Source organism: Blautia aquisgranensis (assembly GCF_040096615.1).
GTDB classification, from domain to species: Bacteria; Bacillota; Clostridia; order Lachnospirales; family Lachnospiraceae; genus Blautia_A; species Blautia_A aquisgranensis.
In genome coordinates, this window is the sequence record NZ_JBBMEJ010000023.1 from 1 (window position 1) to 46,922 (window position 46,922).

Sequence of the window (46,922 nt, forward strand, 5' to 3'; positions counted from 1 at the left end):
AGAAGATTGAACTGGATCAGAGCAAACGCCCGAAACAGGAAGAGACCAAAAAAACAGCACCGAAGATCACCAAGGCAAGCTTCAGCAAGTGGAACAGCGCTACAGAAGCAGTAGTAACGATTCAGTCTGATAAAAATGGTAAGTACTATTATCAGGTAGTGGAACACGGAACAAAAGTCAGTTCCATCAGTACAGACGGAGACGGAAATGATATTACTGCAGATAATCCTACAGATATTACGATTTCCGATCTTGCCGCAGATAAGAACTATGATGTATATGTATGTGTAAAAGACAGCGATGGCGTCAGCAGCTTAAAGGTAATTGAGCTGGATCAGTCCGGACGTCCGAAGAAGAATTCAACTATAAAGCTGAAATGGACAGGCTTCCAGTGGACCAGCCATGAATCTGCTTCTGTAACATTAAGAGCCAATGTGACAGGTACCTGCTATTATGCATGGGCAGAACGTAATGATGACGGAACCTCTGAGCAGCCAAAGATTGATACAAACAGCAGTACCCAGTCTGTAAGCATCAGTGCAGACAGAAACTTTACAATTTATCTGAATGATCTGAATACAGACAATGGAATTGATCTTTACATCCGTATCAAAGACAGCGAAGGAAATGTAAGCGGTCTGAAGAAGCTTAAATTTAAGCAGGATACACGTCCGACAGCAGACCATACACCTATAGTACCTAAAGTAAAGGAAAGTATTTTAAAAGGTCTGGATGATGAACTGGAATTCTATCCAAACACATTCTATGACTTCACCGTTATCGGCGCAGGAACAACCAACAGTAATCCGGGTGAAGGCGATGTGAAATGGGTACCACTCTACTGGAGTACATCTTCGAATCCAAGTGATGCACAGAAACACAGCAGCTGGAAGATTGGTTCCACGAAGGGAATCACAAAGGCAGCTCCATACAATTTGTATGTATTCTTCCAGAAATGGATCTACACAGGTGGACAGTGGGTAGAGACAGATACAGTAGAGTCAGCGGTATATCAGTTCCACTCTGCAGACATTACGGTCACACCATCAGGTGCAGCTGACGGAAGCAATTCGGGCGGACAGACCGGAGCAGATCCGGAAGCAACAACTGAGGCATCAGCAACATCTGCAAACGGAGACGGAACTACTTCCAGAAGTGCAGTATCCACAGCAGATAACTCACCGATCGGAACAATGTCCGCACTTGCAGTTGCATCCCTCCTTGCAGGCGGATATGTAATTGTGAGAAGAAGAAAAAAAGACATCTGATCACAGATTGGTAAATACAGGATAAAATAAAATCACCGGTTTCTCAGAAAAAAATTGAGAAACCGGTGATTTTTTTAAAGATTTTTTTTCTTATAGATAAACCAGGAAGCAGTAACACTGAATGCTGCCAGATAAATAACCAGTATCAGAATACTGAGGTAATTTACAGCACCACCGGAAGCAATCGTACGGATCAGATGACTGGTCTGTGAGAGTGGAAGTGCAGCTACGAAATTTCCGAGAAATCCCGGGATTTTTTCTGTGGAAAAAAAAGTGTTGCACAAAAATGCCATTGGCATAATGATATAGTTGGAAAAGCGCGGTACGTCAGCATGATTTTTCGCCAGGAAAGAAACCACAACACCGATTGCTGAAAAAACAGCACCGTTCAGAAACATCACAAGAAGAGACCATCCGTTAAATACCAGACCCGTTCCGATCGGCATGGTCAGAAGCAGGATGATTCCGCCTGCATAAAGACCACGCAGGCTCCCGCCGATAATCTGTCCTGCGATAAACTGCCACAGAGGTGTGGGGGAGATCATAACCTGATCAAAAGCCTTCTCATAAAGGCGCTGTACATTCAGATTCTGCGCTATGGCGTTAAAGCTGCCGTTCATGGTTGTCAGTGATACCACACCGGGAATCAGAAAGTTCAGATAAGGTTCCCCATGAGAAGAAGTCTGGATTCCCATTCCGAAAACGATCAGATACATAAGAGGCGCGATCATCGCAGCCAGTGTGATCTTATAGAAATCTCTTCGGAATTCCACCCATTTTTCCCATAAAATAGTAAGTATTCCCATAATAATTCATCGTCCATTCTGTTTAATTGTATATCATCGTTGCATCAAATGTCTGCCTGCACGTTCCACAAAAACATCCTCAAGCGTTGTTTCGCGCAAAGTGCACTGTCCGTCCAGTGAAGACAGAAAAGAAATCGCATCCTGTCTGCTGTGAAAGTAGTGGCTTTTGGCGCCTTCAGGTGTCTCCTGATCTACGGTGTATTTTCCAAGGCTTTCGATCAGGCCGGCAGGGGTATTGATCTCTTCCAGTTTGCCGTGATCCATAAGAGCGACACGATTACACAGTGACTGTGCCTCTTCCATATAGTGGGTTGTCAGAAGAATGGTGAGATTCTTTCCATTGAGCTGACGGAGCAGATTCCACATCTGTCTTCTGGAGAGGGCGTCCATACCGGCAGTAGGCTCATCAAGAAGAAGAATCTCGGGGCTTGTAAGAAGTGCACGGCATACCATAAGCTTACGTTTCATACCGCCGGAAAGCTTACGGACGGTTCTCTTTCGGAAAGGCAGCAGCCCGCAGAAATCAAGAAGCTCTTCAGTTTTTGCTTTGATCTCTTTACGTGGCATAAAATAAAGGCGTCCCTGGTATTCCATGATCTCATCCATGTTCATATCCTGACGCATGGAATATTCCTGAGTAATCACACTGATCTTACGTTTCAGGTCCGGTCGGTTGCGTCCAAGAGTCTGTCCGTCGATAAGGATTTCACCTTCGGTGGGCAGAAGCAGAGTGGAAAGCAGACTGATCGTTGTAGTTTTTCCGGCACCATTGGGACCGAGAAGACCAAAAAACTCGCCGGTTTCTATGCGAAGATCCAGAGAATCCACGGCAGTGAAGCTGTCGAATTTTTTTGTGAGATTTTTTGTTTCGATCATCTCTGTTCATTTCCTTTCTTTTGTATGCAAATTTCTTTTTATTATACTGGAAAGAAAAGAAGATTTCAACATAATGACCAATTCTTTACAGAAAACAGGCGGTGTGATATAGTGGTAACAATAAGAAAAATCAGGGAGAGGGAGAACAGAACAATGAAACATATGATAAAAGCGATGACCGTGTTTTTGCTGACGCTGGTTCTGGTCTGTCCGCTTCAGGTAATGGCGGCAGAGAAAGACAAGGGAATGGAGACAGATCTGGCGGACGGTGAGTATTCCATTCAGGTAGACCTGGAAGGAGGCAGCGGTAAAGCCAGCGTAACTTCTCCGACACTGATGATCGTGAAGGATGGGCAGATGTATGCCAGGCTTCAGTGGAGCAGTTCCAATTATGATTATATGATCGTAAATGGGGAAAAAATCCTGAATGAAAGTGAAGAAGGCAGAAATTCTGTTTTTACAGTTCCGATCACAGTGCTGGATGATAAGATGGAGGTAATCGCGGATACACTTGCCATGGGTGCTCCTCACGAAATTGATTATACGCTGACTTTTTATGAAGAATCTATCGGATCCAAGGGGCAGCTTCCACAGGAGGCAGCCAAGAGAGTTGTTGCTGTGGCTCTTGTGATCATTGTAGGTGGCGGAATCCTGAATTATTTTGTGAATAAAAGGAATCGGTGCTAAATGCCGGTTCTTTTTTTCTGCCTTCCGTCATACATAATAATAGCAGAGTGTTGCCCGGGAACGGGTGCAGGAACGGAGGCAGAAGAAATGAAAACAGCACAGGATAAAACTTATGAGGCGCTGTATTATTCGTTGTGGGAACTGGCTCAGCGTTACAGCGGATTTACACAGTTCCGGGTAATCGGAAAAAGCCATGACGAAAGAATGATTCCCATGCTTGAGATCGGACAGGGAGAATCCTGTATTTTCTGTGTGGGAGGTTTTTCGGGAACCGATGGAAAAATGGCAGGCATGCTTACTATAACGGCAGCAGAATATTGCAGAAATTATGAATGCAAATGGATGGTGCAGGATTTTTATGATGTAAAAAAACTTCTGGACCAGACAAGGATCTGCCTGATTCCGGTAATAAATCCGGATGGATATGAAATCTTCAACAAAGGATACAATGCTGTGCGAAATCCGATTTTCCGGCAGATGCTCAAGATGCAGGATATACCCTGCGATGAATTTGTGTGTAATGCCCGTGGAATGGATCTGACACTGAATTTTCCCACAAGCTGCTGTACCAGAAAGAAGCTGTATCAGCAGCCGGCAAGTGAAAATGAGACGAAAGCACTGATCCGTATCTTTCAGGAATACGGAGGAAGGGGACTGCTTGTGTTTTGCGGTCGTGGAAAAAAAGTGATCTACTACCGGCAGACGCAGGGATTTTCCAACAGCCAGAAATGTCATCGTCTTGCAAGGCATCTGAAAAAGTGCGCGGACGGGCAGCTGGAACGTCTGTCACCGGAATGTAGTGCACATATGCGAAACAGAAGTACAGGCCGCCCGGAGCAGTACTACGGAGAATCCATAAAACGTCCGGCTTTTCGCATTGAACTTCCGGTTGGAGAAGGAAAAAAAGATGAAGAAGCAGTACAGGAGCTGATGCGTTTTCCTCTGGAATATATTTATTCTCTTGTACAGTAAACGAGGGAATTACAGCGTATCCGGAAATTTTGCCACAACCGGCAGGAGGAGATTGTCGAATCCTGTCGGACGAATTTCATTGACTTGTAAAAAAGCAGGCTTTATAATAACGGTATCTGAAACAGATCTTTTTATTTCTATCCCGTCTTTGTGAGACGGACATTTCGGAACGAATCCGTTCCATACGAGAATCCATTATTTTATCAACAGAATTGAACCTGATCCGGAACAGTATGACTGTATTATGTGATGAACAGATATGGAACTGCTATATTGTACGGTCGTATTCAGTGAAGGTAATATCCATGGAAGGAGTGTGTATGAATTTATATACATGGAGCAGGTCTCCACCGGGATTTTCTGGCTTTGAGCATGAGAAATTCATGAAAGAATGAGAAAAGAATACAGAAATGAAACTGCTTTTTCGATATGCTTTTAACACAGCTCTGGCTGTAATATTTCTGACTGCAATGGTGCTCCTCCTTCCGGGCCTTTTCGGGATCCGGCCATATGTAGTCTACTCGGGATCCATGGAACCGGGGATTCCGACCGGAGCTGTGGTTTTTGTAAAAGAGGAAAAATTTTCTCCGAAAAAAGGAGATATTATCACATTTCATAATGGTAATACCGTTATTACACATCGAGTTGTGAAGAATACAGACGGTATCTGTACCACAAAAGGCGACGCCAACAAAACAGCAGATCCTGTTACTGTAAAGGAGTCGCAGATCGTCGGGCGGGTAGTCTTTCACCTGCCTTATCTGGGCTACGTGATTCATTTTTTACGTGCCCGGATTCCGTTTACCGCCGTTGTCGTTGCGGCGGGTCTGGCCGTGATCGCAGATCTGGCATATATTCCCAAAAAAGAAAAACTAGAACAGTACGGAGGAATTGATTATGATAAAAAATAAAAAAATGGTAAAAGGAATCGCGCTTGCAGCCATGCTCGCAGCTCTGGCAGCAGGAGGAACCGCAGCATATCTTACGGATTTTGAAACAGCTACCAACAGCTTTACTGTAGGAAAAGTTGATATTGAGCTGGATGAGCCGAACTGGAAGCCGGACGATAATACAAAAATCGTACCGACACAGGTGATAAAAAAAGACCCTTTTATAAAAAATCGCGGCATTAACGAAGCGTTTGTATATCTGGAAGTATCCGTTCCGGTGCGAAACGTAATTACAGCAGCGCAGGACGGAACCCGGAATGCCCTGACAAAGACCGAACTTTTCAGCTACACCAAGAACAAAGAATGGACGCAGTTGGAACGAAAAGCGATCGGGCAGAATATGGTTTATACATACGCGTATAATCATATTCTGAAACCTGGTGAGAAGACGACAACACTTTTTAATACCGTAACCTTTGCCAATATCATTGAAGGACAGTTGGATACACAGCAGCTGGATATGCCGGTAAGAGCTTACGCGATTCAGTCTACAAATACAGGAGAAGACAAGACTACGATTCCGGAGCAGGCGGCTGCAGCATATCAGAAATATGTAAATCAGAATAAAGGACTGTCAGGTGGTGTCACAAAATGATGACATTTCAGGCTTTCGGGAAGCGGGGAATGTAAATGAAAGAAAAACTGTTGAAAGCAGCTGCAATTTTGCTCTTTGGCACAGGGATTTTCTGCACTCTGGGAACAACTGCATATTTTTCTGATTTTGCCGAAAAAATAAATATAGCAGCAGTAGGCTCTGTGACTACGGAAATTGATGAGGATTTTCCGGATCCCACGCCTACTCCCATAGAAAAAAATCCTTCCTACAAAAAGAAAATCTGGACAGGGAATTTTTCCGGGAATGAGAAAGGATTTAATGCAGATTGTTATGTGCGGATGGCGTTGTCCTATTCGGATAATGATATTGGAAAAGGAGTGGAAATTCTGGGACTTGATACCACAAACTGGGTCTATGACGCACAGGACGGATATTATTATTATCGAAACAGGGTATCGGAAGGGAAAACAACAACACCATTATGTACAGGATTTCGGATCAATGCAAAAAAGATAAATGATACATATAAAGAAAACATGCAGGATTTTGAAATCAATGTTTATGAAGAATCGGTTCAGGCAGAAGGATTTTCTGACTATAAAAGTGCATGGAACTATTTTAAAAACCCGATATCTGTAAAGGCAGAGAGGAGTGGTACTGTTGAAAAAAGCTCTTAAATTTCTGCTGGCAGGTGCAGTGGCAGCCGGAAGTATTACCCTGTGTGCTGCGGCTTACGGGAAATTCTCGGATTCGGTTACAGTGACGAATCATATTTCAACCGGTGATATCAATATCGCATTGAAAGAGCTGGAGAAAAAAGAAAATACGGAAATATCATATCAGAACCGGAAGATAATTCTCCCGGGAGATGAGATCTCAAAAATTCCGCGCATTACAAACCGATCAGAGCCTTGCTGGGTGCGTGTAAGAATTACCTACACTGACGATCTGGAAGGCGAAAAAGGAATGGATGACAGTAACCTTTCAGGAATGTCTGAACGCTGGGTGAAGAAAGGAGAATATTTTTATTATACAAGGAAACTGAAACAGGGTGAAAGTGCAGACGTTTTTACCGGGGTATCAATTCCGAGGGAATGGACAGAAGCATATCAGGAAAAGCATCTCGGGATCACGATCGTGGCGGATGCCATACAGGCCGCTAATTTTATTCCGGATTTCCGGGCAATGACACCGTGGGGTAATCAGAAGATACAGAGATGTGTTCATGATACAGATGGCCTTATTGTAAAGAAAAAAAAGCCTGTGAAACTGGGCGTGGAATTTGAAGGAAATGCACATAAACTGATTGCGGCTCCCGATGATTTCTTTTCGGGATTTTCAGCAGCCATGCCGGGAGACGTTTTTGAGGATTCGGTTGAAATCGGAAATACCACAGAGAATATGGCAGAAATCTTTTTCCGGACCTCACCGGAATGCAAATCTGTGAAAGATCAGGAATTCCTGAAAAAGCTGAAACTGGAAATATCAATGGATGGAAAGAAACTGTATGCCGGAGATATTCTTGCTGCTTCTCTTAACAAAGCGGTTTCGCTTGGAAAGTTTGCCAGGGGAAAAGAAGGCAGAATGGACTTTAAAGTTACGGTTCCGCCTGAGCTTGATAATACGTATGCACTGAGAAAAGGAGATGTGAAATGGATATTTTCGGTAGAAGAAGAAAAAGAAGTGCAGACTGTGACATCTGTGCCGGAACTGTCTGAAAAAGAGAAAGTACCGGCTGAAGAGAATTATAAAGATCGGACTGGAAAAATTTCTTCAAAAACAAAACCTGTGAAAACAGGAGATGATACAAATCTGTGGCTGTTTATACTTCTGGGAGGAACTGCGTTTCTGGTATGCTGCTTTACAATCCGGAAAGGAGGGAAAAAGGCATGAAAAGAAAAATAATGGGTATATTGCTGGCAATTACTGTTTTTACCTCCTCTGTTGCAGTGTCAGCAGGATCAGAAGCAGAGGTTTTTTCTGGAGCAGATTCAGAAACGGTTACGAAAACAGAGAATTCAGATGTGCTTTCGCAAGAGCCGTCAGCAGGTCTGACAGCAGAAGATACCGAAGCGCAGGGCGCATCTGATGACAGGACAGAAGATGCGGCAGATGACAGTGATCTGCGGAACGATAAAAGTGAAAACAGTGAGCCGGAGAATGAAGATGTGCCTGTCAGTGAGCCGGACAGCGAAGAACCATCGGATATGAAACCGGAAGAAAGTGCACCGGATAATGAAGAACCGTCAGAAGATAAAACAGAAAACAATGATTCAGAAGAGGCAGAAACATTGGAACAGGAAGAAATTCTGATGCAGGAAGATGACACATTATCCCAAAAAGAGGATTTTACATTATTTGATGAAGAAAATGCGGATCTTCTAAATGGAGAAAGTGAAGAAGACAACGAACTGATCCGGGAAATCGAAGAAGGACAGGTACTTGCATTTACACCGGCAATGTCAGAAATGATGGAGCAGAATGAAGAGGCGCAGATGATTTCGACAGAGGAGGATATTGCAGTAATGGCGCTGAAGCCGGGAGAATATTATGTGAAAAGTGGTGGAAGAGCTTATTGTGATGAAGTCTGGACGGAAGCGAATGATTTTGTATTCGGAAATCATACACGTATGGCAAGTACCTTTCGTGAGGTGCATTATATTGATGATACCGGAGTGGAAAGAAAATCACCACTGTACTGCCTGAAAGCAACGAAAACAGGTGTGGACAACGTTACACTGAAAGACGAAGCCGTTAAAGTGCTTAAAAATGCCACAATTCAGAAACTTCTGTATTTCGGTTACGGAGGCCCGGGAGACCTGGGAACAAACTATGACCCTTCATGCAGCCATATTAACTGGTCAAGATGGCAGAACCGGTATATTTTTACACATATTGCTTTGTCCAAGGTTTATTTCAATGACTGTGCATATGCGACAGCATCAGAAGTAGAACATGTAGGAATCAACCGTTTTATCAATATGATTAAAGGAATGACAATTCCGGCGAGAAACAAAGCGGCCGTGTCGGTTCTCGGAGAAGAAGGCTGGATGTCGGCATCAGGACGTACGATTCCGTTAAGTGTATACCGAAGCAGAAATGTAAACTATCCGTATGTGCCGGACAGTATGAAAGACGGTTTTCAGATGAGCACACTTATGAAAGTGACAGATGGCGCAAAAGCGGGAAACGGAATCACAGTGACCAGAGGTTCCGGGGAAAAGTGGCAGCTTGCCTACTGGAAAAATGCAGCAGAGTATAATGCTCAGAAAACAAATCCTGCAATGATGGCGGGAACGCAGCTGAAGCTGAAAGAAGGTGCTTATTTTCTGTTTATATTTCCACTGAATGCAACCACACCAAAAAAATTTCAGTGTAAAATGATGCTCCAGCCGGTTTCATACATTCTGGTAGATGGAAAAACACAAACAGGTAATGATGAGATGCAGGATTTTGGTGCATTTGTATATCAGGGAACAAGGGGCCTTATCAGCTTTACCATGAAACCATCTGCCTACGGGAGCATAAAGCTTACCAAGACAGAACCCAACACTGCGGAAAGGATCGCCGATGCAGAATATGCTTTGTATACTGCCGGTGAGATACGCTCAGGATATCGTACCATGTATAAAAAGGATCAGAAAATTGCTTCCGGGACAACAGATAAAAACGGGACAATTACGTTTGAAAAGCTGATTCCGGGTAAATATTATATAAAAGAGACAAAAAATCCGTCAGGGTATGTGCTTAACACTGCGGTGAAAAATGTTACCGTATCCGGAGGAAAAACAACCACAGCAAATGTAAAAGATATTATGGATATCAGTGGAACTGTTTCTATTACGAAGAAAGATGGTGATACTTCGGATCCTCTTGCCGGTGCAGAATTCATGCTGTATGAATGGAGCAAAAGCAACGGTACTTACAAACTTCCGGGAAAACTTCTGGAATATGATGGTCAGAACCGAATTTATGATTCGGAAAAATTTCATTACACTGAGGATAATCAGGGTAAATTTCGTATAAAAGAAACAAAACCACCGAGAGGATACACGGGAAAATGGCAGAAAGATATCAGCCTGACGGAGCCTGGTACGTATAGAAAATTCTCTTTTACAGTTTTGAATTATCAGACGAACAAGCGGAAAGTAGAAATTCGGAAAACAGATGCAGCTACCGGAAAAATTCTGGAAAATGCGGAATTTAAACTGTACGAATACAGTGCATCACAGAAAAAGTATAAAACATCAGGTGTACTGTTGAAATATGATGAGGACAGCCAGCACTATTTCAGTGAAGATCTTTTAAAGACGATTGATAATGAAGGAAGATTTCGTGTTGTGGAAACAAAAAATCCGGTGGGATACACAGGAAGCTGGGAAAAAGAAATCGATATCACGGATAAAAATGCAAGTCTGTTTTTTAAAGTAACCAATACTGAAATTCCGGATTATACAGGAACCATTTATCTGAAAAAAACGGACAGTTATACAGGCGAGGATCTGGACGATGCAGAATTCAAAGTTTATCAGTGGAATTCACAGAAAAAAGCTTATGAAGATGATCTTAAGGAAAAAAGTACACTGAAATATAACAGCAGCAAAAAAGAATATGTTTCCAGGAAACTGCTTATTACAGAAAAAAATCAGGGTAAATTCCGTGTTGTGGAAACAAAAAATCCTTTAAATTATACGGGAAAATATGAAAAAGAAATTGTATTTCAGAAAAAAAAGGATTCCTTTAATGATGAAGTTACATTAAAAGCGGAGAATACTCCGGATACAGTGCCGCTGGGAAGAATTACGATCCGGAAAAAGATCCGGGAAGAAGATATTACCTGGGCTCATGGAAATCCTACCTTTTTCTTTGCAGCAGAAGGAAAAGATCTTTCAGGAGTTTCACACAGATACGAGGATTATATAATTTTTGTACCGGATGGTTATGATGTGGATGGAAATGGATATGCCACATTGTCTGTCACTCTGGAGAATGTTCCTTTAGGACAGTATGATATATGGGAAAAGCCGGTGCTTCGTTATTATCTGAAAACTGCATGGGCAAATACAGATAATGTGCGGATAACCAAAGGAGTTTCACCGGCTTACGGAACAGACCCGAAGCAGGTTGTAAAAGGAACCGCAGCGCTTACTGTGGGAAAACGGAATGCATCACTTACCTTTGTAAATGAGAAAGCAAGATATGATAAGTATTCCCACAATGACTGTGTGAAAAATACACTTCCACTTCAGTTTTCCGAAAAATAAATATCAAAGGTGTGAGGGCAGGAGAGATTCTGCCCTTCTGGCATAAAATTCCGGAATATTTTTTTGAAAAAGCTTTTACAATAGAACAGAGATGTTTGCAGTGGGAGTGAGCCTATGAGCAAAAAGATCCGGAAAATTGTTCTGGCCTGGATATTGATCCTGAATTTTATTCTGACACCGGCAGGAATAAACGCAGAAACCACACAGGATATCGGGGACACCACAGCGCAGAATCTTGTTGAAGCACCGGCAGCAGTACTTATGGAAAAAGAAACAGGTACTGTGATATTTTCCAGAGACCCGGATACCAGAAGAAGTCCGGCCAGCATCACAAAGATCATGACGCTGATCTTAATCTTTGATGCCATACAGAACGGAAAGCTTCATCTGGACGATACCATTACAACAAGCGCCTATGCGAAATCCATGGGAGGATCCCAGGTTTTTCTGGAAGAAGGAGAGACGCAGAAGGCGGAAACCATGATCAAATGTATTGTGATCGCTTCCGGAAATGATGCCAGTGTAGCTATGGCAGAGCATCTTGCGGGAACGGAGCAGGCTTTTGTGGAACAGATGAATAAGCGTGCAGCAGAACTTGGAATGAAAAATACACATTTCACAGACTGCTGTGGACTGACAGAATCCGGGGATCACTATACAACAGCTTATGATATTGCACTTATGAGCAGGGAGCTGATCAGTAAATATCCGGAAATTCTTACATATTCGTCCGTCTGGATGGAGGATATCACCCACGTGACTAGAAAAGGTTCTTCGAAGTTTACACTGACAAACACCAATAAACTGCTGCGAAGCTATGAAGGCTGTGTGGGATTAAAGACCGGAAGCACAAGCCTTGCGAAATACTGTCTCAGTGCAGTGGCGCAGAGAAACGGGATCACGCTGATCGCTTCTGTAATGGCCGCGCCGGATCCGAAAACAAGATTCCGGGATGCAGCAGCACTTTTAAACTATGGTTTTTCAAAATGTACCTTATATCTGGATGAAGCGATGGGGCCATTGAAACCAATGAAGCTTAAAAAAGGACTTAAGGAAGAAGTAGCACTTATGTATGCGGGAAAATTCCGTTACCTCAGTACAGACGGTACCAAACCGGATCATATCGAGAAGAAAAAGATTCTTCCGGCCAGTCAGAACGCACCGGTAAAGAAAGGACAGAAAGCCGGTGTCCAGGAATATTACCAGAATGGAAAAAAGATCGGTACACTGGACATTCTTTATGCGGAAACAGTGGAGCGGGCAGGATATACAGACTGGCTCGGGCGTGTGGCGCAGACATTTCTTCTGTAAAATATATATTTTTGACAAAAGGGATCACCACGATGTATAATACAACGGAGTGAACACAGGAATATCAGAAAGAAAAAATCCTGTGTAAATAACGGAAGCAGAGAAGGGATTTTTTGATGAAAGAGATCAGAACAGAGGATGCAGTGGGGCATATTCTGTGTCATGATATTACACAGATCATAAAAGACGAAAAAAAAGGCGTTCTTTTCAAAAAAGGGCATGTGGTCAGGGAGGAAGATATCCCGCTTCTGCTCTCGGTAGGAAAAGAGCACCTTTTTGTGTGGGAAAAGAAAGAAGGAATTCTTCACGAGAATGAAGCTGCACAGATTCTGTATAAAATCTGTGCAGGAGACTCTGACAAGGTACATGGAACAGAGATCAAAGAAGGAAAGATTGAAGTTGTATCGAAAATTGATGGAATCCTTAAGATCCGAAGAGAAGCACTTGTGGCAGTTAATTCCCTGGGAGAAATGATGATCGCATCCAGACATGGGGATTTTTCAGTAAAAAAAGGAGATAAGATTGCCGGTACCAGGATCATTCCGCTGGTTATTGAAAAAGAAAAAATGGATGCAGCTGAAATGGCAGCAGGCGAAAAGCCGATTTTTGATATTCTTCCTTACCATCCGAAAAAAGTGGGAATCGTCACAACCGGAAGTGAGATAAAAAAAGGTCTGATACAGGATACTTTCACACCGGTACTGCGAGAGAAACTTGCTGAATATCCGACAGAGATCATCGGACAGGCAATGCCGGGAGATGATAAGGCAGAGATCACATCAGAGATTCTTGGCTTTGCAGAAGCAGGTGTACAGCTTATTATCTGTACAGGCGGAATGAGTGTGGATCCGGATGACCGGACACCCGGTGGCATCCGTGACACAGGGGCTTCCATCGTTACGTATGGTGCGCCGGTTCTTCCGGGAGCGATGCTTCTGGTGGCTTATCTTACGTATCAGGGCAGGAAGATTCCCGTATTGGGACTTCCGGGCTGCGTAATGTATGCAAAAAGAACTGTGTTTGACTTGATCCTTCCACGGATAATGGCGGATGACGAAATAAAAGCTGAGGAGATCGCAGGGCTTGGTGAGGGCGGACTTTGTCTGAACTGTCCGGAGTGCACCTTCCCCAACTGCGGATTTGGAAAATAGAATGGACAACAAATTCAGAATCAGACAATATGAAATTCATACTCCAAAAATCCATAACCCGAAAGGCGTTCGTTTTGTGCTGATCGCAGACCAGCATGGAATCTCTTATGGAGAGGATAACTGTCAGCTGCTGGATGCTGTCCGCAGCCTGAATCCGGACGCTGTACTGATCGCAGGAGACATGGTTGTGCGTACCGATGCAGATACGCTTACAACCGCCCGTAAGTTTCTTGATGTTCTTGCACGGGAATTTCCGGTGTATTATGCACTTGGAAATCATGAATACAAGATGTGCATGGATGAAAAATTCCGGGAATCTTACCGAACATACGAGAAACACATAAAAGAATCCGGCGTACATGTACTGCGTAATGCCCATGAATATGCGATTCTTGGCGGAGAGAGTTTTTGCTTTTTCGGACTGGAACTGCCGATTGAGTATTACCGCAAGCCGAAATCCCCGAAGCTGGATACAGGAACCATGGATGTACTGATCGGAAATCCCGGAAAAAACGGAATGCAGGTTCTGATCGCCCACAATCCCAAATATGGAAAAACCTATTTTGACTGGGGCGCAGATATGATAGTTTCCGGACATTATCACGGAGGCGTAGTGCGCTTAAGCGAACATCACGGGCTTTCATCCCCGCAGTATCTGGTACTGCCCCCTTTCTGCTGCGGCGATTTTCACAAAGGGAATCAGCACATGTTTGTCAGTGCCGGAATGGGTGAGCATACGATCCCGCTGCGGATCCATAATCCCAGAGAGCTTCTTGTGATCGATGTGAAGCCATCTGAAAACGGAAAAATGAGGAAACAATATGGCGATATCTGTTAAGCTGAATGTATTCGAAGGACCACTGGATCTGCTCCTTCACCTGATTGATAAGAACAAGATCGATATTTACGATATCCCAATTGTAGAGATCACAGATCAGTATATGGAATACCTGCATTCCATGGAAAAAGAAGATCTTGGTATCATGAGTGAATTCCTTGTTATGGCTGCAACCCTTCTTGATATCAAGTGTAAGATGCTCCTTCCGAAAGAGATCAATGAAGAAGGTGAAGAAGAGGATCCGAGAGCAGAGCTTGTGCAGAAGCTTCTGGAATATAAAATGTATAAATATATGTCCTATGAGCTGCGTGACAGACTGGGAGATGCAGCAGGAGTTTATTACCGGAAACAGGAACTTCCGGATGAGGTAAAGCAGTACACGCCGCCTGCGGATCCGCAGGAACTCCTTCGGGGACTGACACTGGAAAAGATGAATGCGATCTACCGTGCGCTGATCCGCCGCCAGGAGGATAAGGTGGATCCCATCCGAAGCAAATTCGGCCGGATCGAGAAAGAAGAAGTCAGTCTTTCCGATAAACTTCTGGAAATGAGAGAGTATGCGAAAGTACACAGGAAATTCAGTTTTCGTCAGCTGATGGAAAACCAGCATTCCAGAATTCAGCTGATCGTTACATTCTTGTCAATTCTGGAGCTTATGAAAATGGGACATATCCATGCAGAACAGGCAGAGCCTTTTGACGACATCCATGTAGAGGTAGTCACTGATCCGGATACGTGGAAGAACCTGACTGAATTTGCAGATGAATAACCAGGGAATGAGGAAAATAATTGGAAATCAAACGAATTGAAGGAGAGATTGAAGCGATTCTCTTTGCCATGGGTGAGGCAGTTGAGCTTGGGCGTATCGCAAAAGCGATTCAGCAGGATAATGCTACAACTGAAAAACTCATCCGTGATATGATGCTTAAATATCAGGAAGAGGATCGTGGAATCCATATCATAGAGCTTGAGAATTCTTTCCAGCTCTGCACAAAAAGAGAATACTATGATTCTCTCATAAGGATCGCAGCCCAGCCGAAGAAACCGGCGCTTACGGATGTTATGCTTGAGACTTTATCCATCATTGCTTATAAGCAGCCGGTAACAAAGGCAGAAATCGAGAAAATCCGTGGAGTAAAATGTGACCATGCCATCAATAAACTGATGGATTATGATCTGGTACGGGAGCTTGGACGTCTGGATGCACCAGGCCGGCCCATTCTTCTTGGAACCACCGAAGAATTTCTGCGCTGTTTCGGCGTACAGGGACTGGATGAGCTTCCGGAAATGGATCCTGTTCAGCTGGAAGACTTTAAGGCGGAAGCGGAAGAAGAGATCCAGCTGAAGCTGGACGTCTGACAGAAAGAAGTCGCATAACGAAACAAAAGAGGAGGAAAAAACAATGCCCACAACATATACGCATGATCTTTTTGGAAAGAGGGTTTACAGAAGACTTCCTGAAAAATTGCAGCATCTGATCCGGAGCAACGGAAATCTGTACCGGATCGGACAGCACGGGCCGGATATCCTGTTCTATTACTTTATTTCAAAGAATCCGGTCACCCAGTATGGGGTGAGGATGCATGGGCAGAAAGCCAGAGCTTTTTTTGAAAAAGGAATGGAGCGTGTCCGCAGGGAAAAAGATCCGGCTCTTATGGCATATATGCTGGGCTTTGGATGCCATTATATCCTGGACTCCACCTGCCATCCATATGTAAATCAGGTGGCTGAAGAAGGAAAGGTTTCCCACACACTTCTTGAAAAAGAATTTGACCGTATGCTGATGTACGAAACGGGCAAAAATCCTCTTCGTTTCTATCCGTCGCATGGCATCCGGGCAAAATATTCCGCGGCAAGAAAGATTCACGAAGTCCTGCCACAGATCCGGACCGGCAACATTTATCTTTCTCTCAAAATGATGAAGATCTTTACCTGTATTCTTGTATGCGATGACGGAGGCCTGAAGAAACGCCTTTCCGAGCACGCACTTTCTCCGGCAGGAAAGAAACGGGCGGCCTTTATTACAGAATTTTTTATGAGTCCGGAACCGGAGGTAGACTGCAGGGAGGAGCTTCTTACACTGGATGACCGGATGGCAGAAGCCTTGAAAAAAGCTCCGGATATGCTGATCGAGCTGGCAGAACTGGCAGTAAGACCGGGACATCTTTCCGACAGGTGGAATCTCACCTTTAATGGTTGATAAGACAGATAAATCAAAAGTTATATATACCATATCTTTCCGCATAAAATTAAAAATATAACAGTTACTGCAAACAGTCATAAGAACAGTGTGCGGAGGGATATTATGCAAATCAGGCGCATGGCCGCTGTCGTTTTTGTGACAGCGGTCCTTATTATTGGACAGATTTTTCCGGTACAGGCCATGGAAGAAGAGAAGCTTCATGCACTTTCGGCAGTACTGATGGATGGAGAAAACGGTCGGGTTCTGTACGGAAAAGAAGAATATAAAGCCCGGCCCAATGCCAGCACCACAAAAGTTATGACCTGTATTCTTGCACTGGAACTTGGAAAAGGAGATGATTATGTCCAGGTTTCAAAAGAGGCGGCATCCCAGCCACAGACCAGGCTTGGAATGAAGGAAGGACAGCAGTTTTATCTGGAAGACCTTCTCTATTCCCTGATGCTGAAAAGCCATAATGATACAGCAGTAGCAATCGCAGAACATATCGGCGGCTCAGTGGAAAAATTTGCAGCTCTGATGAACAGAAAGGCAAAAGAGCTTGGATGCACAGATACGCATTTTGTGACACCAAACGGTCTGGATGCGGAGGATGAAGGCGGAATCCATCACACCACTGCAAGAGACCTGGGACTGATCATGGCTTATGCAGTAAAAAACAGTACTTTTGTTCATATTACCCAGACCCGGGATTACACCTTTTCGGATATCTCAGGAAGAAAACATTATTCCGTCCATAATACGAATGCGTTTCTGGATATGGAAACCGGCGTGATCTCGGGAAAAACCGGATTCACAGGAAATGCAGGATACTGCTATGTCTGTGCGGTGAAACAGGATGAAAAGTTCTTCATTGTTGCACTTCTCGGATGTGGATGGCCCGGAAACAAAAATTATAAATGGGAAGATGCGAAAAAGCTGTTATCTTATGGACGTGACAATTACAGATATGTGCTTCTTCCGGAAGTTCCCAGCCTGCCGGACATTCCCGTGACAGATGCCATTCCTGAAACGGAAGATTATTACCCGGAGAAAGATTCTAAGACAACTGTCATGCTGAAAATACACGCAGCTCTCCCGGAAAAAGAACAGACGAAAAAATATCTTCTGAAGAAAACCGAGACCGTCACCTGGGAGACTTCTCTTCCCGAGCAGCTAAAAGCACCGGTACAGAAAAATCAGAAGATCGGCAGTCTTCACGCAAAGCTTGACGGGAAAGAAATCCTGTCCTGTCTCGTGACAGCGGATACAAAAATCAGCAGGATCACCTATAAATGGTATGTAAACAGAGTTTTTCAGGATTATTTTCATTAAATCAGTGGCCCCTGGCATATGTCAGGGGTTAATTTTTTAACATTCATGACGAAAAGTATTGAATTTTTGGTCAGAAAAAGGTACAATTATACTCGGCTGAATTTTTGGTTATATTAATAATAAAAATGGAGGGCATAGTATAATGAGTAATGCGACACAAAGCGTAGCGGCTGCAAGGATCAATTCCCTGCTTGACGCCAACAGTTTTGTTGAGATCGGACAGACTGTTACAGCCAGAACAACAGATTTCAACATGACTGAGAAAAAGGCACCTTCAGACGGTGTGATCACCGGATATGGTGTGATTGACGGCAGCCTGGTGTATGTATACAGCCAGGATGCATCTGTACTGAACGGAACAGTTGGTGAGATGCATGCCAAAAAGATCGCCAAGATTTATGATCTCGCTCTTAAAGTAGGAGCACCTGTTATCGGTCTTGTAGACTGTGCAGGACTTCGTCTTCAGGAGGCTACTGATGCACTTGAGGCATTTGGTGAGATCTATCTGAAACAGACACTGGCATCCGGTGTTGTTCCGCAGATCACAGCTGTATTCGGAACATGCGGCGGTGGAATGGCAGTTGTGCCGGCTCTTACAGACTTTACATTCGTAGAGGCTAAGAAAGGTAGACTGTTTGTAAACACTCCGAATGCACTGGAAGGAAACAGAGTGGAAAAATGCGATTCAGCTTCCGCACAGTTCCAGAGTGAGGAGACAGGACTTGTTGATGGTATCGGAACAGAAGAGGAGATCCTTGGACAGATCCGTACACTGGTCAGCATGCTTCCGGAGAACAATGAAGACAATGACAGCTTCAAAGAATGCACAGATGACCTGAACAGAGTATGTGATGATATCGCAGGCTGCACAGGCGACACAGCTATTGCGCTTTCAAGAATCGCTGACAATGGTGAATTTTTTGAAACAAAGGCAGCTTACGGACAGGATGTCGTAACAGGCTTCCTTCGTCTGAACGGAGCTACTGTTGGCGCTGTTGCAAACAGAAGCGAGTCTTACGATGCTGATGGCAATAAGACAGAGATTTCCGACGGAACTCTTTCTGCCAGAGGCGCAAGAAAAGCAGCAGATTTCGTTAAATTCTGTGATGCTTTCGAAATTCCGGTACTTACACTTACCAACGTGACAGGATTTAAGGCTACTCTCTGCAACGAGAAGATGATGGCTAAATCCGTAGGTGAGATGGTACATGCTTTTGCATCTGCAACTGTACCGAAGGTAAATGTTGTAGTTGGTAAAGCTTACGGAACTGCATACGTTGCCATGAACAGCAAATCTGTCGGAGCAGATATGGTTTATGCGTGGGATACAGCTGAGATCGGTATGATGGATGCTTCCCTTGCAGCAAAGATCATGTATGAGGGAGCTGACGCTTCTACACTGAATGAGAAGGCAGCTGAGTACAAAGAAATTCAGAACGGTATCGCATCTGCAGCAGCAAGAGGATATGTGGATACTGTGATCAAAGCAGAAGATACAAGAAAATATGTAATCGGTGCTTTTGAGATGCTGTTCACAAAAAGGGAAGACCGTCCATCCAAAAAGCATGGAACAGTCTAAGTGAGGTGAGCGTATGAGACAGTTTTATAAAAAGATCTCTTCTGTCTGCATGGCACTTCTTTGCGTGGCTGCACTTCTGATCGGCTGCACAGCTACTGCATGGGCTGCTGACGAGGTTGATGATTCTGTAAAGAGTCAGCTTGTCACAACAACCAAAGGTCTGACGGAAGCGATCATCGCAATGTCCGAGGATGATATCCAGGGTTATATGGAATCAGAGGATGCTTTTACACAGAGCGCAGCAAGTGCGTGGGATGGCTCCAGAGAAGAGCTTGGTGAGAAAAAAGGTGATATCAATGAGAAAGATATCACAGTAGAGTATTCCGATGATCAGTATACCGTTGTTGTTCCGGTATCCTTCGAGAAAAACAAAGCGAATTTCACTTATGTATTTGATAAATCAGGAACCCCGACTTCTGTTTCTGTTGATGTAAATTATACACTGGCACAGAACATGGAGAAGGCAGCCATGAACACAGTGATGGGTCTTGGAACCGTATTTGTGATCCTGATATTCCTGATCTTCGTGATCTCTCTTTTCAAATATATTCCCGGACTTGTGGAGGGAAAGAAAAAAGAGAGTGCACCGGCTCCGGCAGCCGCAGCACCGGCTCCGGTTGCAGCACCAGTTGCTGAGCCTGCTGTTGAGGATGTGACAGATGATGGTGAGCTTATTGCCGTGATCGCCGCAGCGATCGCTGCTTCTGAAGGCAAAACAAGCACAGACGGATTCGTAGTACGTTCCATCCGTAAGATCAACCGCAGAAAAAGATAATCATTATTTAGGAGGATTTTAAAATGAAGAGTTATACAATTACTGTTAACGGAACAGCATACGAAGTTACTGTAGAAGAGAACGGAAACGCAGCAGCTCCAGTTGCAGCAGCAGCTCCGAAGGCAGCTGCACCTGCACCAAAGGCAGCTCCTGCAGCAGCACCGAAAGCAGCAGCTCCTGCAGCAGGCGCAGGTTCTGTTAAAGTTTCTGCTGCTGTTCCGGGAAAAGTTGTAAAAATCGTTGCATCTGTTGGACAGAGCGTAAAAGCCGGTGACAGCGTAGTGATCGTTGAGTCCATGAAAATGGAGATCCCGGTTGTTGCTCCTCAGGACGGAACAATCGCCAGCATCGATGTTGCAGAGGGTGCTGCCGTTGAAAATGGAGATACTCTTGCAACAATGAACTAAACAGGAGGTAGACAAATGTCTTATGTAACAAATACCCTGTCAAACCTGATCCATCAGACAGCATTTTTCAACCTTACCTGGGGAAACTACCTGATGATCGCAGTGGCATGTGTGTTCTTATATCTTGCCATTAAACATGGTTTTGAGCCGCTGCTGTTGGTTCCGATCGCTTTTGGTATGCTTCTGGTAAATATTTATCCGGACATTATGCTGAGCATTGAGGATTCATCCAATGGCGTTGGCGGACTTCTTCATTATTTTTACTTAATGGATGAGTGGAGTATTCTTCCTTCACTGATCTTCCTGGGTGTCGGTGCGATGACAGACTTCGGTCCGCTGATTGCAAACCCGATCAGCTTCCTGATGGGAGCAGCTGCACAGCTTGGTATTTACCTTGCATACTTCCTTGCAATTTTCCTTGGATTTAATGGTAAAGCAGCAGCAGCGATCTCTATCATTGGTGGTGCTGACGGCCCGACTTCCATTTTCCTTGCAGGTAAGCTTGGACAGTCTTCTCTTATGGGACCGATCGCAGTAGCAGCATATTCATATATGTCTCTGGTACCGATCATCCAGCCTCCGATCATGAAGGCATTTACAACAGAGGAAGAGCGTAAGATCAAAATGGCGCAGCTTCGTCCTGTTACAAAACTTGAGAAGATCCTTTTCCCGATCGTTATCACAATCGTTGTTTGCCTGATCCTTCCGACAACAGCTCCGCTTGTTGGTATGCTGATGCTCGGAAACCTGTTCCGTGAGTCCGGAGTTGTTAAACAGCTTTCTGAAACAGCTTCCAATGCTCTTATGTACATCGTAGTAATCCTTCTTGGAACATCTGTAGGTGCTTCCACAAGTGCTGAGGCGTTCCTGAACGTAGATACACTGAAGATCGTAGTTCTTGGTCTTGTTGCCTTTGCCTGCGGTACTTTTGGTGGTGTTATGCTTGGTAAGCTTCTCTGCAAGGTTACTCACGGAAAGATCAATCCTCTGATCGGATCAGCCGGTGTTTCTGCCGTTCCTATGGCAGCCCGTGTATCCCAGAAGGTTGGTGCTGAGGCAGATCCTACAAACTTCCTGCTGATGCATGCGATGGGACCGAACGTTGCAGGTGTTATCGGTACAGCGGTTGCTGCCGGTACATTCATGGCGATCTTTGGCGTCTAACCCATTGTCTTATAAAAATTTGTAAGGAGAATAATTATGGCAGAAATAGAGAAAAAACCTGTGAAAGTTGTGGAAACGATCCTGCGTGACGCTCATCAGTCCCTGATCGCTACACGTATGAGCACAGAGCAGATGCTTCCGATCATTGAGAAGCTTGATAAAGTCGGCTACTATGCAGTAGAGTGCTGGGGCGGTGCTACTTTCGATGCTTCCTTACGTTTCCTGAAAGAGGATCCGTGGGAAAGACTTCGTAAACTCCGTGACGGCTTCAAAAACACAAAGCTTCAGATGCTGTTCCGTGGACAGAACATCCTTGGATATCGTCCATATGCTGATGATGTAGTAGAGTATTTTGTTCAGAAATCCGCAGCTAACGGTATTGATATCATCCGTATCTTTGACTGTATGAATGACCTTCGTAACCTTCAGACAGCTGTAAAAGCAGCAAACAAGGAGAAAGCACATGCACAGGTTGCAATGGCTTACACACTTGGTGATGCTTACACACTTGATTACTGGACAGATCTTGCAAAACGTATCGAGGATATGGGCGCAGATTCCATCTGCATCAAAGATATGGCAGGACTTCTTGTTCCGTACAAGGCTACAGAGCTTGTTCAGGCACTGAAAGATACTGTTAAGATCCCGATCGATCTTCATTCTCACTATACATCCGGCGTTGCTTCCATGACATACATGAAAGCAGTTGAGGCAGGCGTTGATATCATCGATACAGCAATGTCTCCATTCGCTCTTGGTACATCTCAGCCTGCAACAGAGGTTATGGTTGAGACCTTCAAGGGAACACCGTATGACACAGGATTTGATCAGCAGCTTCTTGCTGAGATCGCAGATTACTTCCGTCCGATGCGCGACGAGGCTCTTGATACAGGTCTCTTAAATCCGAAGAACCTTGGCGTAAACATCAAGACTCTTCTGTATCAGGTACCAGGTGGAATGCTTTCCAACCTGACATCACAGCTGAAAGAGCAGCATGCTGAGGACAAGTTCTACGAGGTACTTGAGGAAGTTCCGCGTGTTCGTAAAGACCTTGGTGAGCCGCCACTTGTTACACCGTCCTCTCAGATCGTTGGTACACAGGCTGTATTTAACGTGATCATGGGCGAGCGTTACAAAGTTGTGACAAAAGAGACAAGAGACGTATTAAGTGGTAAATACGGTGCAACAGCCAGACCATTTAACCCGGAAGTACAGAAGAAGTGCATCGGTGATGTAGAGCCGATCACATGCCGTCCTGCAGACCTTCTGGAAGACGAGCTTGATAAGCTTGAGAGCGAGATGGCACAGTACAAGGAGCAGGATGAGGATGTTCTGACATACGCACTGTTCCCACAGGTAGCTATGGACTTCTTTAAATATCGTCAGGCTCAGAAAACGAAGGTTGATGAGACTGTAGCTGATACAAAGAACGGCGCATACCCGGTATAAAGCACAGAGAGAATGTTTTACATTCAGATACAACAGAAGGAGCTTGCTGTATGCAGGCTCCTTTGTGCATAAAAAACGAAAAAGGCAGGATAACAGGTAATGTCCAAGGTTGCGATCGTAGGCGGTGGTGCCGCCGGAATGCTCTGCGGCGTTTATGCTGCGCGCAGAGGACACCAGGTTCATATCCTGGAAAAAAATGAAAAACTTGGAAAAAAACTTTTCATCACAGGTAAGGGAAGATGTAATGTCACGAACGATTCGGACACAGAAGAGCTTTTTCCGGCAATAATGTCAAACCGCAAGTTTCTTTACAGCGCTTTTTACACATACGGAAGTCGTGATGTGATGAATTTCTTCGAGGAAGCCGGTGTGCCGCTGAAAACCGAGCGTGGAAACCGTGTATTTCCGGTATCTGATCATTCATCTGATATTATCCGCGCACTGGAACGGGAACTGAAAAAAGCCGGAGCGCAGGTGCATCTTCACACAGAGGTAAAAGAAGTATGTGCAGAGAACGATAAAGTAACAGGCGTGCTTCTTGCGGATGGTTCATTCTTTAAAGCAGATTCCGTGGTAGTTGCCACAGGAGGGCTTTCCTATCCATCCACAGGATCTACCGGTGATGGCTATCGCTTTGCTGAGGAGACAGGACACAAGGTTGTGGCGCAGTCACCGTCACTTGTTCCTCTGGTTGCCAGGGAAGATTACGTTTCCAAGCTTCAGGGACTTTCCCTTCGGAATGTGGAGCTGACCATAAAATCCGGTAAAAAAGTTCTCTATAACGATTTCGGAGAAATGATGTTCACACACTTTGGTGTAACCGGTCCGCTGATCCTTTCGGCAAGCGCCCAGATTGGCAAAAAGCTGGAAAAAGAACCGCTGCAGGCTTTTCTGGATCTGAAACCGGCCCTGGATGCAGAACAGCTGGATGCAAGGATCCTGCGTGAGTTCGATGCAAATCCCAATAAACAGTTCAAAAATGTGATCGGTGTTCTTTTCCCGTCTTCATTGACTCCGATCATGATCGAGCTGGGAGAAATCCCGGGAGAGAAACCGGTACATGAGATCTCCAGGGAAGAGCGTCAGGCTTTCGGCCGACTGATCAAGGCTTTTCCGTTTACGATCACAGGAATGGGAGAGTTTAAGGAAGCGATTATCACAAGAGGCGGCGTGTCAGTAAAAGAGATACAGCCATCTACGATGGAATCCAGAAAAATAAAAAAGCTCTACTTTACAGGTGAGGTTCTGGATCTGGATGCAGTCACAGGCGGCTATAATCTTCAGATTGCATGGTCTACCGCATACGCGGCGGCACAGGCAATCGAATAACAGAAAAGAAGAAGGAGTAACAATTATGGGTATTAACATTGCGATTGACGGACCGGCAGGCGCCGGAAAAAGCACAATTGCAAAAAAAGTGGCAAAGGAGCTGTCTTTCATCTACGTAGATACCGGAGCCATGTACCGTGCCATGGCACTTTATCTTCTGGAAAAAAATATCCAGGGAGATGAGGCTATCGCCACAGCATGTCATGATGCGGACATTTCCATCCGCTACGAAAACGGAGAACAGCAGGTGATCTTAAACGGTGAGAATGTAACAGCCTTCCTTCGAAGAGAAGAAGTAGGAAATATGGCATCTGTAAGCTCTGCCAATCCGGAAGTACGTGCACATCTTCTGAAACTGCAGAGAACTCTTGCAAAAGAGAACGATGTTGTCATGGATGGAAGAGATATCGGAACCACCATTCTTCCGGACGCAGAAGTGAAGATCTTTTTAACTGCAAGTCCTGAGACACGTGCGAACAGACGTTATCTGGAACTTACCGAAAAAGGTGAAACCTGTGATATGAATGAGATTCTTAAGACCATCATAGAGAGAGATGTGCGTGACATGAACCGCGCGGTTTCTCCACTGAAGCAGGCAGAAGATGCAGTTCTCGTGGATTCTTCCGATATGGGAATTGATGAGGTTGTTGAAAAAATTCTTTCTGTATACAGAGAAAAGGTGACCAGATAAATGAATGTAAAAGTTGCAGAAACCGCCGGCTTCTGTTTCGGCGTACAAAGAGCAGTGGACCGGGTTTATGATCTGATCGGTTCCGACGCTGCACCAATCTACACTCTGGGACCGATCATCCACAATGAAGAGGTTGTCTCAGATCTGGAAAAAAAAGGTGTTGCCGTAATAGGAGAGGAGGATCTTGCCACTCTTAAAGGCGGCACAGTTGTGATCCGTTCCCACGGCGTAGGCCGTAAAGTCTACGACAAGATCAAAAAATACGGCCTCGGTTATGTAGACGTCACCTGTCCTTTTGTCCTTAAGATCCACAAGATCGTGGAGCGCGAAAGCGCAAAAGGTGTCCACATCGTGATCATCGGAGATCCGGATCACCCGGAAGTGCAGGGAATCTGTGGCTGGTGCCAGGGTCCGTATACAGTGATCCGAAATGCGGAAGATGCTGAAAAATTCACCATTTCTCCTGGAAAAGAAGTGTGTGTAGTTTCACAGACGACATTTAATTACAACAAATTTCAAGAATTAGTTGAAATTCTCCGCAAAAAGAGTTATGATAATAATGTTTTAAATATTTTAAATATTTTAAACACTATTTGTAATGCTACCGAAGAACGGCAGAAAGAAGCAAAAGCGATAGCCGGAGAGGTAGACACTATGTTAGTCGTAGGTGGCCGACATAGCTCCAATACTCAAAAGCTGTTTGAAATATGTAAAAAGGAATGTGGAAATACTTACTTTATACAAACACCTGTAGACTTGGATTCTGAAATGTTCCAATGCAGTAGTTTTGTAGGTATTACAGCAGGGGCTTCCACCCCAAAGAAAATTATTGAGGAGGTTCAAGAACATGTCAGAGTTAAGTTTTGAACAGATGCTGGAAGATTCCGTAAAAACAATCAGAAATGGAGAGATCGTACAGGGTACTGTCATCGATGTTAAAGATGATGAGATCATCCTGAATATCGGCTATAAAGCAGACGGTATCATCACAAAGAACGAGTACACAAACGATTCAAGCGTTGTGCTTACAGACGTTGTTAAACCTGGCGATACCATGGAAGCAAAAGTTCTCAAAGTAAACGACGGAGAGGGACAGGTTACACTGACCTACAAACGTCTTGCAGCAGAGAAAGGCAACAAACGTCTTGAGGAAGCATTCGAGAACCAGGAAGTTCTGAAAGCTCCTGTAACACAGGTACTTGATGGTGGCCTTTGTGTTAACATCGAGGAGGCAAGAGTATTCATTCCTGCAAGCCTCGTATCCGACACATATGAGAAAGACCTTTCCAAATACGCAGATCAGGAGATCGAGTTCGTTATCACAGAGTTCAACCCGAGAAGACGCCGTATCATCGGTAACCGTAAACAGCTTCTTCTTGCTGAGAAAGCTGAGAAACAGAAAGAGCTTCTTGCTAAGATCAACGTTGGCGACAAGGTTGAGGGTGTTGTTAAGAACGTTACAGATTTCGGTGCATTCATCGATCTCGGTGGAGCAGACGGACTTCTTCACATCTCTGAGATGTCCTGGGGCAGAGTAGAGAACCCGAAGAAAGTATTCAACGTTGGCGATAAAGTTACAGTTCTTATCAAAGACATCAACGGAGATAAGATCGCACTTTCCCTTAAATTCCCGGAGGAGAACCCATGGCTTACAGCTGCTGAGGACTTCGCAGTAGGAAACGTAGTTAAAGGTAAAGTTGCACGTATGACAGATTTCGGTGCATTCGTAGAGCTTGCACCTGGAGTAGATGCACTTCTTCATGTATCCCAGATCTCCAGAGAGCACGTTGCAAAACCATCTGATGTACTTTCCATCGGTCAGGAGATCGAGGCTAAGGTTGTTGACTTCAACGGCGAAGACAGAAAGATCAGCCTCAGCATGAAAGCGCTTGAGGATCATTCTGCAGAGCAGACTGAGGAGTAATTTTTACTATATCTTATACTGGTCATTATTAATAAAAAGAGTGTAAAAAATAGAAGGACTGCCTCCGAAAGGAGACAGTCCTTTTTTGCCATTTACATGTTTCACATATTAGTGGCCAGGAAATTTGTTATACAAGTCAATATTAATAAATTGCAAAGTTTCACTTCAATATAGACAGATAATACGGCAGACAATGCCTGAGATAAACTTTCTGTTTCGACGGATCCTTCAGGAAATCCTCAGTAACAGAAAACCACGTATAACAGGTATCTTTTTTGGCCGGCTTACGGAGCTTTTTATTCATGCAGGCGCTTAAGGTTTTGGGTATAGCAGTGTCCTCCGAAGGAATATAATCATAATCCTTATAATTGGAATAATACTGTTTCAAGCGTCCGTTCTGAGGTTTTACAAGGAAGCGGACGAGATTTTCGGAGCCTGTTATGTAGAATTCTTCACTAAGATTGGAGAATTTCGCAGGCAGATTGCAGGAAAGAGCAAGCGTAAACACCAGATTATTGTCTTGAATTTCACAATTTACAGGCTCATATTCCTCATGAAAAAGTGCAAGATAAGACAGCATGGAAAAGATCTTTCCAAGCCCAATGAGATCCTCCTTGTTATGTCCGAGAACAATATCACCAGCCTCACTCTTTTTGCCGGAAGCGAACTGCTTATAAAGACGGATGCAGGCACCACCGTCGCAGTAAGTGCGGTCATCAATACCAAGAAAAGCTTCCATGGACGGCTGGTTCATCCTGGAAAGTTTCAGAAGCCCCTTCAAAGGCTTCAACTGCTTGTAAATATCCAGCGCAGGCAGGTTTTCAAAAGGAGATGAAAGTCCGTGAACCTGGTACCGCGCTTCCAGATAAGGCTGATCAAAGCTGTCTCCGTTATACTGGATTGTGCAGGAAAAGCCTTTCAGAAAATCAGAAAAAGTACGAAGAAGTTCCGGTTCATCGCCCGAATTTTCCCCCAGCCACTGATACATCTGCCAGGTTTCGTCCTCAAAAGCCACTGCTCCGATCAAATACAGAAAAGTAGAATTTCGTGATAGTCCGGTGGTCTCGATATCATAAAAAACCGGTACAGAATGCTCTGAAAAATCCGCATTTTTAGTCATTTTTTTAACAGTCTCAAAGTCCGGAAACCCTTGTAAAATCGGCATTTTTTTAACGATCATGTTAATCTTCCTCCTTCATGGATTGTATCTGATTATACACAAAAAAATTAATTTTCTCTAGTGCAATTTAATGTGAAATGAGTTATAGTATATTGGTAGAGTTGATGAAAAAAACAGGAAAGGACACTGGAATTATGTGGGAATTGACAGTGAGGGGGATAGACTTTTATCACCTCATAAACTGGTTTTTCGCCTACAGTTTTCTTGGCTGGCTCTGGGAGACCTGCTACGTTTCTGCAAAGCAGGGAACGCTTATCAACCGAGGATTCATAAATGGTCCCCTATGTACTATTTATGGCTGCGGAGCACTTTCCGTATATCTGATCCTGGTACCTGTGCAGAGCAATACGGTCATCCTCTTTTTCGGAGGAATCGTGGTATCTACTGTACTGGAGTATATCACAGCATGGCTGATGGAATCAATCTTCCATACATCATGGTGGGATTACAGTGATAAGAAATTTAATCTCCACGGCAGGATATGCCTGGGAGCTTCCCTTGGCTGGGGATTTTTCACTGTAATGCTGTTTCGAGTGCTACAGCCAGGCGTGGAATATGTGACCGGCCTGTACCCGAGACGCGTAGGTGAGATAGGTATCTGTGCGATCACATGTGTTTATGTTGTTGACTTCTGTTTCTCAGCAGCTGCGGCTTTCCATCTTCACGAGCGTATTCCTTTCTGGGAGCAGTCCCTGGAGGAGATGCAGGCTGAGCTGATCGTAAAAGCCAGAAAGCGTATGAGTGAGCTGGAAGCGAACAGAGGCTTTGCCCTTGATGAGGTGAAGGAACGTATTGAAGACCTTAATCTTGTCAGAGAACTGGAAGAGAAGCGTGCGGCCATGATGCAGGATGTATCTGCAGAACTTCAGAAACGAAAAGAAGCCATGGCAGCCAAATTTGGTCACAACATGCAGCGTTTCGTTCATGCATACCCGAATCTGAACAGAGGATACCGCATCCATCTGAAAAAAAGAGAAGAAAAGAAAAATCAGAAACACTGAAATCAACTTTGAAAATAAGTACAGATGCAGTACGTAAGAAGTATGCGTCTGTACTTGCAAAGAATAAAGGAGGAGATGAGATCTATGGCAATTTTAACCTTCAGGGGTGGTGTTCATCCTTATGACGGCAAAGATTTGTCAAAAAACTGTCCTGTTGAGAAGTACCTGCCAAAGGGAGACCTGGCATATCTGGTATCTCAGCACATCGGAGCTCCGGCCAAGCCGATCGTACAGAAGGGCGATCACGTGCTTGCAGGACAGAAAATCGCAGAAGCAGGAGGATTTGTTTCCGCGCCGATCCACGCATCGGTATCCGGAACTGTGAAAGGAATAGAGAAACGCCTGACAGCAACCGGTTCCATGTGTGATGCGATCATTGTAGAGAATGACGGTTTATATGAAACAGTTGAATATACACCGGCGAAGCTTTCTGACCTTTCCAAGGAAGATATTCTGAAGCGCATTCAGGAGGGAGGAGTTGTCGGACAGGGTGGTGCAGGCTTCCCGACCCATGTGAAGCTTTCCCCTAAGGAACCGGATAAGATTGATCATATTCTGATAAACGGCGCTGAGTGTGAGCCATACATTACCAGTGACTACCGCAGAATGCTGGAGGAGCCTGAGAAGGTCGTAGGCGGTCTGGAAGTGATTCTGAAGGCTTTCCCGAAGGCGCTGGGCTGTATCTGCATCGAGGACAACAAGCCAGACTGTATCGCCAAGATGAAAGAAGCCATCAAGGGCAAAGAGCGTATGGAAGTAAAAGAGCTCAAGACCAAATACCCGCAGGGTGGTGAGCGTACACTGATCTATGCTGTTACAGGCAGAGAGATCAATTCCACCATGCTCCCGGCAGACGTGGGATGCGTAGTAGACAACGTGGAAACCGCAGTTTCCGTTTATAATGCAGTTATCCTCGGACAGCCGGTTATCGGTCGTAACCTTACCGTTACCGGTGACGGAATCCGTACACCGAAGAACTTTGCAGTTCTCACAGGAACAGATATGTCAGAGCTTGTGGATGCTGCAGGTGGTCTGAAAGAAAAGATCGCAAAACTGATCTCCGGAGGTCCTATGATGGGATTTGCTCTGTATGATCTTCATATTCCGTGTACCAAGACAACCTCTTCCCTGCTTTGTATGGAGCATGATGCAGTTGCAGAGGCGAAGGAGATCCAGACAGCATGTATCAACTGCGGACGCTGCGTTGGTGTCTGTCCTGGACATGTAGTTCCTGCCCGTCTTGCCACACTTGCAGAGAATGGTGACATGGAAGGTTTCGAAAAAATGGACGGTATGGAGTGCTGCGAATGCGGATGCTGCAGTTATATCTGTCCTGCCAAACGACCTCTGACTCAGAGTATTAAATCTATGAGAAAAATGGTTCTTGCAGAGCGCAAGAAAAAGAAATAGGGGGAGGAAAAACAATGGAACAAATGTATAACGTATCATCTAATCCCCATATCAGGGATAAAATGACCACCAGCCGTATCATGCAGCTGGTAGTGATCGCACTGATGCCGGCAACCCTGTTCGGTATCTGGAATTTTGGATTACATGCACTTCTTGTAATACTTGCAACGGTTGCATCCAGTGTATTTTTTGAGTGGCTTTATGATCGTCTTATGCACAAGAAGAATACAACAACCGATTTCAGTGCGGTTGTAACCGGACTTCTTCTGGCACTGAACATGCCGCCACAGATCCCAATCTGGATGCCGATCCTTGGCAGTGCTTTTGCAATCATCGTTGTAAAACAGCTTTTCGGCGGACTTGGACAGAACTTTATGAACCCGGCCCTTGCAGGAAGATGCTTCCTTATGATCTCCTTTGCCGGAAAAATGACAAATTTCGCAGTTTCCAAGAGCTCTCATGCGATCGTGGATACGGTTTCCCAGGCAACACCGCTGGCAGCTCTTAAGAATCAGGGCTTTATCGCAGGAACATCTATTCCGGTGAAGAACCTCTTCCTTGGAAACATCCAGGGTACTATCGGTGAGACTTCCGCACTGGCAATCCTTATCGGTGCAGTGATCCTTCTTGCATTCAAGATCATTGACCTGAAAGTGCCGCTTACATATATTGGAAGCTTTGCTGTATTTGTGATCCTTTACATGCTGGGAACAGGCAAAGGATTCGATGTGAATTATCTTTTCAGCCATATCTTCGGCGGCGGCCTGATGCTGGGCGCATGGTTTATGGCAACCGACTATGTAACAACTCCGATCACACCGAAGGGACAGCTTGTTTATGGATGCTGCCTTGGTATCGTGACCGCAGTATTCCGTCTCTTTGGCGGCTCCGCAGAGGGTGTTTCCTATGCGATCATTTTCTGCAACCTTCTGGTTCCGCTTATTGAAAAAGTAACAAAACCAGTTGCTTTTGGAAAAGGAGGCAAGAAATAATGGGTAAGATTATCAAAAATACATTGATCCTTACGATCATTACCGTAGTTGCCGGCCTTGGCCTTGGTCTGGTTTACGAAGTAACCAAAGAACCGATCGCAAGAACAGAAGAGCAGGCAAAAAAAGAAGCATGGCAGACAGTATTCAGTGATGTAAGCCTGGAAGACTTCAAATCTGTTGATGTAGATCAGGATGCAGCAGATAAGGTTGTTGCAGACCTTGGTGTGAAAGCAACGGTAGACGAAGTCTGTGAGGCAGCTGATGAAGGATATGTAGTGACAGTTACCGATAAAGAAGGTTACGGCGGTGACATCCAGATCACAGTAGGCGTAACAAAAGACGGTACCGTAAGCGGTGTTTCCATCCTGTCCATCAGTGAGACAGCAGGACTTGGAATGCGCGCCACAGAGGCACAGTTCCAGGAGCAGTACGTAGGCAAAAATACCGATAAATTCTATGTATCCAAGGATGGCGGCGAAGGCGAGCCGATCGATGCCATCAGTGGTGCGACCATTACATCCAGAGCTTTTACCGGTGCAGTCAATACAGCTATCGGCTATTGCAAAAACGCATTTTAGGAGGGTAGTTGAATATGAATAAATGTGGTGAAAGATTAAAGAACGGTATTATAACCGAAAACCCGATCTTCGTTCTGATGCTGGGTATGTGTCCGACACTTGCCGTAACAACATCTGCGATCAATGGTATTGGTATGGGCCTTTCCACAACGGTAGTTCTGGTCATGTCCAACATGCTGATCTCCCTGCTTCGAAAAGTAATTCCGGATTCTGTCAGAATGCCGGCATTCATTGTAGTTGTAGCATCTTTTGTAACCATCGTGCAGTTCCTTATGGAAGGCTTTACTCCTTCTCTTTATGACTCATTAGGAATTTATATTCCGCTGATCGTTGTTAACTGTATCATTCTGGGACGTGCAGAGAGCTATGCTTCCAAGAATCCGGTTCTTCCGTCTATCTTCGATGGAATCGGTATGGGACTTGGTTTTACTGTAGGTCTTGTTGCCATCGGTCTTGTAAGAGAGATCCTTGGTTCCGGAAAAGCTTTCGGAGCACAGATCATCCCGGTTGCTGATGCAGCTACAGGCGCTGCCGGATATACCCCGATCACTATTTTCATCCTGGCTCCTGGAGCTTTCCTGGTTCTTGCAGGTCTTGCAGCGATCCAGAACAAGGTGAAGATCAACATGGCAAAGAAGGGCAAGGATGTATCCAAGATCCAGTCCGGCTGCGGTTCCAACTGTGCAACCTGCGGTGGATGTCCTTCCGAGAAAAACTAAAAGGGGGAGTAGAAGATGGCAAGTTTGATGTTAATCGCAATAGGTTCTGCACTCTGCAGTAACGTTGTGCTCAGCCAGTTCCTTGGTATCTGTTCTTTCCTTGGCGTATCCAAGAAAACAGAGACAGCTGCAGGCATGGGCGGAGCGGTTGTATTCGTTATCACGATTGCTTCATTTGTGGCAGAACTTCTGTATAAATTTATCCTGGTACCAACTCATTTTGAATATCTGAAAACGATCGTATTTATCCTGGTTATTGCGGCTCTGGTACAGATCGTAGAGATGTTCCTTAAGAAATTCGTACCATCTCTTTACAAAGCACTTGGTGTATACCTTCCACTGATCACAACAAACTGTGCAGTTCTTGGTGTGGCACTGAACAACGTAAAATATGAGTACAGCATTCTTGAGAGTGTTGTCAACGGATTTGCAACAGGCGTAGGTTATCTGATCGCGATCGTACTGCTTGCAGGAATCCGTGAAAAAATGGAATACAACGATATTCCGGAATCTTTCCAGGGTATGCCGATTGTTCTGCTTACAGCAGCTCTGATGGCAATTGCATTTATGGGATTCTCCGGAATCGTATAGGAGGAAGAGAAGCATGAGTATAACAGGAATTATTATGGCTGCAGTCATTGTCGGCGGTACTGGTTTATTCATTGGTATCTTCCTTGGACTGGCAGACAAGAAATTAACCGTTAAGGTAGATGAGAAGGAAGAAGCCATTCTGGGCGTTCTTCCGGGAAATAACTGTGGTGGCTGCGGATATCCGGGATGTTCCGGACTTGCAGCAGCTATCGCAAAAGGCGAAGCACCGGTGGATCAGTGTCCGGTTGGCGGTGCTCCGGTTGCAGCAAAGATCGGTGCGATCATGGGACAGGAAGTAAAAGAAACTTCCCGTCAGGTTGCATTCGTGAAATGTGCAGGTACCTGCGACAAGACAACTACGAAATACAAATACACAGGCGTGGAAGACTGCGAGATGATGACATTCATCCCGGGCAGCGGTGAGAAGAACTGTGCATTCGGATGTATGGGTTACGGAAGCTGTGTAAAGGCCTGTCCGTTTGATGCGATCCACGTAGTAAATGGTATTGCAGTTGTTGATCAGAAAGCATGTAAAGCCTGCGGCAAATGCGTTGCAAAATGTCCGCGTCACCTGATCGAGCTGGTACCATATGAGAAACAGACACGCGTAGCCTGCAGCTCCCATGCAAAAGGCAAGGCTGTTACAACTGCCTGTGAGCTTGGCTGCATCGGCTGTAAGAAATGCGAGAAGAACTGTCCGTCAGAGGCAATTACAGTTACAGATTTCTGTGCACATATCGATTATGATAAATGTACAGGCTGTGGTAAATGTAAGGAAGTATGCCCGAGACATGTGATTCTGTAAAAAAATAAGAAAAAGATCGTTGTTATGGTTAATTGAAGAAAAGTCCATGACAGCGATCTTTTTTTATTTCATAGGAAATTACTCCGTAATGTTCCAATAAAATAAAAAATCTCTCCGGAGCAGGATTCTTTCTTGTGTAGAAAAACCGATTGACAAGTACTCTGTTAATTTGTATAGTGACATTAAATAAATTGAAATATACTTAAATTAATTAGATAAACGGTGGAGCAGTTATTCGGTGTAGAGTTACGCAACAAAGGTGGATTGCGGATATCCGCTTAATTTAAAAAAACTAAAATAAACAGGAGGTACAGAAAAATAGGATTTGCAAAAGATTTCGTATGGGGCGCGGCAACCAGTTCCTGTCAGATCGAAGGCACAGGAGAAAACTCCGGTAAAGGTCTGAACATCTGGGACGTATTTACAAAAGAACCAGGAAGAATCTACGAAGGACATACAGGTGACGTAGCCTGTGACCACTATCAGAGATTCAGGGAAGACGTAGCACATATGAAAGCACTTGGCCTGAAAGGCTACCGCTTTTCCATTGACTGGTCCCGCGTACTTCCCGAAGGAACTGGCCGGTAACACCGGAAGCCCTTTACTGGGGATCGAAATTCCTTTACGAAAGATACCAGAAGCCGATCTATATCACAGAAAACGGAATGGCCTGCCACGATACCATCTCCCTGGATGGAAAAGTCCACGATCCCAACCGGATCGATTTCCTTGCACGGTATCTTAAAAAACTGAAACGCGCAACAGAAGAAATCGACGTACGCGGATACTTCCAGTGGTCCCTGATGGACAACTTTGAGTGGGGCAAAGGTTACGCAGAACGCTTCGGAATTATCTACGTGGACTTCGAGACACAGGAGAGGATATGGAAAGATTCTGCATATTGGTATCGGGATTTGATAGAGAAAAACGGAGAATTATGATTTGGTGCGGAAGATTAATTGATTTTTTGTATTTTCTGTTAGGGATTATTCTGAGCTATGTTGTGGAAAGGTATTCCATTCTTGCGGGATTTCTGTTATCTTTTAATATGGAGATGAATGCAATATGGTCATATATGCAAGGTAGAAAGAGAGGTTGCATAAAATGAAAGAATACTTTATCAGTGAAATAAATATCAAGAAATTATACCATCTATCAGATATAAAAATAAAATTGAATTCAATGAAACGTCAGCATTTGTTACTGACGGGGAAAAACGGATCAGTAAAAAAAGGATACTTCAGGAAAACAGCTGAAAGGTAAAAATGACTATGGATGAGAAGCAGGAGAAACAGGATGTGAGAAGATCAGAAAAGAGATGAGACAAAAAAGAAAAGTGTTGTATAGAGCTTTTAGAAACCTTTTTATGGAACAGAAAAGTTTTCTGTTTTGCACAAATATCAGGATTAGCTGGGACTGTCAGGTGTGATATCGTGGATGACCGGGTCAATGGAGAATCCCTGTATTAGCCAGTGAAACTGTTCTGCAGATAGACATCTGAGTTCTGCAGAAGACCGGGGGCATGTGAAGTGACTGGACTCAGCCACGGAATAATCAATATTAGAGTGTGTTTGAAAAATATTTCGAGTTGTTTATTTTAACCAAATTAATATTGAGACGATGCATACGAAACCCAGAAAAGTGGAAGCCAGTTTATCATAACGTGTGGCTATTCGGCGAAACGCTTTTAATTTGAGAAAATAGTTTTCTACTAAATGTCTCTCTTTGTAAGGCCACCAATCACAATGACGGTCAAATTTTGCTCCCTTTCTGGAAGGAATTGTTGGTTCTCCACCATGGTCGTAGACATAATCAAGTAATTTATTACTATCGTATCCTCGATCAGCTAATACATTGCTTCCGATTGTATTCACATGTTCGAGCAATGGAAGTCGTAATTAATATCATTACGCTGACCTTCACTAATCATAAAATATACCGGATAGCCATAGGCATCCACTACGGCATGGATTTTTGTGCTTGCTCCACCTCGGCTATGTCCGATTTCGTTTGGAGGCCCCCTTTTTTTGCACCTGCACTGTGCTGATGAGCCTGAACAATAGAAGCATCTATAGATAGTTCTGTTAATTCAGCATCAAGGCTTAAAACACGAAAAATGTTATCGATGATGCCATCATCAATCCATTTTCGAAAACGGGAGTAGACGGTTTGCCAGGCACCATAACGTTCTGGAAGATCACGCCAGGGTGCTCCACTGCGGGCAATCCAAACAATTCCGTTAAGAATTGTCCGATTACATTTTTGGGGGCGGCCCTGTTTTCCAGTATTTTCAGGTGGCAGTAAAGGAGCAATGCGGTTCCAGTCTTCATCAGTTAACTCGTATCGTCTCAACATAGTAAACACCCCTTTTTCTTTATTTTAACATGAAAAAGGGTATTAGAATATATGTTTTGTGCAACTTTTATTTTTCAAACACGCTCTAGTGCAGTTTTGGAGGAGAAGTTTATGTGGGTTATTTACATTACGATTTTAATATTGGTGATTATAATAGGAATTTGTAGTTTCTTTTTACATTTTTATAATAAAAGAGATTTGGGGAAAAAGTTTTTTGAGGACAGTGAAAAACCATATAATAAAAAAGCTCCGGAAATGTATTATCATAAACAACGTATGTTTCGACTTAGCTATGGCTTTTTTATAGGTGTACATTATTTCCTGGTTATTATGTCTGTAAGTCTTACAACTGTAACTATTTATATGGTAATGGATAAAAAATTGGCATTGTATATTAGAATAATTGTATCGGTAATGGCATCAATAACAACTACTTTACAAACAATATTGCGATTTGATAAAGTAGCTGAAGGATATATTTGTGCAATGCGAATCATTGAGCAAGCTATATTAGAATATGAAGAAGTGGAAAGTAATGGCTTGGATATATTGTTACAGGCGAACATAGAAGCTGAGAGAGTAATACATAATATGTATCAGTAATGATGCATATTGGTATTATGATTTAAATGTGAAATTCTTAGAAGATGATCTTTCAATTATAAAAATAGAGTATCTTCAACATTTTTGTAGAATTTATAAAAAATTGAGAGATTATTAACCTTAAAAAATGATTTAATTATCAGCAATTAGCGCAGTCAGAAACCAGAAGTATTATGTGTAGCGGTATGAAGGAAACCTGAATGGTATCGAAAATGCGGTTGTTCTTTTAATTTATGCTGAAAATGCATTTGGAAATCTCAAAGTATTGCATGCTTTTATCAGCACAAATGTGGCATTATCAACATTGGAGATCCTTTCTTGTTATGTAGTAAATGGTAGAACCTGAGTACCTTTTTATTCACTTCAAGTTATGCCATAATCATATTCAACAAAATAACATAATCAGTAAAAAGTTTAGTACTTAATTTTTTAATTGAATATGATCCAGAAGAGAAATATGATGGTTACGCAAACCAGCCTTGTGGCTCAGCAGGTTAGGATCAGACAATGGACAGAACAAATCCGGAACTGTCAGAACCGTCCTAAAGGAATGAATGTTGAAATACCTGTTTTTATTTTGCGTTCAAAAATGAATATGAATTGAGCGAATTGTACGAAATCATGTTAGAAATGTTGTTGGAGCGATTATCTTAGAAATGTGATAAGATGAAAAAATACTGGTTATTGAGGATTAACGATTATTTTTAGGATTATGAAAGAAAAGGTTAAAATAGGTGAAGAGGGAAACTATTGAATATATGCGGGATTATATTGTGTTCTTTGCTTGCAAAGCATTATGGAAAAAAAGTAATTATTCTGCTCGATGAATATTTTGGATTTACAGATAAAGAAGTGAAAGAAATGCTGGAATACTATGGACTTTCGGAACATTATGACACGATGAAGGAGTGGTATGACGGGTATCTTTTTGGAGATACGGATATTTATTGTCCATGGGATGTGATCAATTATTGTGATCTGTTGCGGTCAGATCCGTCTGCGCGACCGCAGGATTACTGGTCTAATACCAGTGGGAATGCGATGGTGCGGCGTTTTATTGATAAAGCTGATTTTCGGATAAAGAATGAAATTGAACAGCTGATTGAAGGTGGGACTATTGTAAAGGAAATTCACCAGGATTTAACGTATAATGAACTGGATACGTCTATAAAGTATTACACAGATTCGTGAGTGGTTCAGGGATACAGCAACAGCGAAAGACAAAAAAGAGAATTATGATAGGAAAGGAAATCTTGTATGCTGAATATTTTTTATGGCGATATGAAAGAAGCTGTTTATAATACAGCTGCTTATTTTAAGTATGATTATGAAGATGATTGGATCACAGATCCGTTTGTAAAAGAGATGATTCAGGATGTAGATCAGTCCACTGTTCTGGATAGTGGAGTAATAGACAGCCCGGTTCTGGGAAAAATTCCGCCAATTGGTTTATCTGGCGGTGTGAAAACGTTAATTCTTGTGAAATTTGATAAGGATAAAATATTTAATGCTTCAACCTGTGGAGACAACTGTGCGAAATGGTTGTTAAAAATTGCAGAATCCGAGGATAGAACTATTAATCTTCATCATTTAATGAGGTTTGGGTCAGAACCATTTACTGTGCGTGTCTTGAATACGGATCAAATTGTTCATTCGACAGAAGAATTGGTGTCAATAGCTGGGGAGTTTGTCTGATTGCAGGGGGGATTGTGTGATGAGGGGAAAACATAGAATTATAGTATCAACAAAACGATTAAAATATGATTTTGAACTGCGGCGAAATTTAACCATTATTCAGGGGGATAGTGCAACTGGAAAAACTACATTGGTGGATATGATTCGGGATTTTATAAATAATCCTTCGGGAACACCTGTGGAGCTGAACTGTGATAAGAAGTGTTATGTGTTGGAGGGAGCTTTGTGGAAACAACAGTTAGCTGGCATTTCAGCTGGCATTGTTTTTATTGATGAAGGTAATGAATTTATAAAGTCAACAGATTTTGCTCAGGAGATCCAACAGACCGATAATTATTATGTAATCATAACCAGAGAAGCTTTGCCTGCCTTGCCATATAGTGTAGAAGAGATATATGGAATCCGTACATCCGGGAAATATGGAACTTTGAAACAGAGCTATCATGAGTTTTATCGTTTATATGGTGAGGATACTTATGAAAATGTGGTAAAACCAGAACTTGTTATAACAGAGGACAGTAATTCAGGCTATCAGTTTTTTTCTCAGATTTGTAAAGAAAATCAATTAAAATGCGAGAGCATGGATGGAAAATCAAATGTATTTCACTATTTGAACAAGCATAGAAATGAAAAAATTCTGGTAATTGCTGATGGAGCTGCGTTTGGATCGGAAATTGATAAGGTTCTTCAATTAATTTATGGAAGAAAAAATGTGGCAATATATTTGCCGGAATCGTTTGAATGGATGATTCTTTCCAGCGGAACTATTAAGAGTAGTACGGTAGATGAAATGTTAAGTAATCCATCAGAGTATATAGAAAGTAAAGAATATTTCAGCTGGGAAAGGTTTTTTACAGCAGTTTTGATTGAAGAGACAAAAGACAGTTACATGACATATGCAAAACGGAAAATAAATCCTGTATATTTAGAGAAAACAATACGGGACGCTATTTTAAAACAGATGAATAAAATTGAGTTAAATGTAATGAAAGAGAATTAAAGAAACAAGGGGATATGGAGCAGCGTATAAGATGTTTTCTCTTGGTGTCGAAATTTGTCGATAAAAAAGACGTGTGCCTAATGATAGAGAGTAGTATAATAGTTATTAAATATATTTATTGGTGTGAAAGCGATAAGTATATTATAGCAATCCAATAAATTATTGCACATAATTACACGAATGAAACCACCCTATGCAGTTCTTTGGACGAATTGTTAAAAATCCTTTTGAAATAGCTGATGGTAATTCCGATGCCATCCGTATCTTTTCTTTCCTTAAAAATGCTTTGAGTTTTGACCACATTTTTTCAATCGGATTCAGATCTGGACTATATGGGGGTAAATACAGATAGGTTACTTTTGAGCTGTCCAGTAGCTGTTTCACCGCTTTTGCATGATGGGAACGCATATTATCCATAACGATAATGTCTGCTTCTGAAAGCGTCGGCAGCAACTTTGTTTTCAGGTATTCTGCAAACCGCTCTGCAGTAGTTCCTCCTTCCGGCCAATTTCCTGGAATCGATCAGCGCGCTCCGTACCAGAGTTGAGAAAGAAATGCGGGAAAAAAATCTCCGCACGATCCTGATCTCCAGCTCCCTTCCGGGAGAGGGAAAGACAACCGTATCTTTGAACCTGGCATTATCCCTTGCGCAGCGTGATAAAAAAGTACTGCTGATCGACGGAGACCTTCGAAATCCGTCTTTGCATACCAATCTTAATATCCTTCAGAAAGATATCAAGATCGGTATTACAGACGTACTGAAGGGAAAAGAAAAAGCAGGAGAGGCGATCATAAATTTCGAGGATTCCAATCTGGATCTCATTCTTGGAAGAAAATCTACAGGAAATGCTTCGGAACTACTTTCTTCCCACCGGATGCAGGAGGCAATAGATGAACTGGTAGATTATTATGATTATGTGATCATTGATACACCGCCTGCTGCAATGATGGCAGATGCTTCTGTGGTTGCTGCATTTATGGATGCGGTACTCTACGTGATCCGTCAGGACTATGCAAAAGTAAAATATATTACTGAGGGAATCGGTCTTCTTGCGGACAGTGATGCACATGTGCTCGGATGCGTGCTGAACTGTGCGGAAAACGGTTTCGGAGGCTACGGCAAATACGGCAAGTACGGCTATGGATATACGAAGTACAGTCCGGAAGATGAGTAAATAAATGTAGATTTATGTAAATTTTCCGAAATTTATATAAGAAAAAGGTTTAACTTGACATATAAAATCGAAAATGATATCCTTTTCATAAAAGGCAATTACAGTTCGAGTAAGTGAAGAGGAATACACATGATAAGAAATATGAAGAATATTATCTGAAATTATATCTATACACTGGGGTTATGACTGCACAGGGGAGCGCGATTATAATCACAGTGTATTCTTTTGTTCTTTTCATTTACAGAAAATGTCCGCCTGATATATAGGGTTGGAAGCGGCCCAATATATAATGTAATGGAAGGGAAATGTTTTTATGTACAGAAAAGACTCGGAAAGCTGGTTAAAACATGCAGATTTTATCATACTGGACATGATCTGCCTTCAGTTGGCATATGTACTGGCTTACATAATCAGGTTACAGGGAATCTGCCCGTATGGAAATATTATTTATCGCAACATGGCCGTTTTTCTTGAACTGGCAGATCTGCTTGTCATATTTACGACCGGCACTATGAAGAGTGTCCTGAAACGGGGACATTACAGCGATTTTATCGTAACACTGAAACACTCTGTTATAGTAGGAGCACTGGCAATCCTGTATCTGTTCATGCTCCAGCAGGGACTTGCTTTTTCGAGACTGACATTAATACTTACAATAGTCCTTTATTTTATACTTACATATGTGGTAAGAGAACTCTGGAAAAATCTTCTCCGCAAAAAGATGGAAGATGGCGGAGCGCGCAACCTGCTTATTGTTGCTTCCAGGGATAATGCAGAACAGGTTGTACAGAATATGCAGGAAAATAACTATGCAAGATTTACACTGGCAGGCGTTGTAGTCACAGATGAAGACTGGACCGGAAGAGAAATCCATGGTGTGCCGGTAGTTTCCGATGAAAAAAATGCTGCCATGTATGTATGCCAGGAGTGGATCGATGAAGTCCTGGTAGCAGTACCGGACTCACTTCCATATCCGGACAAACTAATCAGTCAGCTGACGGAAACCGGTGTAACCGTACATCTGAACCTTGCCAAAGTTGCAAATGTGCCCGGAAAAAAACAGTTCGTAGAGAAGGTGGGTAATTATACTGTTCTTACCACAAGTATCAACTCCGCCTCAGCCGGACAGCTGATGCTGAAACGTATGATGGACATTGTCGGCGGTCTGATCGGCTGTATTTTCACTGCAATTATCTGCATTTTTGTGGGACCGGCAATCTATATTGCATCACCGGGTCCGATCTTTTTCGCGCAGGAACGAGTAGGAAAGAACGGAAAGAAATTCAAGATGTACAAGTTCCGCAGCATGTATATGGATGCCGAAGAACGCAAGGCTGAGTTAATGAAGGACAACAAGCTGGGCGATGGAAAGATGTTCAAACTGGATTTCGATCCCCGTGTAATCGGAAACAAAGTACTTCCGGATGGCTCACACAAAACAGGCATCGGAGACTTCATCCGAAGAACAAGCCTGGACGAGTTCCCGCAGTTTTTCAACGTATTAAAAGGCGATATGTCAATTGTCGGAACACGCCCACCCCTTCTCTCGGAAACCTCTCTGTATGAGCTCCACCACCGCGCACGCCTCGCCATCAAACCAGGTATCACCGGCATGTGGCAGGTAAGCGGCCGAAGCGACATCACAGATTTCGAGGAAGTTGTAAGACTGGATAAAGAATACATCGAAAACTGGAACATCGGACTGGATATCAAGATCCTGTTTAAGACGGTACTGGTGGTGTTCAGGAAAGATGGGTCGATGTAAAAATTCTGAAATGAATTTTTTGTTAACAGAGTGGTGTATGTAAGAGATTAGTAAAAAGTGAAGGAGAAATTAGAATGAGTAGTATTGCTTTAGAAAATAAAACAATTTTGGTTACAGGGGCAGCAGGATTTATAGGATCCAATCTTGTAAAACGAATTTATCAGGAGACTTCTTCTGCAACGGTCATTGGCATTGACAACATGAATGCCTACTATGATGTTGCACTGAAAGAGTTTCGTTTAAAAGAACTGGATAAATATTCTACCTTTACTTTTATCAAAGGAAATATTGCTGACAAAGCATTGATTACAGAGACTTTTGAGAAATATAAACCGGATATTGTAGTAAACCTTGCAGCGCAGGCAGGTGTGCGTTATTCTATCACGAACCCTGATGCGTATGTGGAATCCAATCTCATTGGATTTTTTAATATTCTGGAAGCGTGCCGCCATAATCCGGTGGAGCATCTGGTGTATGCTTCTTCTTCCAGCGTTTATGGATCAAATAAAAAAGTTCCTTACAGTACAGAAGATAAGGTTGATAACCCTGTATCACTTTATGCAGCAACAAAAAAATCCAATGAGCTGATGGCTCATGCATATTCCAAATTGTATAATATTCCATCTACAGGTCTGCGATTCTTCACAGTGTATGGTCCTGCCGGACGGCCGGATATGGCATACTTCGGATTTACCAATAAACTGGTGAAAGGAGAAACTATCCAGATCTTTAATTATGGTAACTGTAAGCGCGATTTTACATATGTAGATGACATAGTTGAGGGTGTTGTCAGGGTAATGAAAAAAGCTCCGGATAAGAAGAATGGTGAGGATGGTCTGCCAATTCCTCCATATGCAGTTTACAATATTGGTAATCAGAATCCGGAAAATCTGTTAGATTTTGTTCAGATTCTGAGTGAGGAACTGGTAAGAGCAAAAGTCCTTCCGGAAGATTATGATTTTGACGCACATAAAAAACTGGTTCCCATGCAGCCAGGAGATGTACCGGTGACTTATGCGGATACCAGTGCGCTGGAACGTGACTTCGGGTATAAGCCATCAACAAGCCTGAGAACTGGCCTGAGAAAATTTGCTGAATGGTATGCGGAGTTTTATAAATAAGATTTTTCAAATCAGTACTGGACTGATTATAAAATGAAGAGGAGATAAATATTATGAGAGAATTTAAAGATTTAAAAATTGCAGTTGCAGGAACAGGTTATGTCGGACTTTCTATCGCTACGCTGCTTAGCCAGCACCATCAGGTTACAGCGGTGGACATTATTCCTGAGAAAGTTGACCTGATCAATAACAAAAAGTCTCCGATTCAGGATGACTACATTGAGAAATATCTGGCAGAAAAAGAACTGAATCTGACCGCAACACTTGATGCAAAGACTGCATACAGTGATGCGGATTTTGTTGTTATAGCAGCACCTACAAATTATGATTCCAAAAAGAATTTCTTCGATACATCTGCAGTTGAGGCTGTTATCAAGCTGGTTATTGAATATAATCCGGAGGCCATTATGGTTATCAAATCCACGATTCCGGTCGGCTATACCTCATCTGTGCGTGAGAAATTCCACTGTGATAATATCATCTTCAGTCCGGAATTCCTGAGAGAAAGTAAGGCACTCTATGATAATCTCTATCCAAGCCGTATCATTGTTGGTACAGACGTGGAAAATGCCAGACTTGTAAAGGCTGCACATACTTTCGCAGAACTTCTGCAGGAAGGCGCAATTAAAGAAGACATTGATACACTGTTTATGGGCTTCACCGAGGCAGAGGCAGTTAAGCTGTTTGCCAATACATATCTTGCACTGCGTGTATCCTACTTCAATGAGCTGGATACATATGCGGAAATGAAAGGATTGAACACACAGCAGATTATTAATGGTGTCTGCCTTGATCCTCGTATTGGTACTCATTATAATAATCCGTCTTTCGGCTATGGCGGATATTGTCTGCCAAAAGATACAAAACAGTTATTGGCAAACTATGCAGATGTTCCGGAAAATCTTATTGAAGCAATCGTTGAATCTAACAGAACAAGAAAAGACTTTATTGCAGATCGTGTATTAGAAATTGCCGGAGCCTATGAGGCAAATGATGACTGGGATGAAAGTAAAGAGAAAGAAGTTGTTGTCGGAGTGTATCGACTGACTATGAAGAGTAACAGCGATAACTTCCGCCAGAGCTCTATTCAGGGTGTTATGAAGCGTATTAAAGCTAAGGGAGCAACGGTTATTATCTATGAGCCAACTCTGAAAGATGGAGAGAAATTCTTTGGCTCTGTAGTTGTAAATGATTTGGAAGAATTTAAGAAACAGAGTCAGGCTATTATTGCAAACCGCTATGATAAGTGCCTGGATGATGTGAAAGAGAAGGTTTATACGAGAGATATTTTCCAGCGCGACTGATAGGGGATATGTGAAAATGAAAATAGCAATAATTGGTCATAAAAGAATACCGTCAAATGAGGGCGGAATAGAAAAAGGTGTCGAGCAGCATGCGGTGCGTATGGTAAAAAGAGGAAATGATGTTACTGTATACAATCGTGGAGGACATAATGTATTTGGGAAAGAGTTTGATGGAAAGAAGTTGAAAGAATATAAAGGTATTAAAATAATAACGGTTCCAACTGTGAAAGGAGCTGCATGTGTGCCTATTTATTCATTTCTGGCTACTATTCACGCGGCAATTGTAAGATATGATTGTGTGAGTTATAGAGCTTCTGGATCATGCGTGATGATACCGTTGGCAAAATTATTTGGACTGAGAGTTGTTGCATCACTTCATGGAATAGATAGTCAACGAGATAAATGGGGTGGTTTTGCATCAAAGTATCTTGAATTTGGCGAAAGAATGGCTGCTAAAAAAGCGGATGTATGCTTGGTCCTTTCTAAGAATATGAAACAGTATATCGATACAAAATATGGTGTGAATTCTGTCTTGTTTGCGAATGGAGTAGATCGTCCTCAAAAAAAGAAGCCGCAGTTGATAAAAGAAAAATTTTCACTGGATAAGGATGAATATTTGCTGTCTTTGGGCCGAATTGTACCTGAAAAGGGAATTCACTATCTTATAGAAGCATTCAAAAACTGCAAGACCTCAAAAAAACTGGTGGTTGCAGGCGGAGCAGAAGCAAATAAAGAGTACTATGATAGTTTGGTCAAGTTGGCAGATGGAGATTCGAGAATTATTTTTACAGGGTATGTATATGGTGATACGATTTCTGAACTTTATAGCAACGCATATACTTTTTTGCTACCAAGTAATTTGGAGGGAATGGCAAATGCTCTCTTGGAAGCAATGAGTTACGGAAATTGTTGTCTAATAAGCGACATTCCAGAGAACACAGAAGTAGTAGGAGAATATGCTGAATGGTTTAAAAAGGGAGACTCAAAGGATCTTCAGATGAAATTGCAATATCTTTTGGATAATGAAAATGTAGTAAACGTGTTGCTAGAATATAAATAGTACAAGCCAAAATGAGAAATTCCAAATACACATAAGCATGGTACAATAGAAACATGC

At 43.1% G+C, this 46,922-nt stretch carries 45 protein-coding genes and 2 pseudogenes; 42 read left to right on the forward strand and 5 right to left on the reverse strand.

What is annotated here, in order from left to right:
* Positions 1-1,268, forward strand: a 1,268-nt coding sequence (locus WMO28_RS14725; RefSeq protein ID WP_435376621.1) for a hypothetical protein, incomplete at its 5' end; no start/stop codon positions are given.
* Positions 1,269-1,342: 74 nt separating this feature from the next.
* Here WMO28_RS14725 and WMO28_RS14730 read toward each other — a convergent pair.
* Together WMO28_RS14730 and WMO28_RS14735 are read right to left on the reverse strand one after the other, a co-directional pair.
* The gene (locus WMO28_RS14730; protein WP_349057486.1) at positions 1,343-2,074 is read right to left on the reverse strand and encodes an ABC transporter permease; all 732 of its coding nucleotides are present in this window, start codon (positions 2,072-2,074) and stop codon (positions 1,343-1,345) included.
* Positions 2,075-2,107: 33 nt separating this feature from the next.
* On the reverse strand, positions 2,108-2,950 hold the full coding sequence (locus tag WMO28_RS14735; protein WP_349057487.1) for an ABC transporter ATP-binding protein: 843 nt from the start codon (positions 2,948-2,950) through the stop codon (positions 2,108-2,110).
* Positions 2,951-3,103: 153 nt separating this feature from the next.
* On the opposite strand from WMO28_RS14735, the gene WMO28_RS14740 reads away from it, so the two are divergent.
* The 23 genes from WMO28_RS14740 (at position 3,104) to rpsA (ending at position 27,511) form a co-directional block, all read left to right on the forward strand.
* Positions 3,104-3,637 (forward strand): hypothetical protein, encoded by a 534-nt coding sequence (locus tag WMO28_RS14740; protein WP_349057488.1) that lies wholly within the window; start codon positions 3,104-3,106, stop codon positions 3,635-3,637.
* 87 nt (positions 3,638-3,724) lie between these two features.
* Complete coding sequence (locus tag WMO28_RS14745) at positions 3,725-4,609, forward strand: M14 family zinc carboxypeptidase (protein ID WP_178643497.1); 885 nt, start codon at positions 3,725-3,727, stop codon at positions 4,607-4,609.
* 410 nt (positions 4,610-5,019) lie between these two features.
* Complete coding sequence (locus tag WMO28_RS14750) at positions 5,020-5,520, forward strand: signal peptidase I (protein WP_349057489.1); 501 nt, start codon at positions 5,020-5,022, stop codon at positions 5,518-5,520.
* Complete coding sequence (locus WMO28_RS14755; protein ID WP_349057490.1) at positions 5,507-6,154, forward strand: TasA family protein; 648 nt, start codon at positions 5,507-5,509, stop codon at positions 6,152-6,154. The genes WMO28_RS14750 and WMO28_RS14755 overlap by 14 nt, the downstream gene beginning before the upstream one ends.
* Before the next feature lie 35 nt (positions 6,155-6,189).
* Positions 6,190-6,792, forward strand: coding sequence for a hypothetical protein (locus WMO28_RS14760; RefSeq protein ID WP_349057491.1), 603 nt, complete (start codon positions 6,190-6,192; stop codon positions 6,790-6,792).
* Positions 6,776-8,008, forward strand: a complete 1,233-nt coding sequence (locus WMO28_RS14765) for a hypothetical protein (protein ID WP_349057492.1) — start codon at positions 6,776-6,778, stop codon at positions 8,006-8,008. Before WMO28_RS14760 ends, WMO28_RS14765 begins: the two co-directional genes overlap by 17 nt.
* Positions 8,005-11,379 (forward strand): SpaA isopeptide-forming pilin-related protein, encoded by a 3,375-nt coding sequence (locus tag WMO28_RS14770; RefSeq protein WP_349057493.1) that lies wholly within the window; start codon positions 8,005-8,007, stop codon positions 11,377-11,379. The genes WMO28_RS14765 and WMO28_RS14770 overlap by 4 nt, the downstream gene beginning before the upstream one ends.
* Positions 11,380-11,493: 114 nt before the next feature.
* Positions 11,494-12,690, forward strand: a complete 1,197-nt coding sequence (locus WMO28_RS14775) for a D-alanyl-D-alanine carboxypeptidase family protein (protein ID WP_349057494.1) — start codon at positions 11,494-11,496, stop codon at positions 12,688-12,690.
* A 116-nt stretch (positions 12,691-12,806) separates the two neighbouring features.
* The gene (locus WMO28_RS14780; RefSeq protein WP_178645367.1) at positions 12,807-13,841 is read left to right on the forward strand and encodes a DUF8806 domain-containing protein; all 1,035 of its coding nucleotides are present in this window, start codon (positions 12,807-12,809) and stop codon (positions 13,839-13,841) included.
* 1 nt (position 13,842) lies between these two features.
* Positions 13,843-14,679, forward strand: coding sequence for a metallophosphoesterase (locus WMO28_RS14785; protein WP_349057495.1), 837 nt, complete (start codon positions 13,843-13,845; stop codon positions 14,677-14,679).
* A complete protein-coding gene (locus WMO28_RS14790; protein ID WP_349057496.1) occupies positions 14,663-15,448 on the forward strand; it encodes a segregation and condensation protein A in 786 nt (261 codons plus the stop codon). Before WMO28_RS14785 ends, WMO28_RS14790 begins: the two co-directional genes overlap by 17 nt.
* A 20-nt stretch (positions 15,449-15,468) precedes the next feature.
* Complete coding sequence (scpB, locus tag WMO28_RS14795) at positions 15,469-16,038, forward strand: SMC-Scp complex subunit ScpB (protein WP_349057497.1); 570 nt, start codon at positions 15,469-15,471, stop codon at positions 16,036-16,038.
* A 43-nt stretch (positions 16,039-16,081) separates the two neighbouring features.
* A complete protein-coding gene (locus WMO28_RS14800; RefSeq protein WP_178645370.1) occupies positions 16,082-16,879 on the forward strand; it encodes a zinc dependent phospholipase C family protein in 798 nt (265 codons plus the stop codon).
* 105 nt (positions 16,880-16,984) lie between these two features.
* Entirely contained in the window at positions 16,985-18,193 is a 1,209-nt protein-coding gene (locus WMO28_RS14805; protein WP_178645371.1) for a D-alanyl-D-alanine carboxypeptidase family protein, read from the forward strand.
* A 142-nt stretch (positions 18,194-18,335) separates the two neighbouring features.
* Positions 18,336-19,772, forward strand: a complete 1,437-nt coding sequence (locus WMO28_RS14810; RefSeq protein ID WP_349057498.1) for an acyl-CoA carboxylase subunit beta — start codon at positions 18,336-18,338, stop codon at positions 19,770-19,772.
* A 13-nt stretch (positions 19,773-19,785) separates the two neighbouring features.
* Positions 19,786-20,547, forward strand: coding sequence for an OadG family transporter subunit (locus WMO28_RS14815; RefSeq protein WP_178645373.1), 762 nt, complete (start codon positions 19,786-19,788; stop codon positions 20,545-20,547).
* A 23-nt stretch (positions 20,548-20,570) separates the two neighbouring features.
* On the forward strand, positions 20,571-20,954 hold the full coding sequence (locus WMO28_RS14820) for a biotin/lipoyl-containing protein (RefSeq protein WP_119238818.1): 384 nt from the start codon (positions 20,571-20,573) through the stop codon (positions 20,952-20,954).
* A 15-nt stretch (positions 20,955-20,969) separates the two neighbouring features.
* Complete coding sequence (locus tag WMO28_RS14825; RefSeq protein WP_118168967.1) at positions 20,970-22,118, forward strand: sodium ion-translocating decarboxylase subunit beta; 1,149 nt, start codon at positions 20,970-20,972, stop codon at positions 22,116-22,118.
* Positions 22,119-22,154: 36 nt separating this feature from the next.
* Positions 22,155-23,567, forward strand: coding sequence for an oxaloacetate decarboxylase subunit alpha (locus WMO28_RS14830; protein ID WP_349057499.1), 1,413 nt, complete (start codon positions 22,155-22,157; stop codon positions 23,565-23,567).
* Between the two features lie 99 nt (positions 23,568-23,666).
* Positions 23,667-24,896, forward strand: coding sequence for a BaiN/RdsA family NAD(P)/FAD-dependent oxidoreductase (locus tag WMO28_RS14835; RefSeq protein WP_349057500.1), 1,230 nt, complete (start codon positions 23,667-23,669; stop codon positions 24,894-24,896).
* A gap of 25 nt (positions 24,897-24,921) precedes the next feature.
* On the forward strand, positions 24,922-25,587 hold the full coding sequence (gene cmk / locus WMO28_RS14840; RefSeq protein WP_349057501.1) for a (d)CMP kinase: 666 nt from the start codon (positions 24,922-24,924) through the stop codon (positions 25,585-25,587).
* Positions 25,588-26,454: a 4-hydroxy-3-methylbut-2-enyl diphosphate reductase gene (gene ispH, locus WMO28_RS14845; protein WP_349057502.1), complete on the forward strand. Its 867-nt coding sequence runs from the start codon at positions 25,588-25,590 to the stop codon at positions 26,452-26,454.
* Complete coding sequence (rpsA, locus tag WMO28_RS14850; protein ID WP_349057503.1) at positions 26,435-27,511, forward strand: 30S ribosomal protein S1; 1,077 nt, start codon at positions 26,435-26,437, stop codon at positions 27,509-27,511. Before ispH ends, rpsA begins: the two co-directional genes overlap by 20 nt.
* Before the next feature lie 160 nt (positions 27,512-27,671).
* Here the strand turns inward: rpsA and WMO28_RS14855 are convergent, their stop codons facing one another.
* Positions 27,672-28,691, reverse strand: a complete 1,020-nt coding sequence (locus WMO28_RS14855; RefSeq protein ID WP_349057504.1) for a ribonuclease H-like domain-containing protein — start codon at positions 28,689-28,691, stop codon at positions 27,672-27,674.
* Positions 28,692-28,825: 134 nt separating this feature from the next.
* Here WMO28_RS14855 and WMO28_RS14860 point away from each other — a divergent pair, with 134 nt between their 5' ends.
* The 9 genes from WMO28_RS14860 to WMO28_RS17175 all read left to right on the forward strand — a co-directional run bounded on the left by WMO28_RS14860 (position 28,826) and on the right by WMO28_RS17175 (position 35,728).
* Positions 28,826-29,692 (forward strand): putative ABC transporter permease, encoded by an 867-nt coding sequence (locus tag WMO28_RS14860; protein ID WP_349057505.1) that lies wholly within the window; start codon positions 28,826-28,828, stop codon positions 29,690-29,692.
* 84 nt (positions 29,693-29,776) lie between these two features.
* Complete coding sequence (gene rsxC, locus WMO28_RS14865; RefSeq protein ID WP_178643014.1) at positions 29,777-31,102, forward strand: electron transport complex subunit RsxC; 1,326 nt, start codon at positions 29,777-29,779, stop codon at positions 31,100-31,102.
* Between the two features lie 14 nt (positions 31,103-31,116).
* Positions 31,117-32,094: an RnfABCDGE type electron transport complex subunit D gene (locus WMO28_RS14870; protein ID WP_178643012.1), complete on the forward strand. Its 978-nt coding sequence runs from the start codon at positions 31,117-31,119 to the stop codon at positions 32,092-32,094.
* Positions 32,094-32,672 carry an RnfABCDGE type electron transport complex subunit G gene (locus WMO28_RS14875; RefSeq protein ID WP_349057506.1) on the forward strand — a complete coding sequence of 193 codons (579 nt, stop codon included), beginning with the start codon at positions 32,094-32,096 and terminating at the stop codon, positions 32,670-32,672. Before WMO28_RS14870 ends, WMO28_RS14875 begins: the two co-directional genes overlap by 1 nt.
* Before the next feature lie 14 nt (positions 32,673-32,686).
* Complete coding sequence (rsxE, locus tag WMO28_RS14880) at positions 32,687-33,391, forward strand: electron transport complex subunit RsxE (protein ID WP_349057507.1); 705 nt, start codon at positions 32,687-32,689, stop codon at positions 33,389-33,391.
* Between the two features lie 15 nt (positions 33,392-33,406).
* Positions 33,407-33,982, forward strand: coding sequence for an electron transport complex protein RnfA (locus WMO28_RS14885; protein WP_349057508.1), 576 nt, complete (start codon positions 33,407-33,409; stop codon positions 33,980-33,982).
* Positions 33,983-33,995: 13 nt separating this feature from the next.
* Positions 33,996-34,787 carry an RnfABCDGE type electron transport complex subunit B gene (locus tag WMO28_RS14890; RefSeq protein ID WP_349057509.1) on the forward strand — a complete coding sequence of 264 codons (792 nt, stop codon included), beginning with the start codon at positions 33,996-33,998 and terminating at the stop codon, positions 34,785-34,787.
* 369 nt (positions 34,788-35,156) lie between these two features.
* Complete coding sequence (locus WMO28_RS17170; RefSeq protein WP_435376636.1) at positions 35,157-35,375, forward strand: family 1 glycosylhydrolase; 219 nt, start codon at positions 35,157-35,159, stop codon at positions 35,373-35,375.
* Positions 35,339-35,728, forward strand: a complete 390-nt coding sequence (locus WMO28_RS17175) for a family 1 glycosylhydrolase (protein WP_349057518.1) — start codon at positions 35,339-35,341, stop codon at positions 35,726-35,728. The genes WMO28_RS17170 and WMO28_RS17175 overlap by 37 nt, the downstream gene beginning before the upstream one ends.
* Positions 35,729-36,379: 651 nt before the next feature.
* Here the strand turns inward: WMO28_RS17175 and WMO28_RS14905 are convergent.
* Positions 36,380-37,142: pseudogene (locus WMO28_RS14905) on the reverse strand (IS5 family transposase).
* A 111-nt stretch (positions 37,143-37,253) separates the two neighbouring features.
* Here WMO28_RS14905 and WMO28_RS14910 point away from each other — a divergent pair.
* The 4 genes and pseudogenes from WMO28_RS14910 (at position 37,254) to WMO28_RS14925 (ending at position 40,440) form a co-directional block, all read left to right on the forward strand.
* A complete protein-coding gene (locus WMO28_RS14910) occupies positions 37,254-37,745 on the forward strand; it encodes a hypothetical protein (protein WP_349057510.1) in 492 nt (163 codons plus the stop codon).
* An 816-nt stretch (positions 37,746-38,561) separates the two neighbouring features.
* Positions 38,562-38,918 (forward strand): annotated as a pseudogene (locus WMO28_RS14915) (AAA family ATPase); the annotation flags it as partial.
* 84 nt (positions 38,919-39,002) lie between these two features.
* Positions 39,003-39,440 (forward strand): DUF4869 domain-containing protein, encoded by a 438-nt coding sequence (locus WMO28_RS14920; RefSeq protein WP_349057511.1) that lies wholly within the window; start codon positions 39,003-39,005, stop codon positions 39,438-39,440.
* 19 nt (positions 39,441-39,459) lie between these two features.
* Positions 39,460-40,440: a translation initiation factor 2 gene (locus WMO28_RS14925; RefSeq protein ID WP_349057512.1), complete on the forward strand. Its 981-nt coding sequence runs from the start codon at positions 39,460-39,462 to the stop codon at positions 40,438-40,440.
* Positions 40,441-40,599: 159 nt separating this feature from the next.
* Here the strand turns inward: WMO28_RS14925 and WMO28_RS14930 are convergent, their stop codons facing one another.
* Positions 40,600-40,959, reverse strand: coding sequence for a transposase (locus WMO28_RS14930; RefSeq protein ID WP_349057519.1), 360 nt, complete (start codon positions 40,957-40,959; stop codon positions 40,600-40,602).
* A gap of 2 nt (positions 40,960-40,961) precedes the next feature.
* On the opposite strand from WMO28_RS14930, the gene WMO28_RS14935 reads away from it, so the two are divergent.
* The 5 genes from WMO28_RS14935 to WMO28_RS14955 all read left to right on the forward strand — a co-directional run bounded on the left by WMO28_RS14935 (position 40,962) and on the right by WMO28_RS14955 (position 46,865).
* Entirely contained in the window at positions 40,962-41,615 is a 654-nt protein-coding gene (locus WMO28_RS14935; protein WP_349057520.1) for a CpsD/CapB family tyrosine-protein kinase, read from the forward strand.
* A 313-nt stretch (positions 41,616-41,928) separates the two neighbouring features.
* A complete protein-coding gene (locus WMO28_RS14940) occupies positions 41,929-43,380 on the forward strand; it encodes a sugar transferase (RefSeq protein WP_349057513.1) in 1,452 nt (483 codons plus the stop codon).
* A gap of 74 nt (positions 43,381-43,454) precedes the next feature.
* Positions 43,455-44,501: an NAD-dependent epimerase/dehydratase family protein gene (locus tag WMO28_RS14945; protein WP_349057514.1), complete on the forward strand. Its 1,047-nt coding sequence runs from the start codon at positions 43,455-43,457 to the stop codon at positions 44,499-44,501.
* 53 nt (positions 44,502-44,554) lie between these two features.
* Complete coding sequence (locus WMO28_RS14950) at positions 44,555-45,805, forward strand: nucleotide sugar dehydrogenase (protein WP_349057515.1); 1,251 nt, start codon at positions 44,555-44,557, stop codon at positions 45,803-45,805.
* Between the two features lie 16 nt (positions 45,806-45,821).
* The gene (locus WMO28_RS14955) at positions 45,822-46,865 is read left to right on the forward strand and encodes a glycosyltransferase family 4 protein (RefSeq protein ID WP_349057516.1); all 1,044 of its coding nucleotides are present in this window, start codon (positions 45,822-45,824) and stop codon (positions 46,863-46,865) included.
* Positions 46,866-46,922 lie beyond the last annotated feature (57 nt).

Excerpts from the sequence above, each read along its gene's own strand:
- WMO28_RS14730 (WP_349057486.1), bottom strand. The coding sequence starts at position 2,074 with ATGGGAATACTTACTATTTTATGGGAAAAATGGGTGGAATTCCGAAGA.
- WMO28_RS14735 (WP_349057487.1), bottom strand. The coding sequence starts at position 2,950 with ATGATCGAAACAAAAAATCTCACAAAAAAATTCGACAGCTTCACTGCC.
- WMO28_RS14740 (WP_349057488.1), top strand. The coding sequence starts at position 3,104 with ATGAAACATATGATAAAAGCGATGACCGTGTTTTTGCTGACGCTGGTT.
- WMO28_RS14745 (WP_178643497.1), top strand. The coding sequence starts at position 3,725 with ATGAAAACAGCACAGGATAAAACTTATGAGGCGCTGTATTATTCGTTG.
- WMO28_RS14750 (WP_349057489.1), top strand. The coding sequence starts at position 5,020 with ATGAAACTGCTTTTTCGATATGCTTTTAACACAGCTCTGGCTGTAATA.
- WMO28_RS14755 (WP_349057490.1), top strand. The coding sequence starts at position 5,507 with ATGATAAAAAATAAAAAAATGGTAAAAGGAATCGCGCTTGCAGCCATG.
- WMO28_RS14760 (WP_349057491.1), top strand. The coding sequence starts at position 6,190 with ATGAAAGAAAAACTGTTGAAAGCAGCTGCAATTTTGCTCTTTGGCACA.
- WMO28_RS14770 (WP_349057493.1), top strand. The coding sequence starts at position 8,005 with ATGAAAAGAAAAATAATGGGTATATTGCTGGCAATTACTGTTTTTACC.
- WMO28_RS14775 (WP_349057494.1), top strand. The coding sequence starts at position 11,494 with ATGAGCAAAAAGATCCGGAAAATTGTTCTGGCCTGGATATTGATCCTG.
- WMO28_RS14780 (WP_178645367.1), top strand. The coding sequence starts at position 12,807 with ATGAAAGAGATCAGAACAGAGGATGCAGTGGGGCATATTCTGTGTCAT.
- WMO28_RS14785 (WP_349057495.1), top strand. The coding sequence starts at position 13,843 with ATGGACAACAAATTCAGAATCAGACAATATGAAATTCATACTCCAAAA.
- WMO28_RS14790 (WP_349057496.1), top strand. The coding sequence starts at position 14,663 with ATGGCGATATCTGTTAAGCTGAATGTATTCGAAGGACCACTGGATCTG.
- WMO28_RS14800 (WP_178645370.1), top strand. The coding sequence starts at position 16,082 with ATGCCCACAACATATACGCATGATCTTTTTGGAAAGAGGGTTTACAGA.
- WMO28_RS14805 (WP_178645371.1), top strand. The coding sequence starts at position 16,985 with ATGCAAATCAGGCGCATGGCCGCTGTCGTTTTTGTGACAGCGGTCCTT.
- WMO28_RS14810 (WP_349057498.1), top strand. The coding sequence starts at position 18,336 with ATGAGTAATGCGACACAAAGCGTAGCGGCTGCAAGGATCAATTCCCTG.
- WMO28_RS14815 (WP_178645373.1), top strand. The coding sequence starts at position 19,786 with ATGAGACAGTTTTATAAAAAGATCTCTTCTGTCTGCATGGCACTTCTT.
- WMO28_RS14820 (WP_119238818.1), top strand. The coding sequence starts at position 20,571 with ATGAAGAGTTATACAATTACTGTTAACGGAACAGCATACGAAGTTACT.
- WMO28_RS14825 (WP_118168967.1), top strand. The coding sequence starts at position 20,970 with ATGTCTTATGTAACAAATACCCTGTCAAACCTGATCCATCAGACAGCA.
- WMO28_RS14830 (WP_349057499.1), top strand. The coding sequence starts at position 22,155 with ATGGCAGAAATAGAGAAAAAACCTGTGAAAGTTGTGGAAACGATCCTG.
- WMO28_RS14835 (WP_349057500.1), top strand. The coding sequence starts at position 23,667 with ATGTCCAAGGTTGCGATCGTAGGCGGTGGTGCCGCCGGAATGCTCTGC.
- cmk (WP_349057501.1), top strand. The coding sequence starts at position 24,922 with ATGGGTATTAACATTGCGATTGACGGACCGGCAGGCGCCGGAAAAAGC.
- ispH (WP_349057502.1), top strand. The coding sequence starts at position 25,588 with ATGAATGTAAAAGTTGCAGAAACCGCCGGCTTCTGTTTCGGCGTACAA.
- rpsA (WP_349057503.1), top strand. The coding sequence starts at position 26,435 with ATGTCAGAGTTAAGTTTTGAACAGATGCTGGAAGATTCCGTAAAAACA.
- WMO28_RS14855 (WP_349057504.1), bottom strand. The coding sequence starts at position 28,691 with ATGATCGTTAAAAAAATGCCGATTTTACAAGGGTTTCCGGACTTTGAG.
- WMO28_RS14860 (WP_349057505.1), top strand. The coding sequence starts at position 28,826 with ATGTGGGAATTGACAGTGAGGGGGATAGACTTTTATCACCTCATAAAC.
- rsxC (WP_178643014.1), top strand. The coding sequence starts at position 29,777 with ATGGCAATTTTAACCTTCAGGGGTGGTGTTCATCCTTATGACGGCAAA.
- WMO28_RS14870 (WP_178643012.1), top strand. The coding sequence starts at position 31,117 with ATGGAACAAATGTATAACGTATCATCTAATCCCCATATCAGGGATAAA.
- WMO28_RS14875 (WP_349057506.1), top strand. The coding sequence starts at position 32,094 with ATGGGTAAGATTATCAAAAATACATTGATCCTTACGATCATTACCGTA.
- rsxE (WP_349057507.1), top strand. The coding sequence starts at position 32,687 with ATGAATAAATGTGGTGAAAGATTAAAGAACGGTATTATAACCGAAAAC.
- WMO28_RS14885 (WP_349057508.1), top strand. The coding sequence starts at position 33,407 with ATGGCAAGTTTGATGTTAATCGCAATAGGTTCTGCACTCTGCAGTAAC.
- WMO28_RS14890 (WP_349057509.1), top strand. The coding sequence starts at position 33,996 with ATGAGTATAACAGGAATTATTATGGCTGCAGTCATTGTCGGCGGTACT.
- WMO28_RS14910 (WP_349057510.1), top strand. The coding sequence starts at position 37,254 with ATGTGGGTTATTTACATTACGATTTTAATATTGGTGATTATAATAGGA.
- WMO28_RS14920 (WP_349057511.1), top strand. The coding sequence starts at position 39,003 with ATGCTGAATATTTTTTATGGCGATATGAAAGAAGCTGTTTATAATACA.
- WMO28_RS14925 (WP_349057512.1), top strand. The coding sequence starts at position 39,460 with ATGAGGGGAAAACATAGAATTATAGTATCAACAAAACGATTAAAATAT.
- WMO28_RS14940 (WP_349057513.1), top strand. The coding sequence starts at position 41,929 with ATGTACAGAAAAGACTCGGAAAGCTGGTTAAAACATGCAGATTTTATC.
- WMO28_RS14945 (WP_349057514.1), top strand. The coding sequence starts at position 43,455 with ATGAGTAGTATTGCTTTAGAAAATAAAACAATTTTGGTTACAGGGGCA.
- WMO28_RS14950 (WP_349057515.1), top strand. The coding sequence starts at position 44,555 with ATGAGAGAATTTAAAGATTTAAAAATTGCAGTTGCAGGAACAGGTTAT.
- WMO28_RS14955 (WP_349057516.1), top strand. The coding sequence starts at position 45,822 with ATGAAAATAGCAATAATTGGTCATAAAAGAATACCGTCAAATGAGGGC.